This window comes from Erythrobacter sp. HI0063 (genome assembly GCF_001635685.1).
In the GTDB taxonomy this organism is placed as follows: Bacteria; Pseudomonadota; Alphaproteobacteria; order Sphingomonadales; family Sphingomonadaceae; genus Qipengyuania.
In genome coordinates this window covers 1-52,891 of the sequence record NZ_LWFF01000224.1, presented here as the reverse complement: position 1 = coordinate 52,891, position 52,891 = coordinate 1, and the positions used below count along the sequence as shown (strand labels likewise).

At 64.2% G+C, this 52,891-nt stretch carries 56 protein-coding genes, 2 tRNA genes, 1 other RNA gene and 1 pseudogene; 16 read left to right on the top strand and 44 right to left on the bottom strand.

From position 1 onward, the window contains the following. The 7 genes from A3736_RS07450 to A3736_RS07415 form a co-directional block, all read left to right on the top strand. Positions 1 to 1,035, top strand: a 1,035-nt coding sequence (locus tag A3736_RS07450) for a bifunctional diguanylate cyclase/phosphodiesterase (protein WP_156502033.1), incomplete at its 5' end; no start/stop codon positions are given. Between the two features lie 163 nt (positions 1,036 to 1,198). Beyond that, complete coding sequence (gene dapF / locus A3736_RS07445; protein WP_067681153.1) at positions 1,199 to 2,008, top strand: diaminopimelate epimerase; 810 nt, start codon at positions 1,199 to 1,201, stop codon at positions 2,006 to 2,008. Beyond that, a complete protein-coding gene (locus A3736_RS07440; protein ID WP_067681131.1) occupies positions 2,005 to 3,180 on the top strand; it encodes a MiaB/RimO family radical SAM methylthiotransferase in 1,176 nt (391 codons plus the stop codon). Before dapF ends, A3736_RS07440 begins: the two co-directional genes overlap by 4 nt. Next, the gene (ftsY, locus tag A3736_RS07435) at positions 3,177 to 4,097 is read left to right on the top strand and encodes a signal recognition particle-docking protein FtsY (protein WP_067681128.1); all 921 of its coding nucleotides are present in this window, start codon (positions 3,177 to 3,179) and stop codon (positions 4,095 to 4,097) included. Before A3736_RS07440 ends, ftsY begins: the two co-directional genes overlap by 4 nt. 1 nt (position 4,098) lies before the next feature. Next, the gene (locus A3736_RS07430) at positions 4,099 to 4,743 is read left to right on the top strand and encodes an inner membrane-spanning protein YciB (protein WP_067681125.1); all 645 of its coding nucleotides are present in this window, start codon (positions 4,099 to 4,101) and stop codon (positions 4,741 to 4,743) included. Positions 4,744 to 4,847: 104 nt separating this feature from the next. Beyond that, a complete protein-coding gene (locus A3736_RS07420; RefSeq protein WP_082851364.1) occupies positions 4,848 to 5,210 on the top strand; it encodes a GNAT family N-acetyltransferase in 363 nt (120 codons plus the stop codon). A gap of 86 nt (positions 5,211 to 5,296) precedes the next feature. After that, complete coding sequence (locus A3736_RS07415) at positions 5,297 to 6,514, top strand: diguanylate cyclase (RefSeq protein ID WP_067681116.1); 1,218 nt, start codon at positions 5,297 to 5,299, stop codon at positions 6,512 to 6,514. A gap of 31 nt (positions 6,515 to 6,545) precedes the next feature. Here the strand turns inward: A3736_RS07415 and A3736_RS07410 are convergent, their stop codons facing one another. The 10 genes from A3736_RS07410 to A3736_RS07370 all read right to left on the bottom strand — a co-directional run bounded on the left by A3736_RS07410 (position 6,546) and on the right by A3736_RS07370 (position 14,898). Beyond that, positions 6,546 to 8,528, bottom strand: coding sequence for a potassium transporter Kup (locus A3736_RS07410; RefSeq protein WP_067681113.1), 1,983 nt, complete (start codon positions 8,526 to 8,528; stop codon positions 6,546 to 6,548). A 114-nt stretch (positions 8,529 to 8,642) separates the two neighbouring features. Then, a complete protein-coding gene (locus tag A3736_RS07405) occupies positions 8,643 to 9,287 on the bottom strand; it encodes a tetratricopeptide repeat protein (protein ID WP_067681110.1) in 645 nt (214 codons plus the stop codon). Beyond that, positions 9,284 to 9,694 (bottom strand): cytochrome c-type biogenesis protein, encoded by a 411-nt coding sequence (locus A3736_RS07400; RefSeq protein WP_067681107.1) that lies wholly within the window; start codon positions 9,692 to 9,694, stop codon positions 9,284 to 9,286. Before A3736_RS07400 ends, A3736_RS07405 begins: the two co-directional genes overlap by 4 nt. After that, positions 9,691 to 10,218: a redoxin family protein gene (locus A3736_RS07395; RefSeq protein ID WP_067681104.1), complete on the bottom strand. Its 528-nt coding sequence runs from the start codon at positions 10,216 to 10,218 to the stop codon at positions 9,691 to 9,693. The genes A3736_RS07400 and A3736_RS07395 overlap by 4 nt, the downstream gene beginning before the upstream one ends. After that, positions 10,215 to 12,188 (bottom strand): heme lyase CcmF/NrfE family subunit, encoded by a 1,974-nt coding sequence (locus A3736_RS07390; RefSeq protein ID WP_067681100.1) that lies wholly within the window; start codon positions 12,186 to 12,188, stop codon positions 10,215 to 10,217. The genes A3736_RS07395 and A3736_RS07390 overlap by 4 nt, the downstream gene beginning before the upstream one ends. Beyond that, positions 12,185 to 12,658: a cytochrome c maturation protein CcmE gene (ccmE, locus tag A3736_RS07385; protein WP_067681097.1), complete on the bottom strand. Its 474-nt coding sequence runs from the start codon at positions 12,656 to 12,658 to the stop codon at positions 12,185 to 12,187. Before ccmE ends, A3736_RS07390 begins: the two co-directional genes overlap by 4 nt. Then, positions 12,655 to 12,798 (bottom strand): hypothetical protein, encoded by a 144-nt coding sequence (locus A3736_RS17040; RefSeq protein WP_156502032.1) that lies wholly within the window; start codon positions 12,796 to 12,798, stop codon positions 12,655 to 12,657. The genes ccmE and A3736_RS17040 overlap by 4 nt, the downstream gene beginning before the upstream one ends. Continuing rightward, complete coding sequence (ccmC, locus tag A3736_RS07380; protein ID WP_067681094.1) at positions 12,795 to 13,517, bottom strand: heme ABC transporter permease CcmC; 723 nt, start codon at positions 13,515 to 13,517, stop codon at positions 12,795 to 12,797. Before ccmC ends, A3736_RS17040 begins: the two co-directional genes overlap by 4 nt. 202 nt (positions 13,518 to 13,719) lie before the next feature. After that, a complete protein-coding gene (locus tag A3736_RS07375; protein WP_067681091.1) occupies positions 13,720 to 14,784 on the bottom strand; it encodes a Glu/Leu/Phe/Val dehydrogenase dimerization domain-containing protein in 1,065 nt (354 codons plus the stop codon). Between the two features lie 37 nt (positions 14,785 to 14,821). After that, positions 14,822 to 14,898 (bottom strand) — tRNA-His (locus tag A3736_RS07370). A 228-nt stretch (positions 14,899 to 15,126) separates the two neighbouring features. On the opposite strand from A3736_RS07370, the gene A3736_RS07365 reads away from it, so the two are divergent. Then, positions 15,127 to 15,762, top strand: coding sequence for a 2OG-Fe(II) oxygenase (locus A3736_RS07365; protein ID WP_067681088.1), 636 nt, complete (start codon positions 15,127 to 15,129; stop codon positions 15,760 to 15,762). An 81-nt stretch (positions 15,763 to 15,843) separates the two neighbouring features. Here the strand turns inward: A3736_RS07365 and rpmE are convergent, their stop codons facing one another. The 13 genes from rpmE to rpsB form a co-directional block, all read right to left on the bottom strand. Then, complete coding sequence (rpmE, locus tag A3736_RS07360; protein WP_067681085.1) at positions 15,844 to 16,068, bottom strand: 50S ribosomal protein L31; 225 nt, start codon at positions 16,066 to 16,068, stop codon at positions 15,844 to 15,846. Between the two features lie 141 nt (positions 16,069 to 16,209). Next, positions 16,210 to 16,698: a 3-hydroxyacyl-ACP dehydratase FabZ gene (gene fabZ / locus A3736_RS07355; protein WP_067681082.1), complete on the bottom strand. Its 489-nt coding sequence runs from the start codon at positions 16,696 to 16,698 to the stop codon at positions 16,210 to 16,212. Between the two features lie 23 nt (positions 16,699 to 16,721). Further along, entirely contained in the window at positions 16,722 to 17,408 is a 687-nt protein-coding gene (locus A3736_RS07350; protein WP_067681079.1) for an OmpH family outer membrane protein, read from the bottom strand. Then, positions 17,408 to 20,086: an outer membrane protein assembly factor BamA gene (bamA, locus tag A3736_RS07345; protein WP_156502034.1), complete on the bottom strand. Its 2,679-nt coding sequence runs from the start codon at positions 20,084 to 20,086 to the stop codon at positions 17,408 to 17,410. Before bamA ends, A3736_RS07350 begins: the two co-directional genes overlap by 1 nt. A gap of 185 nt (positions 20,087 to 20,271) precedes the next feature. Beyond that, entirely contained in the window at positions 20,272 to 21,408 is a 1,137-nt protein-coding gene (gene rseP, locus A3736_RS07340) for an RIP metalloprotease RseP (protein WP_233999302.1), read from the bottom strand. Between the two features lies 1 nt (position 21,409). Then, on the bottom strand, positions 21,410 to 22,567 hold the full coding sequence (gene dxr, locus A3736_RS07335) for a 1-deoxy-D-xylulose-5-phosphate reductoisomerase (RefSeq protein WP_067681073.1): 1,158 nt from the start codon (positions 22,565 to 22,567) through the stop codon (positions 21,410 to 21,412). Next, the gene (locus tag A3736_RS07330) at positions 22,564 to 23,256 is read right to left on the bottom strand and encodes a phosphatidate cytidylyltransferase (protein ID WP_233999301.1); all 693 of its coding nucleotides are present in this window, start codon (positions 23,254 to 23,256) and stop codon (positions 22,564 to 22,566) included. The genes dxr and A3736_RS07330 overlap by 4 nt, the downstream gene beginning before the upstream one ends. 43 nt (positions 23,257 to 23,299) lie before the next feature. Then, positions 23,300 to 23,986, bottom strand: coding sequence for a polyprenyl diphosphate synthase (uppS, locus tag A3736_RS07325; RefSeq protein ID WP_067681070.1), 687 nt, complete (start codon positions 23,984 to 23,986; stop codon positions 23,300 to 23,302). A gap of 24 nt (positions 23,987 to 24,010) precedes the next feature. Next, positions 24,011 to 24,568 carry a ribosome recycling factor gene (gene frr, locus A3736_RS07320; RefSeq protein ID WP_067681067.1) on the bottom strand — a complete coding sequence of 186 codons (558 nt, stop codon included), beginning with the start codon at positions 24,566 to 24,568 and terminating at the stop codon, positions 24,011 to 24,013. A gap of 28 nt (positions 24,569 to 24,596) precedes the next feature. Next, positions 24,597 to 25,319, bottom strand: coding sequence for a UMP kinase (gene pyrH, locus A3736_RS07315; protein WP_067681064.1), 723 nt, complete (start codon positions 25,317 to 25,319; stop codon positions 24,597 to 24,599). A 94-nt stretch (positions 25,320 to 25,413) separates the two neighbouring features. Then, complete coding sequence (locus A3736_RS07310; protein ID WP_067681061.1) at positions 25,414 to 25,845, bottom strand: PAS domain-containing protein; 432 nt, start codon at positions 25,843 to 25,845, stop codon at positions 25,414 to 25,416. Between the two features lie 158 nt (positions 25,846 to 26,003). Further along, the gene (tsf, locus tag A3736_RS07305) at positions 26,004 to 26,930 is read right to left on the bottom strand and encodes a translation elongation factor Ts (RefSeq protein WP_067681058.1); all 927 of its coding nucleotides are present in this window, start codon (positions 26,928 to 26,930) and stop codon (positions 26,004 to 26,006) included. A 110-nt stretch (positions 26,931 to 27,040) separates the two neighbouring features. Then, the gene (rpsB, locus tag A3736_RS07300) at positions 27,041 to 27,790 is read right to left on the bottom strand and encodes a 30S ribosomal protein S2 (protein WP_067681055.1); all 750 of its coding nucleotides are present in this window, start codon (positions 27,788 to 27,790) and stop codon (positions 27,041 to 27,043) included. A 370-nt stretch (positions 27,791 to 28,160) separates the two neighbouring features. On the opposite strand from rpsB, the gene A3736_RS07295 reads away from it, so the two are divergent. Further along, a complete protein-coding gene (locus A3736_RS07295) occupies positions 28,161 to 28,397 on the top strand; it encodes a hypothetical protein (protein WP_067681052.1) in 237 nt (78 codons plus the stop codon). On the opposite strand, the gene A3736_RS07290 is transcribed toward A3736_RS07295, so the two are convergent. The 4 genes from A3736_RS07290 to A3736_RS07275 all read right to left on the bottom strand — a co-directional run bounded on the left by A3736_RS07290 (position 28,378) and on the right by A3736_RS07275 (position 31,317). After that, positions 28,378 to 29,196 (bottom strand): phosphatidylcholine/phosphatidylserine synthase, encoded by an 819-nt coding sequence (locus A3736_RS07290; RefSeq protein ID WP_082851363.1) that lies wholly within the window; start codon positions 29,194 to 29,196, stop codon positions 28,378 to 28,380. The genes A3736_RS07295 and A3736_RS07290 overlap by 20 nt on opposite strands. After that, complete coding sequence (locus A3736_RS07285; protein WP_067681050.1) at positions 29,193 to 29,945, bottom strand: phosphatidylserine decarboxylase; 753 nt, start codon at positions 29,943 to 29,945, stop codon at positions 29,193 to 29,195. Before A3736_RS07285 ends, A3736_RS07290 begins: the two co-directional genes overlap by 4 nt. Positions 29,946 to 29,994: 49 nt before the next feature. Then, entirely contained in the window at positions 29,995 to 31,134 is a 1,140-nt protein-coding gene (locus A3736_RS07280) for a beta-ketoacyl-ACP synthase III (protein ID WP_067681047.1), read from the bottom strand. Between the two features lie 97 nt (positions 31,135 to 31,231). Further along, positions 31,232 to 31,317 (bottom strand) — tRNA-Tyr (locus tag A3736_RS07275). Between the two features lie 141 nt (positions 31,318 to 31,458). On the opposite strand from A3736_RS07275, the gene rlmB reads away from it, so the two are divergent. Continuing rightward, positions 31,459 to 32,247: a 23S rRNA (guanosine(2251)-2'-O)-methyltransferase RlmB gene (gene rlmB / locus A3736_RS07270; protein ID WP_067681044.1), complete on the top strand. Its 789-nt coding sequence runs from the start codon at positions 31,459 to 31,461 to the stop codon at positions 32,245 to 32,247. Between the two features lie 74 nt (positions 32,248 to 32,321). Here rlmB and A3736_RS07265 read toward each other — a convergent pair whose 3' ends face one another. The 11 genes from A3736_RS07265 to A3736_RS07215 all read right to left on the bottom strand — a co-directional run bounded on the left by A3736_RS07265 (position 32,322) and on the right by A3736_RS07215 (position 43,561). After that, the gene (locus A3736_RS07265) at positions 32,322 to 32,594 is read right to left on the bottom strand and encodes an HU family DNA-binding protein (RefSeq protein WP_067681041.1); all 273 of its coding nucleotides are present in this window, start codon (positions 32,592 to 32,594) and stop codon (positions 32,322 to 32,324) included. Positions 32,595 to 32,832: 238 nt separating this feature from the next. Next, a complete protein-coding gene (gene lon, locus A3736_RS07260; RefSeq protein WP_067681038.1) occupies positions 32,833 to 35,226 on the bottom strand; it encodes an endopeptidase La in 2,394 nt (797 codons plus the stop codon). 117 nt (positions 35,227 to 35,343) lie between these two features. Beyond that, the gene (locus A3736_RS07255) at positions 35,344 to 35,622 is read right to left on the bottom strand and encodes a hypothetical protein (protein ID WP_067681036.1); all 279 of its coding nucleotides are present in this window, start codon (positions 35,620 to 35,622) and stop codon (positions 35,344 to 35,346) included. Positions 35,623 to 35,681: 59 nt separating this feature from the next. Then, on the bottom strand, positions 35,682 to 36,476 hold the full coding sequence (locus A3736_RS07250; protein ID WP_067681033.1) for a class II aldolase/adducin family protein: 795 nt from the start codon (positions 36,474 to 36,476) through the stop codon (positions 35,682 to 35,684). 52 nt (positions 36,477 to 36,528) lie between these two features. Next, a complete protein-coding gene (locus A3736_RS07245) occupies positions 36,529 to 37,230 on the bottom strand; it encodes a 2OG-Fe(II) oxygenase (RefSeq protein WP_082851362.1) in 702 nt (233 codons plus the stop codon). Between the two features lie 39 nt (positions 37,231 to 37,269). After that, a complete protein-coding gene (locus A3736_RS07240; protein ID WP_067681027.1) occupies positions 37,270 to 37,611 on the bottom strand; it encodes a YbaB/EbfC family nucleoid-associated protein in 342 nt (113 codons plus the stop codon). Continuing rightward, positions 37,608 to 39,473, bottom strand: coding sequence for a DNA polymerase III subunit gamma/tau (locus tag A3736_RS07235; protein WP_067681024.1), 1,866 nt, complete (start codon positions 39,471 to 39,473; stop codon positions 37,608 to 37,610). Before A3736_RS07235 ends, A3736_RS07240 begins: the two co-directional genes overlap by 4 nt. Before the next feature lie 47 nt (positions 39,474 to 39,520). Further along, positions 39,521 to 39,615, bottom strand: an RNA gene (ffs, locus tag A3736_RS07230) — signal recognition particle sRNA small type. 71 nt (positions 39,616 to 39,686) lie between these two features. Continuing rightward, complete coding sequence (locus A3736_RS07225; protein WP_067681021.1) at positions 39,687 to 39,965, bottom strand: ETC complex I subunit; 279 nt, start codon at positions 39,963 to 39,965, stop codon at positions 39,687 to 39,689. Between the two features lie 106 nt (positions 39,966 to 40,071). Further along, the gene (gene hrpB, locus A3736_RS07220; protein WP_067681018.1) at positions 40,072 to 42,522 is read right to left on the bottom strand and encodes an ATP-dependent helicase HrpB; all 2,451 of its coding nucleotides are present in this window, start codon (positions 42,520 to 42,522) and stop codon (positions 40,072 to 40,074) included. Positions 42,523 to 42,544: 22 nt separating this feature from the next. Next, complete coding sequence (locus A3736_RS07215) at positions 42,545 to 43,561, bottom strand: polyprenyl synthetase family protein (protein WP_067681015.1); 1,017 nt, start codon at positions 43,559 to 43,561, stop codon at positions 42,545 to 42,547. A 65-nt stretch (positions 43,562 to 43,626) separates the two neighbouring features. Between A3736_RS07215 and A3736_RS07210 the strand changes: the two genes are divergently transcribed. Both A3736_RS07210 and A3736_RS07205 read left to right on the top strand, forming a co-directional pair. Continuing rightward, entirely contained in the window at positions 43,627 to 43,971 is a 345-nt protein-coding gene (locus tag A3736_RS07210) for a chorismate mutase (protein WP_082851361.1), read from the top strand. Between the two features lie 149 nt (positions 43,972 to 44,120). Continuing rightward, complete coding sequence (locus tag A3736_RS07205; RefSeq protein ID WP_067681012.1) at positions 44,121 to 44,330, top strand: hypothetical protein; 210 nt, start codon at positions 44,121 to 44,123, stop codon at positions 44,328 to 44,330. Positions 44,331 to 44,450: 120 nt separating this feature from the next. Here A3736_RS07205 and A3736_RS07200 read toward each other — a convergent pair whose 3' ends face one another. From A3736_RS07200 to A3736_RS07185, 4 genes are all read right to left on the bottom strand, one after another. Continuing rightward, a complete protein-coding gene (locus A3736_RS07200) occupies positions 44,451 to 45,959 on the bottom strand; it encodes an ATP-binding protein (RefSeq protein ID WP_082851360.1) in 1,509 nt (502 codons plus the stop codon). Beyond that, the gene (locus tag A3736_RS07195; RefSeq protein ID WP_067681134.1) at positions 45,892 to 46,569 is read right to left on the bottom strand and encodes a response regulator transcription factor; all 678 of its coding nucleotides are present in this window, start codon (positions 46,567 to 46,569) and stop codon (positions 45,892 to 45,894) included. The genes A3736_RS07200 and A3736_RS07195 overlap by 68 nt, the downstream gene beginning before the upstream one ends. A 123-nt stretch (positions 46,570 to 46,692) precedes the next feature. After that, entirely contained in the window at positions 46,693 to 46,992 is a 300-nt protein-coding gene (locus tag A3736_RS07190; RefSeq protein WP_067681009.1) for a PepSY domain-containing protein, read from the bottom strand. Between the two features lie 66 nt (positions 46,993 to 47,058). Further along, positions 47,059 to 47,784 (bottom strand): SIMPL domain-containing protein, encoded by a 726-nt coding sequence (locus A3736_RS07185; RefSeq protein ID WP_067681007.1) that lies wholly within the window; start codon positions 47,782 to 47,784, stop codon positions 47,059 to 47,061. A 170-nt stretch (positions 47,785 to 47,954) separates the two neighbouring features. Between A3736_RS07185 and A3736_RS07180 the strand changes: the two genes are divergently transcribed. After that, on the top strand, positions 47,955 to 49,763 hold the full coding sequence (locus tag A3736_RS07180; protein WP_067681006.1) for an ABC-F family ATP-binding cassette domain-containing protein: 1,809 nt from the start codon (positions 47,955 to 47,957) through the stop codon (positions 49,761 to 49,763). After that, the gene (locus tag A3736_RS07175) at positions 49,760 to 50,347 is read left to right on the top strand and encodes a uracil-DNA glycosylase family protein (RefSeq protein WP_067681003.1); all 588 of its coding nucleotides are present in this window, start codon (positions 49,760 to 49,762) and stop codon (positions 50,345 to 50,347) included. The genes A3736_RS07180 and A3736_RS07175 overlap by 4 nt, the downstream gene beginning before the upstream one ends. A 9-nt stretch (positions 50,348 to 50,356) precedes the next feature. Here the strand turns inward: A3736_RS07175 and A3736_RS07170 are convergent, their stop codons facing one another. Next, positions 50,357 to 50,830, bottom strand: coding sequence for a DUF6456 domain-containing protein (locus A3736_RS07170; protein ID WP_067681000.1), 474 nt, complete (start codon positions 50,828 to 50,830; stop codon positions 50,357 to 50,359). Positions 50,831 to 50,924: 94 nt separating this feature from the next. Between A3736_RS07170 and A3736_RS07165 the strand changes: the two genes are divergently transcribed. Beyond that, positions 50,925 to 51,497, top strand: coding sequence for a helix-turn-helix transcriptional regulator (locus A3736_RS07165; RefSeq protein ID WP_067680998.1), 573 nt, complete (start codon positions 50,925 to 50,927; stop codon positions 51,495 to 51,497). Positions 51,498 to 51,499: 2 nt separating this feature from the next. After that, entirely contained in the window at positions 51,500 to 52,693 is a 1,194-nt protein-coding gene (locus tag A3736_RS07160; protein WP_067680996.1) for a glycosyltransferase, read from the top strand. 21 nt (positions 52,694 to 52,714) lie between these two features. On the opposite strand, the pseudogene A3736_RS16670 reads toward A3736_RS07160, so the two are convergent. Further along, positions 52,715 to 52,891, bottom strand: a pseudogene (locus A3736_RS16670) (protein translocase subunit SecF); the annotation flags it as partial.

Below are 52,891 nucleotides of genomic sequence, written 5' to 3'. Positions count from 1 at the left end.
GAAGCGGTCGCCAAACCGATCGTGCGCGACGATATCGCGATCGCGACGAGCATGTCGGTCGGCATCGTCGGGTGCCGCGACGTCGCGCCGGGCCTCTCTATGGACGAGTGGCCGAACGAAATGATGCACAAGGCGGACATCGCCATGTATCACGCCAAGAAACACGGCAAGAACCGCTATGTCTGGTTCGAACCCGTGATGGAGCAGGAACTCAAATTCCGCAGCCAGCTTGAAAACGGCATCCGGGCCGGGATCGCAGCAGGCGAGTTCGTTCCTTTCTATGAACAGCAGGTCGATATCGAAAGCGGCCGACTGGTCGGCTTCGAAATGCTGGCGCGTTGGCAATCGCCTGCGCTCGGCCTGGTCGGCCCGGATATCTTCATCCCCATCGCCGAGGAAATCGGCGTGATCGACGAATTGTCCGAATGCCTCATAATCCAGGCATTCAAGGATGCTCGCGAATGGGATCCCAGCCTTACGCTCTCGGTGAATATCTCGCCCATCCAGCTTCGCGATCCGTGGTTCTCGCAGAAATTCCTCAAACTCCTGATCCAGCACAATTTCCCTGCCTCCCGCCTGGAAATCGAGATTACCGAAAGCTGCCTGCACGATAACATATCGTCGGTCCGCACGATGATCGCTTCGCTGCGCAATCAGGGCGTCGGCGTCAGCCTCGACGATTTCGGCACCGGCTATGCCAGCCTTTCGCAATTGCGCACGTTGCCATTCGATCGCATCAAGATCGACCGCAGCTTCATCCGCGAGATCAACAATGGCGAGGCCAGCAGCAAGCTGGTGGATGCGATCGTGGCGATGGGTGCGGGGCTCAAAATGCCGATTACCGCAGAAGGGATCGAGAACGAGGATATCCTGAACTCCCTGCGGTCCATGAGCGGGCTCAAGGGCCAAGGGTATCATTACGGTCGCCCCGAAACGGCCTCCGCAGTGATCGACCGGCTGCGCGAGCATGGGCTGCTCGCAGCCCCGGATAATGAGCTCGGCAGCGCTCCCCGCATGGCGATCGGCGGAGCCTGATCGCGAAAACCCGCCGGATCGGCGGAGCCTGATCGCAGCAAAGATCACGATCGGCGGAGCCTGATCGCACCAAACAATAAGAGCGGTGGAGCCTGATACCGCAGGCCCGGAAACGCGAGAGGCTGGACCCGAGTAGCCGAGCAATTTAGACGCGGTGGCGATTATGCGCGTTCCCTTCACCAAAATGCACGGCTTGGGCAATGACTTCGTCGTGCTCGATGCGCGCGGCGATGCCCTACCCGCGATCGAACCGCGCATGGCGGCGGCTCTGGCCGACCGCCGGGAAGGGATCGGATGCGATCAGCTGATCCTTCTCGAACCGAGCGACAGCGCCGATTTCCGAATGCGGATATTTAACAGCGATGGCGGCGAAGTGGGCGCGTGCGGCAATGCCTCGCGTGCGGTCGCCATCCTGCACGGCGCGCCCGCCTCGGTCGAAACCGCAGGCGGAACGATCGCGCTGGAGCCAACCGAGACGGGCGCAAGCGTCGATATGGGCGTGCCGCGCTTCGAATGGGACGCGATCCCGCTCGATTATCCGATGGATACGTTGACCATGCCAGTCGGGTGGGACGATTTGCGCGATCCCGGTGCCGCCAATGTCGGCAATCCGCATGTGGTGTTTTTCGTCGAGGACACGGATGCCATCGCGCTCGACCGGATCGGCCCGGAGATCGAGATCGATCCGCTGTTTCCCGAACGCGTCAACGTGAATGTCGCGACCATAATTGACCGGACGCGGATACGCCTCCGCGTTTGGGAGCGGGGCGCCGGTCTCACTCGCGCCTGCGGCACGGGCGCCTGCGCGACGGCGGTGGTGGCCATGCGCCGGGGGTTTGTGGAGCGTGAGGTCGCGGTGGAATTGCCCGGCGGCGAACTCACCATCGCCTGGCAGCAGGATGGCCGCATCCGCATGACCGGCCCCGCGACCGAAAGCTATCGCGGCAGCTTCGAGTGGGACGATTACGCGTGAGCGGTGCCGAACTCGTAACGCTGGGCTGCCGTCTCAACATCGCCGAGAGCGAGCGCATGCGCGCCATGATGGCGGGCGAGCGCGATCTCGTGGTGGTCAACAGCTGCGCCGTCACGCGTGAGGCGGTGCGGCAGACAAGGCAGGCGATCCGCCGCGCCCGTCGCGCCAATCCCGCCGCACGTTTGATCGTAACCGGTTGCGCTGCCGAGACCGAGCGCGAGGCGATCGCCGCCATGCCCGAAGTGGACGGACTCGTCGCCAATGCGGCCAAGCTCGATCCGCGCGCCTGGAACCTGCCCGAAACTGCACCGCCCGCGCCCAAGCACCGCACCCGCGCCTTTGTGGCAGTGCAGAACGGTTGCGATCACGCCTGCACCTTCTGCGTGATCCCGCAGGGACGCGGGGCCAGCCGTTCGCTGACGATCGCCGAAGTGCTGCGCGAGGTGGAACGGCATCTCATGGAAGGCGCGCCGGAAATCGTTCTCACCGGCGTCGATGTGACGAGCTGGGGCCACGATCTGCCTGACCGCCCGCCGCTGGGCGCGCTGGTCCAGGCGATTCTCGAGGGTTTTCCAGACCTGGCCCGCCTGCGCATGTCCTCGCTCGACGGGATAGAGATCGATCCGCTGTTGTTCGAACTCTTCGCTAGCGAGAAACGCCTGATGCCGCATCTCCACCTCTCGCTCCAGCACGGGCACGATCTGATCCTCAAGCGCATGAAGCGCCGCCATTCGCGCGCTCAAGCGGTAAAGCTGGTATCCGATCTGCGTGCGCGACGTCCGGACCTTGCAGTCGGGGCGGACCTCATCGCCGGCTTCCCGACCGAAAGCGACGAGCATCACGAGGCCAATCTCTCGATCGTCCGCGATCTCCAGATCGTCCATTGCCACGTCTTTCCCTATTCCCCGCGCGACAACACGCCTGCCGCGCGCATGCCGCAGGTCGATCGCGCGATCGTGAAGGCCCGCGCCGCCGAACTGCGGGCGGTGGCCGCCGCTACGCAGGCCGAGTGGTTGGCGACGCTCGTCGACAAACCGCTCAGCGTCCTCGCCGAACGCGACGGCAGCGGCTATGCGGAAAACTTCGCCAGGATCGCGCTTCCCGACGGCATGGCCGCCGGGACCATCGCGACCCTCACCCCGCGCACAATCGAAGGCAGACTTCTCGTATGAGTTCACCCAGCTGGAGCGAACGCCTTTTCGGTGGCTTCCGCAAGACGTCGGAGCGGCTGGCCGCCAATCTCGACGTGGTCGGCACCGCGCGGCTGGACGAAGCGACGCTGGACGATGTCGAGGATGCCCTGATCCTCTCCGATCTGGGCCCCACCGCCGCGCGCCGCATTCGCGAACGCCTGCGCGAAAAACGCTTCGGACTCGAAATCAGCCAGCGCGAATTGCAGGAAGCCGTGGCCGCGGAAATCGCCGCGATCCTGCGTCCGGTGGCAAAGCCGCTGGAAGTGACGGCCTTTCCGCGCCCGCAGGTCGTGCTTGTGATCGGCGTCAACGGCAGCGGCAAGACCACCACCATCGCCAAGCTCGCCCACCTGTTTCAGGAAGACGATTACGAGGTCATGCTCGCGGCGGGCGACACGTTCCGCGCCGCGGCCATTGGCCAGCTCGCCACCTGGGCGGAACGGATCGACGTGCCGCTGGTGCGCGGCCCCGAAGGCGGGGATCCGGCCAGCATCGTGTTTGACGCGGTCAAACTTGCCACCGACAAGGGCACCGATGCCCTGATCGTCGACACGGCAGGCCGGTTGCAGAACAAGCGCGAGCTGATGGACGAACTGGCCAAGATCAGAAAGGTTCTCGGGCGCTTGAACCCCGAAGCGCCGCACGATGTCGTCCTGGTGCTCGATGCGACCAACGGGCAGAACGCGCTCAACCAAATCGACGTTTTCAAGGAAGTCGCGGGCGTGACCGGTCTCGTCATGACCAAGCTCGACGGCACGGCGCGCGGTGGTGTCCTGGTCGCCGCGGCGGAGCAATACGGTCTGCCCATCCATGCCATCGGCGTGGGCGAGAAGATCGACGATCTGCGCCCCTTCGATCCCGATCTGGTCGCGCGCGTGATTGCGGGAGTGGCCTGAAATGAGCGAACCGCAAACCAAGCCCAAATCCGGCTGGCTCAACACTCTCGTCGATTACGGGCCGCTGCTCGTCTTCCTTGGCGTCTACAAATTCTACCAGCCGCCCGAAACATCCACCTTCGGCGAGATCGCGGCCGTCATCTACGGCACGATCGCCTTCATGATCGCCGCCGTCGTGGCGCTCGCCTTCTCGAAATGGAAATTCGGCAAGATCAGCCCGATGCTGATGCTCTCGACCGCGCTGATCGTCGGCTTCGGCGCGCTGACCATCTGGCTGCGCGACGAACGCTTCATCCAATTCAAACCGACCGCCATCTATCTCCTGTTCGGCATCGTGCTGATCGGAGGCTGGCTGCGCGGCAAGGCGATGCTGCAAGTGCTGCTGGAAGCCGCTTTCGAAGGCGTCGACCGGGAAGGCTGGCTCAAACTGTCGCGCAATTGGGGCATCTACTTCTTTGCCATGGCCGCGCTCAACGAAGTGCTGGTGCGCACGATGAGCTTCGAAAGCTGGCTATGGGCCAAGCTGTGGGTGTTCCTGCCGCTGAGCTTCGTCTTCACCCTCTCGCAAATCCCGATGCTCCTGCGCCACGGCTTGGCGCTGGAGGATGAAAAGGACGTGGTGAAAGACGAGCCGCCGACGGCCTAGGGGCTGAACGGTAGGAGGCGTATGCCCGTCACGATCGATCGCGATCCACCCGAAGCCATCCGGTCCGCGCTCAGCAAGGGCATCGCGGGTTCAACCGCCACACTATTCCCGATCTCGAACCGAGCGAGGCCGAGATCCGCTTCCACGCGATCGCTACCGATGAAGCGGGCGACCTTGTCGGCGGCCTGCGCGGCGCATGTTACTGGAACACGCTTCACATCGAACTGCTGTGGCTGGCTGATCACGCACGCGGAACCGGAATCGGTCGACAGATGATCGAAAGCGCGGAAGCTTTCGCGGTCGCGAACGACTGTGAAAAGGCACTGGTCGAAACAACCAGTTGGCAGGCGCGCCCTTTCTACGAGCGAAATGGATACGAATTGCTGGCGACGCTCGAAGGCAGGCGCAGGGGACACGCCTCGCATTACCTGGCGAAGACGCTTTTACCGACCGATGCGACGCCCTGACCTTCAAAAAGGTGCAGCGATCAAGACGTTCAAGGCTCGTTTACGAATTTGTGTGAAAGTCCCTTCGGGACCACTGAGAAACTGTCATGAACCGGGCGGGGCTTGAGGAACATTTCGATCTGAAGGGGCGCCCTGCGCTCGATCGCCTGCTGCGCTTCGAGGCGCCCATCGCGGCGCGTTACGATGCGGAGCATTCTGCGGAGCGTCTCGCCGACCTGCGCTCCGCCATCCTGGTCGGCCTCGTCTTCTACAATCTCTACAATATCACCAGTTTCGCCCTGTTGCCGGACACTATCGGCCTTTCGCTGATCCTTCGCCTCGGCATGGTCACTCCCCTGGCGCTGGCGCTGGTCTGGGCGATTGGGCGCATTTCCCCGCTCTGGACCGAGCGGTTCGTCGCAGCAGCGGTTTTCGGCACATACGTCGTGCCGGTATTCCTGTTCTGGAATTCGCATTCGCCGCTGGGCCTGTTCACCTTCGGCGAATTGTCGTTGACCATCATCTTCGCCAATATGTTGCTGACATTGCGGTTTTTCTACGCGATCCTCTTCACGTCCGGCGCGCTGGCGGTCACGCTGCTGGCGATCGCGTCGAAAAGCGACCTCGGCACCCCGCTTGCCTTCGCCTTCACCGTCCAGGTCCTCACCGCCTGTGCCTTCGCGCTGTATGCGAACTATCGCGAGGAAAGGCGGCGCTCGCTCGACTATCTCGCGACTCTGTCCGCCAGGCTCGAAGCCAGCGGCGCGCATGAAGCGACCCGAACCTATCGGTATCTCTCGCTCACCGATGCGCTCACGCAGCTCCCCAACCGCCGCAGCCTGACCGATCAGCTCGAAAAGGCTTTCGGCCAGCGTCGCCCATTGGCCGCGCTGATGATCGATATCGATCACTTCAAGTCCTATAACGACACGCTGGGCCACCCGGCTGGAGACGACTGCCTGCGCCGGGTCGCGGATTGCTTCGCCCGGATCGCCGCGAATACGGACGGTGCGTTTTGCGCGCGTTTCGGTGGAGAGGAATTCACCTTCCTCCTTCAGGATCGCGGCGAACTCGTCGCCGCGCGACTGGCCCGACTGATCCTGCGCGATGTCACGAACTTGGCCATCGTCCATCCCGCGCGCAGCGACGGACTGGGCATCGTGACAGTGAGCATCGGCGTCGCGCGCGCAAGCTGGGGTGCCACCGGATCACCGCAGGATCTCCTGCACGCCGCCGATGCCGCGCTTTACATCGCCAAGCGACGGGGCAGGAACCAGTTCAGCCTCTGGGACAGCCAGGCCGAGCAGCCGGCGGTCGTCATCTGAACCTCAGGGCGGCAACGACACGAAGGCCGCTCTAAATCTCCACCTGGCTCCCAAGCTCCACCACGCGGTTGGTCGGCAGGCGGAAGAAATCCATCGCAGTCGCCGCGTTCCTGAGCATCCAGGCGAAGATCTTTTCCCGCCAGATCGGCATGCCTGGCTTCTCGCTCGGCAGCAGGGTCTGGCGGCTGAGGAAAAAGCTCGTATCCATCATGTCGAATTCGCCGCCGCAGCGCTGCATCTGCTTCAGGCCTTCGGGCACATTGGTTTCCTGCATGAAGCCATAATGGAGGACGGCGCGGTAGAAGCCATCGCCCAGATCAACCATTTCGCACCGCTCATGCTCGTCCACATAGGGCGTGTCGTCGATCAGCACGGTCAGGATCACGACGCGTTCGTGCAACACCTTGTTGTGCTTGATATTGTGCAGGAGCGCGGAAGGGACGCCTGCGGTCTGGCTGGCCATGAAGATCGCCGTGCCGGGTACGCGGGTGGCGCTGTTCTTGGCGCTCTTGGCGAAGATCTCGATCGGCAGGGCGATCTCGCTCATCCGGTCGCGCATCAGGGTGCGGCCCTTCGCCCAGGTAGTCAGCAGCGTGAAGGCGACCACGCCCACCACCAGCGGGAACCAGCCCCCATCGGGTATCTTGACGAGATTTGCCGCGAAATAGGCCCCATCGACGATGAGGAACAGCACCACGACCGGCAGCGCGTACCACCACTTCCATTTCCACACCCCGATGAACAATACGCCCATCAACAGCGTGTCGATCGTCACAGCGCCCGTCACCGCGATACCATAAGCCGCCGCCAGGCTGGACGAGGTTTGGAAGGTCAGCACCAGCACGATCACTGCGACCATCAGCGCCCAGTTCACCACCGGAATGTAGATCTGGCCCGCTTCGGTCTCGCTGGTGTGACGGATCGAAAGGCGCGGGATGAAGCCCAATTGCATCGCCTGATGCGTGATCGAGAACGCGCCCGAAATCACCGCCTGGCTGGCAATGAAGGTCGCCATCGTGGCAAGGATCACCAGCGGAAGCCGCCATTCCTCGCTCGCCAGCAGGAAGAAGGGATTGCGCACGACTTCGGCTGCCTGATCCGCCGGCAGGCCTGCGATCATGGCGCCCTGTCCGAAATAATTGAGCAGCAGGCACGGCATGACGAAGCCGAACCAGGAAAGGCGCATCGGCCCGCGCCCGAAATGCCCCATGTCGGAATAGAGCGCTTCCGATCCCGTCACCGCCAGCACCACCGCGCCCAGAGCGAGGAAGGCGATCGTCCCATCGGTGATGAAGAACATCGCCGCGTAATACGGGTTGAGCGCCCACAAGATGTCGGGGTTCTGCCAGATCTGGTTGATTCCCAGCCCGGCGATCGTGAAGAAATAGACGATCATCACTGGGGCGAACAGCGCGCCGACCTTGGCCGTGCCGCGCTTCTGCAACAGGAACAGAGCGACCAGCAGGACGAGCGCGATCGGGATCACCAGCGGATCGAGCCGGTGGTTGACCACCGTAAGCCCCTCCACAGCCGATAGGACGGAGATTGCGGGCGTAATCATGCTGTCGCCGTAGAACAGCGCCGTCGCGAACACGCCCAGCAGCACGACCAGCCAGCCATAGCTCGACTTGCCGATATGGCGGCTGAGCAATGCGACGAGGGCCAGACTGCCGCCCTGCCCCTTATTGTCGGCACGCATCAGGATGGTGACGTACTGGATCGCAACGACCAGCAGCATCGACCAGAAGATCAGGCTGACGACGCCCAGGACATGCATCCGGTCGATGGCGATCTGAAAACTGTTCTGCGGCGAGAAGGTCTCGCGGAACGCATAGAGCGGGCTGGTGCCGATATCGCCGAACACGATCCCGATCGCGCCGACGGCAAGCGCCGTCTTCGAACCCGAATGGCCGTGGCCGCGATCGGCGGAGCCCGGTGCGCTTTCCAGCGATGCCGGTTCGCCCGGAAGGGACGACGGCGCGGCGGAGGATTGGGTTGGGACGGTGTCGCTCATGCTGCAATCGAACTCTCGTTCACGCCCGCCACTACGGCAAAATCGCCGGACCGAGCCGCAAGGAGCGCGCGTCTAGCACTGCGGCTTCGCACCCGCAACACGCCAGCGCCGCGCTCATTCGGCCCGCCGTTCCTGCTCGATCCGCGCGATCGCCAGGTCGAGCGCGGCAAGGCGGGCGGCGAGATCGGCGCGATACCGGGCATCCTCGGGTGCCGCTTGAAGGGCGGCGGCCCACAGCTCGCGCGCTTCCTCGAAGCGGGAATTGCGGATCATGGCGATACCCTGGAAGTAATCGGCGGCGGCATTGTCGGGATTGGTCGCTCTGGCACGGGCATAGGCGAATTCGGCCGCTTCGCTCAGCGTGCCGTTGGCGTGTTCGACCAGTACGTTCGCCATCGCCACCCAGGCTTGCGAGTCGTTGGGGTTCTCGGCGACCGCGTTGCGCAGGAAATCGATCGCGTCGCGATACTGGCCCCGCCGCGCGAACCCGTCCGCCGTCACCACATAGCGCGAGGGCAGGACGCCCTCGTCGTAGAATTCCTTGCGCGCTTCCACCATCGCTTCACCCGATCCGGGATCGAGCGCCTGCGCCGTTTTCGGCGCGGCGGGCTGGTCGGGCGCGCCCTGCGTCGCGTAACCGGCGAGACCGAACAGGAGAGCGGCGGCAAACAGCGTCCACGACGAGCGCGGCAGTTTGAGCACGAAAGCCGCGAAGGCGAAGCCTGCAACCGCAAGCGCGAGGATGGCCAGCCAGCTCATCCTTGCCTCGCAAACCGGCGACGGAAAATCGCCAGCGCGGCGATCAGGATCAGCACCGGCACGGCGAAGAGCGGCCAAGTGGTGGCACCGACTTCCGGGCGATAGCTAACGTAATCGCCGTATCGTTCGACGAGCCAGCTACGAATTTCCTCCGGCGTTTCCCCCGCTGCGATACGAATACGGACCTGATGGCGCATATCGCCTGCCATCGGCGCGTCGCTATCCGCGATGGACTGCGACTGGCAGGTGAGGCAGCGCAGCGTTTCCATCAGATCCTGCGCCTGCGCTTCCTGCGCGGCATCGTCGAGCTGACGGTTGGCGAACGGCGCGGGTGGCAGCGATTGCTGGGCCGCCAGCGGCCCGGCCGCGACCAGCGCAAGGACGATCGGAAGAAGGCGCGACCTCATTCCGCCGCCTCGCGCAGTTTCTCCAGCAGGATCGGAACGTCGCGCTCGCGAATGTCGCCGATATGTTGATAGGCGATCTTGCCGGTGCCAGTGATGACGAAGGTTTCGGGCACGCCCGACGATCCGATGCCGAGTTGGACTTCCGACAAATCGTCCGATCCGATCGCGGCATAGGGATTGCCGTGGCGCTCGAGGAATTGCGCGACATCTTCCGGCCGGTCGCGGATCGCGACGCCGACGATGGTTGCACCCTCCTCGCGAAGCCGTTCCAGCTGCGGTGCTTCGGCGATGCAGGGCAAGCACCAGCTCGCCCAGATATTTAGAAGGCGCGGCTTGCCGTCCTTGAAATCGTCGCTCGCCGCGCCGGGCAGACCAGAAGTGGCGGGCTCCAGATCGAAATAGGGCAATGCCTTGCCCACCATCCGGCTTTCCACCACCTCGTCGCGCGGCTGCGTCAACTGGTAGGCGGCAAGGCCGAGAAAGCCCGCAAAGGCCAGCAGGGGAATCCACAGGCGCCAGCTCATGCCGCCACTTCCCTGCGCCTGGCCGCAGCCTTGCGGCGCACGAAGCGGCGGCGCAGATCGTGAAGCACATGGCCGATCAGCGCAAGAGCCCCGCCGATGGCGATCAGCACGCCGCCATACCAAATCCAGGTCACGAACGGTTTCCACCACAACCGCACCTGCCAGCGCGCCGGCCCGTCCGCCCCTGCCCCGGCCTGATTGCCGATCACGGCGTAGAGCTGACCGTTCCAGCGCGTTTCGAGTACGCTTTCGGCGGTCTGCTGGGGCGGTGCCCAGAAGGTGCGATGCTGCGGGTTAAGCGAAACAGGTTCCCCGCCCTCCTGCCGCGCGGACAGCTGCGCTTCCATCGCCGTCCAATTCGCGCCCGCTGCCGGAGCGACCTGTTCGAGCTCCACCGTCCAGGGGCCGACCGTGGTCGCTTCGCCCGGCGCCAGCGCGGCGAGGCGTTCCTTGGTGAAGGCGCTTTCGCTCGCCATTCCGAACAGAGCGACCGCAAGGCCGAGATGACCCAACACCATCCCCCATGTCGCGATCGGCACGCGGCGCAAATTGCGCCCTTTCAGCGGCATCACGCTGCCCACGGCAAGCACTGCTGCGAGCGCAAGCCCCAGAAGCGGCAGCAAGGCGACATCGCCGAGCAGCGAGACCAGGATCAGCACTGCCAGCAAAAGCGCCGCCAACAGCGCCAATTCCTTGCGGATACGTCCGAACCCGTCCTTGCGCCAGCGCAGCAGCGGTCCGACCGCCATCACCGCCACCATCGGCAGAGCGAAGATCGCGCCGACGGGATTGAAGTAAGGCGGCCCGACAGACACCCGCACATCGAACGCTTCGGTCAGAAGCGGATAGAGCGTGCCCAGCAATACCACCGCGAGGATCGCGGAGAGCAGCACGTTGTTGACCACCAGCGCCCCTTCGCGGCTGGCGACGGCAAACCGCGCGCCTTCGCTCACCGCGCCGGCTCTCAATGCGAACAGCAACAAAGCCCCGCCGATGTAGATGGCGAGCAGGAACAGGATGAACGTCCCCCGCTCGGGATCGACTGCGAAGGCGTGCACGCTCGTTAGGATGCCGGACCGCACCAGAAACGTGCCAAGCATGCTCATCGAGAAAGCGACGACGCCCAGCATGATCGTCCAAGCGCGCAGCGCATCGCGCGCGGCAAGGACGCTGGCGGAATGGAGCAGCGCAGTCGCGGCGAGCCACGGCATCAGGGAAGCGTTTTCGACTGGATCCCAGAACCACCAGCCGCCCCAGCCCAGCTCATAATAGGCCCAATAGCTGCCCGCCGTTATTCCGAGCGTGAGGAACACCCATGCCCCCAGCACCCAGGGTCGCATCGCGCGGGCGAAATCTGGCGTCACCTGCCGCGTCACCAGCGCACCCACGGCGAAGCTGAAAGCGACCGAAAGGCCGACATAGCCGAGATAAAGCGTCGGCGGATGGAAGGCGAGGCCGATATCCTGCAGGAGTGGATTGAGCCCCGCCCCCTCCTCGACCGGAATCGGCAATCTTTCGAAGGGGTTGGAGCTCAAAAGCAGGAAAGCGTAAAAGCCCAGCGCCACGAAGCCCTGCGATGCCAGCACCGCCTGCATCGTGCGTTCCGGCAGGCGGCGCTCGACCAGCGCGATCAGCGCGCCCGACGCGGCAAGCACGGTGACCCAAAGCAGCATCGAGCCTTCGTGATTGCCCCACGCGCCCGACAATTTGAAAATCATCGGCTTCAGCGAATGCGAATTGTCCGCGACCAGTTTCACCGACAGATCGGTGACCGCGAAGACGTACAGCAAAGCCGCGAAGGAAAGCGCGGCCAATATACCCTGCACGACCGTGGCGGGCCGGGTCAGGTCCGCGATGGCGGCCTCGCCGGTGCCCGCATCCTGCCGCACGGCCAGCGCGCCGGTGACCAGCTGCAGCGCCGCAAGCGCAGCGGCAAGCCACAGGGCGGCAAGGCCGAGTTCGGCGATCATTGCAGGCCCACAGTGGTTTCCTCGGCCATTTCGGCGGCCTGCCCTTCGCTCATGCCCTCCAATTCGCGCGGCATGTAATTCTCGTCATGCTTCGCGAGGAGATTGTCGGCAATGAACGTCCCATCGGGGCTCAGCCTGCCTTCCGCGACCACGCCCGATCCTTCCACGAACAGATCGGGCAGGATGCCCGTGAAGCGCACGGGGATGGCGGATTCTTCCCGTCCGGTGACGGTAAAGGCCACGGTCACACCGTCGGAAAGCGTGCTGAGCGATCCCTGCTGCACCATGCCGCCCAGGCGGACTGCCTGCCCGATCTCCGGCGGATCGTCGCGCATCTGCTCGGGCAGATAGAAATAGCTCGCCTGGCTGCGCAGCGCATAGGCCGCGAGCAGGCCCGCTGCGATCAGCACGGCAAGCGCGATCAGAGCGAGCACCAGCCGTTGGTGCTTGGGCTTGAACCGCGCGCTCATCGGCGGCGCACCTCGTCCCGCCGCCGTTCCGCCCGGCGCATCGCCAGCCAGCTCCAGACGAGCATGGCGACCGTCCCCAGCAGCCCGACGGCATAAGCCGCGATCACGAAGTCCCACTGGTCGAGCGCCTCGCGCATCACGCCGCCTCCATCGCCCGGCGCCGCAACCGGGCCTCGGCCTGCGTGTCCGCCAACAGAGCGCGCATTCGCATCAACACGACTGCGCCGAACAGCAGCGAGAAGCCCAGCACGCTGACCAGCAAAGGCGTGAGGAAGGCGGCATCGATGGAACTGCGCCCCATCGTAATGCTCGGCGGCTGGTGCAGCGAATTCCACCACACCACGCTGCGATTGATGATCGGGATATTGACTGCGCCCAGCAGGCCGAAAATGGCGGGTATCCGTGCGCTCACACCTTCGCGCTCGGCAGCCTGGGCCAGCGCGATATAGGCGACGTAGAGGAATGCCAGCACCAGCATGCTGGTCAGCCGACCATCCCAAACCCACCACGTCCCCCAGGTGGGCCTGCCCCAGATCGAACCCGTAATGAGACAGATCAGAGTGAACACAAGGCCCGGCACCGCCGCCGCCCGCGCAGCAAGCGCGGCCAGAGGGTGGCGCCAGACGAGATAGACGAGACTGGAGAGCGCGATGGCGCTCCACCCGCCCATGCCGAGCCAGGCGGTGGGTACGTGAAGAAAGAGAATGCGGACCGTCTCGCCCATCAATCGGTCGGGCGGGACCACGAACAGCCCCCATGCCAGCGCTCCGCCTGCCAATACCACGCCGCTCACGAGCAACAGCGGCGTGAGCCACTGCGCCAGCGACAGGAAGCGCTTGGGATTGGCGAAGACATGCATGGGTGATTTATCCGCAAGGCCTTTGGCAGGCGCGGAGCCGGGGGGCAAGTCCGGCTTCATGGGATCGGCACAAATCGTCATGCTGTCTCGTCGCCGACGCGCTGGGCACAGTGCATCACACAGTTTGCTAAGCGCGGCGAGACTTCGCCGAGGGTCGCTAAATCGAGGCCGGATGGCGGCGCCGGCGCCCCCTGCGCCGAGATTACCGTCCGATAAGCTCCTGAGCCATGCGGTCGGCTACCTGATCGGGTGAAACGCCGGATCGGTCGCTTTCCTGCCAGATCTGCTCCAGCCGCCCGGGAATCGTCGCGATGCGCTCTCGCACGTCGTTGATGTCGCAAGCCTGTCCATCGGTCCGCGCGAGATATTCGAGCGTTACCGAGATGATCCCGCCGGCGTTGATAACGTAATCGGGCGCGTAGAGGATGCCGCGCTCCGCCAGCATCGGCCCGTGATGGGCGCGCGCGAGCTGGTTATTCGCCCCGCCCGCCACGATCTTGCAATCGAGCCGCGCGATGCCCTCGTCGTCGAGAATCGCGCCCAATGCGTTGGGGCTGAAAACTTCGCACGATACGCTCATGATCGCGTCTGATGCGACCGCTTTGCCGCCCAGTTCGCGGGCGAGCGCTTCGGCGCGCGCGGCGTCGATATCGGCCAGCGTGAGCCTGGCTCCGTCCTTGGCAAGCAGACGCGCGACACCGCCGCCGACGCTGCCCGTGCCCTGGATCGCGACATGCACGCCGTCGAGCGAATCCTTGCCCAATTTGTGGCGCACCGCCGCCTTGATGCCGTGATAGATTCCCATCGCAGTGAACGGGCCGGGATCGCCGCCCGCCGCATCCTTGCCCTCGACAGGGAGGCCGGAGACGTATTGCGTGCGCTCGGCAACGCGGGCCATGTCGGCTTCGCTGATGCCGACATCTTCCGCCGTAACGTAACGCCCTCCCAGCGCCTCGACCGCATCGGCGAAGGCAGTGAGCATTTCGGGTGTCTTGGTGCCCTTGTCGTCGGCCAGAATCACGGCCTTGCCGCCGCCCATGGGCAGGCCCGCCATCGCGTTCTTGTAGCTCATGCCCCGGCTGAGGCGCAGCGCGTCGCGCATGGCATTCTTGGGTTCGGCATAGTGCCAGAACCGCGTGCCGCCCGCGCCCGGGCCGAGATGGCTGGAATGGACCGCGATGATCGCCGTGAGGCCCGATTTCGGTTCACGCACCACTTCGACCAATTCGTGGTCGTCATAGTCCGGCTCGGTCCAGAATGCGGTCATGCTGCCAATGCCCCGTTACACGCAAAAAGGAAGGAAATGGGGCGATCGACGGGGTTTGAACCCGCGACCTCCGGTACCACAAACCGGCGCTCTGACCAACTGAGCTACGATCGCCACATACCCTGGGTCCGGACGGATCCGAACCGCGAACCGGGGCTGATACTGCGCCGCGTCGGCCCGTCAAGGGACCGAACGACACGCACGCGCCTGTTGCACACGATGCTTCGAAAGCAAAGGAAAAATCGCGTCAAAGCCAATGCCAACGCAACTATCTTGCAAGCACTTGGAAAGGGCACTGCAACCGGCTTGCCCCGCCCGGGCGTTTGCATATGGTCGCATGTCATGACGGGCCCAGGCGATTCTAGCGCGAAGACCATTCTCGACCATGAAGGGGCGCAGCGCGTCCCCACCGACAAACTCGATCTGTTCCAGTTGCGCGGGTTCGCGGAGCCGGATCTGTGCGCGAATCTGATCGATCGGATCGAGACCAATCGGCGCCCTTCCACCCTGGCCGATCCCAATGGCGACGATTATTTCCGCACCAGCGAAACCTGCGACCTTCCGCCCGACGATCCCGCGACCATCGCGATGGAGGCGAAACTCGCAGCGCTCAGCGGAATCGATCCCGCTTACGGAGAACCTCTGCAGGGCCAGCGTTACGATGTCGGGCAGGAGTTCAAGCCGCATTGCGACTGGTTCAATCCCGACGGCCAGGATTACGAGAAATACTGCTCGGTCGCGGGCCAGCGGACCTGGACCTTCATGGTGTATCTGAACGAAGTCGAATCCGGCGGCGCGACGCGTTTCAAGGCGATCCGCAAAAGCTTTCAGCCCGGGACCGGCAAGCTGGTGTGCTGGAACAACCGCCGTCCCGATCTGCGCCCTAACCCCAACACGATCCACCACGGCATGAAGGTGCGCAAGGGCGTCAAATACGTGATCACCAAATGGTATCGCGAGAAGCCGTGGGGCTGGTGAGAATATGACGCATACGAAAAGGGCGGCCCCGCAGGACCGCCCTTTTTTGATCTTGTCTGATCTCGCAGAGAAAGCCCGCGCTTACTTCTTGAGGCTGAGACCGCCGAAGCGCTTGTTGAACGCGGCGACTCGGCCACCTTCCTGAAGCTGCTGCTTGCCGCCGGTCCAGGCCGGGTGGCTCGTCGGGTCGATGTCGAGCGTCAGCGTGTCGCCTTCCTTGCCCCAAGTGGAGCGGGTCTGGAACTCGGTGCCGTCGGTCATCTTGACGGTGATCATGTGATACTGGGGGTGCGCATCGGCCTTCATGGCATATGTCCTTCGAGCTTCGGAACGGTTCCGACCGGTCCAGCTGTTTGTAAGAGAGACGCGCCCCATACAGCGACGCGCCGAATTTGCAAGTATCGTCGTCGAAAACCGGTCCGCAGCGCGCGGACGGAAATCAGGACGCTAGGCGTCCGGCGCGTCTGCAATCATGGCCGTGAAATTGACCTCGCAGGTAACTTTCCCGTTGACGCTCGCTTCGCCCGCGAATTTGCACACGCGCGCGCGCTTCTGGACGAATTCAGCCTTGAGATCGAGCAGCACACCCGGCGTGACCGGGCTGCGGAACTTGGCGTTCTCGATCGCCATGAAATAGACGAGCTTGCCCGATCCGGCGAGGTCGAGGCTTTCGACCGCGAGCACGCCGGCGGCCTGCGCCAGCGCTTCGATCTGGAGCACGCCGGGCATGATCGGCGCGCCGGGGAAATGGCCCTGGAAGAAATCCTCGTTGAAGCTGACCGCCTTGATCGCATGGATTCGCTCGTCGCGAACCAGGCTCTGGACCCGGTCGACCAGGAGCATGGGATAGCGATGCGGCAGCGCTTTCAGCACCTGCACGATGTCGAGGCTCGTCGCCCCGCCGTTCCCGCTCGTGTCGTTCGCGCTGTCGCTCATCGCTATCCCCTGCCCGTATTCGCTTAGCGGCCGGTCGGCTGCTGCTGGGCCGGCTGCGCCTGGCCCTGCTGTTCGGCCTGACGGCGAGCATTGGCCACCATCAGGATCTGGGTGATCTGCTGGTACATGTTCACTGCCTGCTGGCTCGGCTGCCAACCCTGCGGAGGCGTGATCTGAACGCTGGGCGCGCGGGTGTTGAGCGCGGCGACCACCTTTTCGTCGATGAAGGCGGCGGGCTGCGCCGTCACCACCGCATCGCGGTCCAGGATGACCTGCAGATTGTTCTGCTGCTGCACGTCCTGAATGGCAGCACCGTACTGGCGCAGGATCTGCTCGATCGCATAGACGCGCGCCGCTTCTATCTGATTGGTCAGCTGAGCGACTTCGGTTTCCAGCGTCTGGATCTGCTGGGCCTGCGGCGCGGTCTGCGCGGCGCGCTGCTCGGCCTCGTCCAGATTGCCGTCATTGTTCGTGTCGAGCTGCTGCAGCAGGGTCTGCACCTGCTGGTTCTTCTGCTGGATCTGCGTCGACTGCGCTTGGAAGGTGGTGCCGATCTGCTGATAGGCTGTGCGGAAGGCGTTGGTCGAAGCGACCACGCCCGGCGCACCGACGACGCCGATGGAGCCCGTCACCTGCGCGCTGGCAGGCAGTGCGGTCAAGGAAGCGGCGGCAAGGCTGGCGCCGGCGAGAATCTTCGAAATCGTGTTCATCAGAATTGCGTTCCTACGTTGAAGGAAAAGAGTTTGGTGTCGTCGCCTTCGACCTTCTTCAGGGCATAGGCGAGATCGATACGGAACGGGCCGAAGGGCGAGTTCCAGTTGACCCCGACACCGACGGAGATGCGCGGGCTGGGCGTGTCGCCGAGGAAGACTTCTTCGAATGCGTTGGTACCCTGGCCTAGTGCAACGAAACCGTCTGGAATGGCCTGACCGTCAGGAATTGCGAGGGTAACGTCGTCTTCTCGGTTTTCCGGCGTGCCCTGATTGTTGAAATACAGGGGTACGCCGTCCGCGTTTCTCTCCGGGAAGAACCGCTCCGCTCCGAACGGATTCTGGATCAGCACCGGATCCTCGACATTGAAGACCGCGCCGATATCGACGAACACCGACGGACGCAGGCCCAGCGAACGCGCGCCGCTACCCAGCGGAATATCGATTTCCGCCCGTCCGAGATAATAGGCCGTGCCCCCGATCGCATCGTCCTGAATCCGGTCGCGTTCGGTGATCACGACCGGATTGCCGTCTTCACCCGCCATGATGGGGCGGCGCAGCACGCGCGGGCCGACGCCGCGAATGTCGAAGCCGCGGATCTGCGGCGATCCGAGGAAGAAGCGGTCCGTCAGGCGGACATCGTTGGTGCCGTCGCCGTCCTCGTCACGGAAACCGCGGATCGCCCCGCCTTCCGCCGTCAGCGAGAAGACGAAGCCGCCGCCAAGCGGCCAGTACTGGCCTGCGCGCCCGCGAATGCTGAGATATTCGACCGACCCGCCGAGCCCCGCATATTGCGCGGTCAGCGACAGGTTCCGGCCACGCGTCGGGCGCAGGCGGCTGTCGGTGGCATCCAGATTGAAGCTGAGGCCGAGGATCGAGCTCGTCCGCTGGCCGATCGCTTCACATAGATAGCGTCCGGCGCGGAAGGGATCGCATTCACGCACGCCATCGCCATTGAGGTCAGAGAAGAACTGATTCTCATCAAGGGTAACGTCGTCGTAATTGAGCGTGTAGCTGCCGATGAGCGAGCTGTATTCGGTCAACGGAACGCCCGCGCGCAGCGAGAATCCGGTGGTCGCCTGCTTGTAGGTGGTGTTGCGATCACTGCGATTGAAATTGAAACTGCTGTAATCGCGCCGATAGACATCGACGCCCGCCGAAATGTTGCGATCGAACAGATAGGGTTCGGAGAAGCTGGCTTCCGCCGATCGGGCGTAGCGCGAGTAATTGACGCTGAGGCCCACGGTCTGGCCGCGTCCGCGGAAATTGCGCTGACGGATCGAGCCGGCGAGAATGAAGTTCTCGATCGAGGAGAAGCCTGCGGACAATTGCAATTCGCCGGTCGCCTGTTCCTCGACATTGGCTTCGAGCACTATCCGGTCGGGCGCGCTGCCTTCGACCTGATTGATTTCAAGCCCTTCCTGGAAGAAACCCAGCGAGTTGATGCGCGCTGCGGAGCGGGCGACCTGGAGCGTGCTGAAGGCATCCCCTTCGACCAGGCGGAATTCGCGGCGCACGACCTTGTCCTGCGTCAGCGTATTGCCGTTCACGTCGACTCGCTCGACATAGACGCGTGGCGCTTCCTGGATGATGAAGTTCACGTCCATCGTGCGCGTTTCCGGATTGCGGGAAATGCGCGGCGAGACGTCCGCGAAGGCATAGCCGAACGATCCGGCCAGCTCGGTCAACTGCTCGACCGTGTCTTCGATCAGCTTGGCGTTGTAGAATTCGCCGGTCTTCATCGGAAGATTGCGGCTCATCGCGTCGCTGTCGAAATCGCGCAGCTGGCTATCCACGGCGACATCGCCGAATTTGTAGCGCTCGCCCTCTTCCACCACGTAAGTGATGATGAAGTCGCGCCGGTCGGGCGTCAGCTCCGCCACCGCGGACACCACGCGGAAATCGGCATAGCCTTCGGTCAGATAGAACTCGCGCAGCTTCGCCTGGTCGAAGGCGAGGCGATCCGGATCGTAGCTGGTGTTGGAGCTGAGGATCGAAAGAAGACGGGCCTCCTTCGTTACCATTTCGCCCTTGAGATCACCGTCCGAGAACACCTCGTTGCCGATGATGTTGATTTGGCGGACCTTGGATTTGGGCCCTTCGTTGATCTCGAACACGACATCGACGCGGTTCTGCGCCAATTGCACCATATTCGGCTCGACCGTGGCGGCGAAACGGCCCTGGCGCTTGTAGAGCTCGATGATGCGCGCGACATCGGCCCGGACCTTGCTGCGCGTAAAGATCTGGCGCGGCGCGAGGCGGATTTCGGGGACGATCTTGTCGTCCTTGATCCGCTCATTGCCTTCCAGGATGATGCGATTGACGACCGGATTCTCGACGATCTCGATCAGCACCGTACCATTATCGTAGCTGACGCTCGCATTGGCGAACAATTCGGTGGCGTAGAGTTCCTTCAGGACCTGGTCGCCCACGACCTGGTTCCATTCCTGCCCAGGGCGCAGCTGGATGTAGGAGAGGATCGTCTGCGGTTCGAGCCGCTGTGCGCCCGAGACGGAGATCGTGCGCACGATCTGCTGGGCCTGCTGCGTGGCTGGCTGCGCCACCGGTTCGGCGGCGGCTTCCTGCGCCGCTGCGATCCCGGGAACGCCTGCCAGCATAGAGCCGGCCAGCAATAGTGCGGGCATCCGCCCGGTCAGTTTCGATCCCTCGGCGGCCATCAAATATCCCATCTTCGACAAGGAAAACCCGTCCCATTCATACGTCGGACCCGGTGGCGTTTCGTCTGCCCGGCGATCGGGATTTCCCGACGAGGCGACGAAGTGCGCCGCCCCTTGCCCGATGCACCGGAACCTTTCAAGCGCCGTGGCGGTTGATAAGGTCCGCTGCCGTGTCCTGTCCCCGGTCAGCTACCGAAAATCGGCAAGCTCACCAGATCGTTTATCGTGACGAATATCATCAGCATGAGCACGAGGGCCATGCCGGTGCGAAACGCCAGTTCCTGACCGCGCGGACCCACCGGCTTCCGACGGACCGCTTCGGCCGCGTAGAATGCCAGGTGCCCGCCGTCGAGGGCGGGAATTGGCAGCAGGTTGATGAATGCCAAGTTAAGCGAGATCAGCGCCGCGAAGTTGACGAAGGAGGTCAGGCCGAGGCTCAATTGTTCGCCGGAATATTTGGCGATCTTGACCGGTCCGCCCAGTTCCCTGACCGACCGTTCGCCGGTGAAAATCTGCGCGATACCGGTCACCATCATGTCGACCAGCTTGAGGCTGTGCTCCACCGCTAGCGGACCTGCGGCAAGCAGGCCCACCGGCTCCCACGCGATGGGCGCCGAATAGATGCCGAGCCGCCCGATGCGCGAGGCATTGCCGAAGCTGTCCTCTTCCACCGTCGATCCGATCGTCAGCGGAATGGAAATGCGATCGCCCGCGCGTTCCACATCGATGGTGACGTCCCTGCCGGGGAACATCATCACGCGATCGGTAATGTCGGAGAATTGCCGCACCGGCTCCCCGTCGATGGCGACGACACGGTCGCCCTCGCGCATGCCTGCTTCCTCCGCAACCGAGTCCTGCGCGAAGCTCTGAATGACATTGGTCTGTTCGGGATCGGCGGCGACGGGCTGGCCGAAACTGGCGAAGAACGCCGCGAAGATCACCAACGTTATCAGGATATTGGTCGCCGGACCTGCGAAGACGATCAGCGCGCGCTTCCACAAAGCCGCATGGTGGAAGCTGCCGCGCTTCTCTTCCTCGCTTGCTTGGGCCGCCGCCTCTCCGTCCGGCATGCTGGCCGGGTTCATATCGCCCTTGAACTGGACGTACCCACCCAAGGGAAGCGCACACAGTTTCCAGCGCGTGCCACGTTTATCGGTGAAGCCGGTGATTTCCTTACCGAAACCGACCGAGAACGCTTCCGCCTCCACGCCGAACCAGCGCCCGACCAGATAATGTCCGAGCTCGTGCAGCGTTACCAGCGGCCCGAGCAGCAGGGGGAAGCCGAGAACGTAATAGACCCACAGAGGGATGGCACTTTCCAAGTCAGGCGGTCTCCAGCAATTCGGCGGCCCGCGCCCGCGCGGCCCGGTCCACCATCAGCACGTCTTCGAGGGATTGCGGGGCAGGCGGAAGATTGCCGCCGTCCAGCACCTCGGCCACCAATGAGGAAATTCGGCTGAACTTGATCTGACCGGCAAGGAAAGCGGCGACAGCGATTTCGTTGGCGGCGTTGAGAACCGCCGGGGCCGCCCCGCCCGCCTCCGCCGCTTCGCGTGCCAGACGCGTGGCCGGAAAGCGCGCCTCGTCCGGTGCGAAGAAGGACAATTCGCCGATGACCGCCAGATCGAGCGGTTCGCAGGGCGTGTCCATACGCTCGGGCCAGGCAAGGCAGGACGCGATCGGCACGCGCATGTCGGACGGGCCGAGCTGCGCCAGTGTCGACCCGTCGCGATATTCGACCATCGAATGGATAACGCTTTGCGGGTGGACCACGATCCGCAATCTATCGAGCCCGACGGGGAATAGGTGATGTGCCTCGATCAGTTCGAGGCCCTTGTTGAACATGGTCGCCGAATCGACGCTGATCTTGGCGCCCATGTCCCAGTTCGGATGCGCGACCGCCTGTTCCGGGGTGACTGCATCCAGATCCTCAACCAGCCGCAGCGGCCCGCCGCTCGCGGTCAGAGTAATCCAGCGGACATCGTCCAAACTGTTGTCCGCAAGGCATTGAAATATCGCGTTGTGTTCGGAATCGACCGGAAGCAGTCTTGCCCCGTGGCGTTCGACCGCGCGAGTCATCACGTCGCCCGCGCTGACCAGCGCTTCCTTGTTGGCGAGCGCCACTGTGCCGCCGCGCTCGATCGCCGCCATGACCGGGCCGAGCCCGGCACAGCCGACGATGGCAGCCACGGTGATATCGGCGGGCCGCGCCGCAGCCTCGCACAGTGCCTGCGTACCCGCAGCGGCTTCGATATTCGTCCCTGCAAGCGTCTCGCGCAGCGCCTCCAGCCGGTGCTCCTCGCCGATCACAGCCAGGCGCGCATCGAATTCGCGGGCCAGACGAGCCAGATCGTCCACATTCGTGTGAGCGGTCAGCGCGACGACATCCCACGCCTCGCGATCGCGCCGGATCAGATCGAGCGTCGAGCCGCCGACCGAACCGGTCGCGCCCAAAATGCTAATGGATCGCCGATCGGTCATGGGTGGGCGAAGAACCACAGCAGCCCGGCGACGATCGCCACCGGCAGCATTCCGTCCGCCCGGTCGAACACGCCGCCATGGCCGGGGATCAGATTCGAGCTGTCCTTCATGCCCGCCTTGCGCTTGAGCCAGCTTTCGAGGAAATCGCCCGCCTGGGCCAGCACGGCAAGCCCCGCGCCGACGGCGAAGGCCCCTGCCCCCATTGCCGAAAAGGCACGATCGCCGACATTGGAATAGAAGAAGCCGAGCGAGACAAGCCCCGCCGCCACCATGCCGCCGCCAAGCCCGGCCCAGGTCTTGGACGGACTAATCCGGGGCGCGATCTTGGGCCCGCCGATCGTCCGCCCGCTGAAATAGGCGCCCGTGTCTGTCGCGACGACGACCGCGATCACGCCCAGCACCACCGGGATCGGCAATTCGATCAACATCCCCGCCGCCGCGCCGATATAGATGATCGCCGCCGCACACCCGGCCACCACCAGCGCGCCGGATGCGTTGCGACCGGCCCTGCGGATCAGGCGCACAGCTTCGAACAGACAAGCCGCCGAAACGAGAATCACGAAGCCGTCGAACCACAGCCCGCCCAGCCAGAGCGCCGCGCCCGCCAGCGCGAGCATCACCACCGCCGATCCTGCGCGCTTCGGCAGATCGCTGGTCCGCACCGACAGCGGGACAGCCATCGCACGCATGGCTAGCGCCTTTACTCTGTCGCGCTTGCGGTTGTCCGCCAGCTCACCTGCCGCCAAAACGTCTCTCCCGTGCCGCGAACGCATCGAGCGCGGCTTTCAAATGCTCGGGCGTGTAATCGGGCCAGAGCACATCGGTGAACACCATCTCCGCGTAGGCGGCCTGCCACAAGAGAAAATTGGACAGGCGCACTTCGCCGCTGGTCCGGATGAGGAGGTCGAGCGGGGGGAGATCGGCCGTGTAGAGATGGCGCGCAATGCTCGCCTCGCTGACCTCGCCTTCCTGCGCAGCGAGCGCTGCGGCGCGCGCGATCTCCTGCTGCGATCCGTAATTGAGCGCGACGGCAAGAATGCGCTTGCCGCCCGAGGTACGCTCGATCGCGTCCTCGATCGAATCGACGATATCGGGCGCGAGGGCCCGGTAATCGCCGATTATCTTTAATCGAACATCGTTGGCGATGAATTCCGGCAGGTCGCTCTCGATGAAGCGCCTCAGCAGCCCCATCAGATGGTCGATCTCGTCTTCGGGCCGTTTCCAGTTCTCGCTGCTGAAGGCATAGAGCGTCAGACAGTCGATCCCCAACGGCTCGACCGCGCGCACGAGTTTACGCACCGCCTCGACCCCGCGCCGATGGCCGAGCGCGCGCGGCAGGCCGCGGCGCTTCGCCCAGCGGCCATTGCCATCCATGATGATGGCGACATGGCGCGCGCGTGATCCGGAGAAATCAGACATGAAGGGACGCGCCGGCCGCAGTTCTCACTGCGTCAGGATTTCCTGTTCCTTCTTGGCGACTGCATCGTCCACTTCGCCGACATGCTTGTCGGTCATCTTCTGGACGTCGTCCTCGCTGCGCTTGCGGTCGTCCTCGGAGATTTCCTTTTTCTTCTCGTCTTCCTTGAGCGCTTCCATCCCGTCGCGCCGGACGTTGCGGATGGCGATCTTGGCCTTCTCGCCATATTCGCCCGCCAGCTTGGCGAGATCCTTGCGGCGCTCTTCGGTCAAATCGGGCATCGGCAGGCGCAGGGTCTGACCGTCGACGATCGGATTGAGGCCGAGATTGGACTTGGCGATCCCCTTCTCGACAGCAGTCACATTGGCCTTGTCCCACACCTGGACCGACAGCATGCGCGGCTCGGGCGCGTTGACCGTCGCCACCTGGGCCAGCGGCATCATCGCGCCGTAGACTTCGACCACGACCGGATCGAGCAGGCTGGTGTTCGCGCGGCCGGTGCGCAGGCCGGAAAGATCGCCTTTCAGGCTTTCGACTGCACCCTGCATACGGCGGTCGATATCGGATTTATCGTATTTGGCCATGATCGGCTTCCTCTGTTTCGTATTTTGTCTAGGGGCGGGTCTGGACGATGGTCTGAACACCTTCGCCCGAAAGCACACGCGCCAGATTGCCCTTTTCGCGGATCGAGAAGACCACGATCGGAATGTCGTTGTCGCGGCACAGCGCCACCGCGCTGGCGTCCATGACCTTGAGATTGTCAGCCAAAACGCGGTCGTAAGTTACGGTATCGAAACGCTGCGCGTCCGGATCCTGCTTGGGATCGGCGCTGTAGACTCCGTCGACGCTGGTGCCCTTCAGAAGCGCGTCGCAGCGCATTTCCGCAGCTCTCAGCGCCGCCCCGCTATCGGTGGTGAAATAGGGCGCGCCGACACCGGCGGCGAAAATAACGATGCGGCCCTTTTCCAGATGCCGTTCCGCGCGGCGGCGGATCACCGGCTCGCACACCTGATCCATCTGGATGGCGGACTGCACCCGCGTCGGCACGCCGATCTGTTCCAGCGCGTTCTGCATCGCCAGCGCGTTCATCACGGTGGCGAGCATGCCCATATAGTCGGCCTGCGCCCGATCCATGCCGCGCGCCGCGCCCGCCATGCCGCGAAAGATGTTGCCGCCGCCGATGACGAGGCAAATTTCCAGCCCGGTTTCCTTGGCGCGCTTCACTTCCTGAGCGAGCTCCATGACGAAATCGGGATCGATTCCGTATGGCGCATCCCCCATCAGCACCTCGCCCGAAAGTTTCAGGAGGACGCGTTTCATCGGGGGCATGGGCATCGGTGCGGCAATCTCGTCAAGCGGTTGGGACGAGGTTCCTTAACCGCGAAGGCGGATCGGCGCAAAGGGTATGGCGGCGCAATGCCCCGTCAGATCAGCCGATCTCACGCGAGGTTGCCAGCACCGACACCACCAGCCCATCGCGCGCGATCATCGGCTTGAGATTGACCGACCAATGGCGCGGATTGCCCTTCGCCGTCGGGCAGGATGCCTCGAAAGTCACCGTGCGGCCACCGAGCGCGTTCTTGAAATTATCCTCCACCATCGCGCGGGAGTTATCGGGCCAGAGAGTCCACCACAATTGTCCCAGGACCCTGCTGGGATCATCGATCTCCATCGCGCTCAAACCGTTGCAGCTCATGAAGTCCAGCGTGCCGTCGATGCTGAGAATTTTGACGCAATCCTCGCTCTGTTCGAGCAGGCACAGCGCCAGATCGTCTCCGTTTAGACCGACCGAACGGACAGTCGAAAGCGAATCGGCGTCTGGCGATTGACGAACGGTTTCGTCGCTCGAAGCGTCAGCCAATGAACTCCTCCCTCACCTTATCCGCTCATTTCACCTTTCGCAGTTTCAGCATGCAATCCTCAAAATTGTTTTAAAACCCGATCGGTGCGGCGCGAAACAAAAACGGCCGCCGAACCCAAGAGGTCCGGCGGCCGTCCGCATTTTCAGGTTCGGAAAGTTCAGCCCTTGACCGCCGCAGCGACTTCCGCCGCGAAATCGGTTTCTTCCTTCTCGATGCCTTCGCCGAGCTGGAAGCGGACATAGTCCTTCAGTTCGATCGGCTTGCCCGCATCCTTGCCGGCCTTGGCGACGACTTCCGAAATCGGGGTCTTGTTGTCCATCACGAAGATCTGGCTGAGGAGCGCATTTTCCTTGGCGAACTTCGCCACGGCGCCTTCGACCATCTTGTCCTGCACGTTTTCGGGCTTGCCGCTTTCGGCAGCCTTTTCCTTGGCGATGGCGCGCTCGCGCTCGATCAGGTCGGCGTCGAGACCGTCGGCATTCAGCGCCTGCGGGAAAGCGGCGGCGATGTGCATCGCGATCTGCTTGCCCAGAGCTTCGAGCGTGTCCTTGTCTGCCTCGCTCTCGAGCGCGACGAGCACGCCGATCTTGCCGAGGTTCGGCGCAACCGCGTTGTGCATGTAGGGTACGACCACGCCGTTCTCGACCGAGACGGTCTTCATGCGGCGTATCTGCTGGTTCTCGCCGATGGTGGCGACATTGTCGGTCAGCTTGTCGGAAACGGTGCCGCCGGTGGGATAATCCTTGGCCTTCAGCGCCTCGACATCGTCGCTATCGGTGGTGATCGCGACATCGGTGACCGAGCGGACGAAATCCTGGAACTTGTCGTTCTTGGCGACGAAGTCGGTTTCGGAGTTCACTTCGACGGCAACGCCCTTGGTACCTTCCACGGCAACGCCGATTAGGCCCTCGGCCGCAGTGCGGCTGGACTTCTTCTGCGCGGTGGCGAGACCCTTGGCACGAAGCGCGTCGACCGCTGCTTCCAGATCGCCATCGGTTTCGACGAGCGCCTTCTTGGCATCCATCATGCCCGCGCCGGTGCGTTCGCGCAGCGCCTTGATGTCGGCGGTGGTGAAATTCGCCATGGTTCGTGTTCCTCTTGGATAGAATTGCGGCGCCGGGCCGCCTCGTCTGGCGGCCCGGCACTTAGGAATATTGGGTTACGCAGGCGTGACGCCCACGCAAATCCGCTGGATCAGGCCGCGGCTTCTTCCGGCGGATTGGCCATCGCGCCGACATCCTGGCCCGAATCCTGGACGCCTGCGCCCTTGCCCGAACGGGCGGCGTCGGCGATCGCATCGCAATACAGGCGCACGGCGCGGCTGGCGTCGTCATTGCCGGGGATCGGGAAGGCGATGCCCGAAGGATCGGTATTGGTGTCGAGCACCGCGACCACCGGAATGCCGAGCACGTTGGCTTCCTTGATGGCGAGGTCTTCCTTGTTCGCATCGATCACGAACATCACGTCGGGAATGCCGCCCATGTCGCGAATGCCGCCGAGCGACAGTTCGAGCTTGTCGCGCTTGCGGGTGAGGTTCAGCACCTCTTTCTTGGTCAGGCCGCTGGTGTCACCGGCGAGCTGCTCTTCGAGCGACTTGAGTTCCTTGATCGAACCCGAAATCGTCTTCCAGTTGGTGAGCATGCCGCCAAGCCAGCGATGGTTGACGAAGTGCTGGCCCGAAGAAAGCGCGGCTTCGCGAATCGCATCCTGCGCCTGGCGCTTGGTGCCGACGAACAGCACCTTGCCGCCCGAACGCGCGGTCTGCTGCACGAAGTCGAGCGCGCGCGCGAACAGCGGCACGGTCTGCGACAGGTCGATGATGTGGATGCCGTTGCGCGCGCCGAAGATATACGGCTTCATGCGCGGGTTCCAACGGTGGGTCTGGTGGCCGAAATGCGCGCCGGCCTCGATCAATTGCTGCATCGTGACGGTAGGAGCCGCCATAGATAATTCCTTTCCGGTTGTGCCTCTGGAAAGCTGGAACCCGTATGCGGTCATGTCCCGCGGCGGGCACCGGTATGTGCGCCTTCCATGTGGATTTTTGCCCGTTTCGAACCGGCCCCGGACGGGGCTGCTCATGACGAACGCGCGGCGCTTAGCGCGTTCTTGAGCGAAAATCCAGTCTCTACTCGTCGTGCAATTGCAGCATTTCATCGCGAAAAACGCTTGACGGAACGGAACAAATAGAGAACAAAGGCCCTAACGCTGGAACCCCAGCGGACAACCGATGTTATCCACATACTGTCCACAGGCTGTCAATCGGTCTGTCGACCACCCAAGATTTCCGGATCGGGTTTGATAGAAAGATATTTCGATGTTCGCACTCGCTCTTGTCGCCGCCTTTGTCGTTCTGGCCCTCGCCAGTGCGGCGGTCCTCGCCGATAGCGGACTGCGCTGGTGGTCTGCTTTCGGGCGACTGCGCAGTGAACTTGCGGGATCGAAAGAGGGTCGCATTCATTCGACCGGAATTCGCACGCGCAAGGCAAGCCGCGTTCGTGCCGCGACTTGCCGTCAGCCGCTCGCCGTTTCGGTCAAGCGCGCTGCCGCCTGATCCTGGCGTACCGAAACCACCCATAGGGAAGTAGCGCGAGATAGATCGCGCAGATGCCGACAAGCGTCCACCACGGCTCCAACAGCAAGGCTGCGAAAAACAGTCCCGCGAACGCCAGCAGTTCCAATCGAACATTCCGACGTGGGCGAAGCGACGTCCAACTGAGCGTCGCAAGGTTCGAAATCATCAGCGCCGCGATCAACGCCACCCACGGCCCGACCAGATAGGGCGAGCGGAACAGCGCCTCGCCGGTCGCAATCCAAAGATAGAACGGCAGGAAGACCAGGCCCGCTCCTACGGGAGCCGGAATACCGGTCAGAAAACCCAGCGATTTGTGCGGTTGCACGTCGGTATCGATCTGGGCGTTGAAGCGAGCGAGTCGCAGCGCGCAGCACACCGCAAAGGCGAGCGCTGCGAACCAGCCAAAACGCGACAGATCCTGAAGCGACCACAGATAGACGATAATCGCGGGCGCCGTACCGAAGCTGAGCGAATCGGCCAGACTGTCGAGCTCCGCGCCGAATCGCGATTGCGCATTCAGGAGCCGCGCGATTCGCCCGTCGATCCCGTCGAGAACGCCGGCGAAGATGATCGCCAGAACGGCGAAGCCCCAATCGCCCGCAATGGCGAATCGAACGCCCGTAAGCCCGGAGCACAGCGCCGCCGCCGTAATCGCGTTCGGCAACAAAGCGCGCAGCGAAAGACCGCGCCGCACCGGAACGGGTGCAGCATCGAACGGCTCGTCCTCGGTGGCTTTCGGGCCCAGACGCGGGCGTTCTTCGGGAGGACGAGACGTCATTGCGCAATTCCTTCGATAAGCTTGCGTGTGCCGACTTCGCCCAGAACCGTTTCGCCCGCGATTACGCGCTGGCCCAGGAGGACCTTCGAATCGGTTCCCGCGGGCAGATACACATCCACGCGGCTACCGAAGCGGATCAGGCCGACCCGCTGGCCCACACCCATGGTGTCGCCGACCTTGACGAAGGGCACGATCCGCCGCGCGACGAGACCTGCGATCTGTGTGAAGCCGATCCTTACTCCGTCGGCCCGTTCGATCATGATGTGCTGGCGCTCGTTCTCTTCGCTCGCCTTGTCGAGATCGGCGTTGAGGAACTTGCCGGGCAGATAGACCAGCCGCCGCACGACACCGCCGATCGGGGCGCGATTGATGTGGACGTCGAACACACTCATGAAAATCGAAACGCGTGTCACCGGGCCTGTCGGAAGGCCTTCGATCCCGCTGCCATCGTCGATCCGCAATTCCTCGGGCGGCTCGACCTGGGAGATCAGGGTCACGAGCCCGTCCGCAGGCGATACGATGGCTACATCGTTTTGCGGAACAACGCGCTCGGGATCGCGGAAGAAGGCGAAGACGCCGCCTGCGAGAGCCAGCAGGGGCCACCCGATCCAATCCCAGTCCAGCAGCAACAGGAATATCAGGCTGATGCCCACGGCAATCAGTCCGAACTTGCGCCCTTCCGGATGGATCGAGGGCAAGGACCAGCTGGCATCGCCCCGCCCGTGATTGTCTAGCAGTTCACCTGGCATAGTCTGCGTCTAGAGACGCGCGGGGCACCCGGCAAGCGCCGGGGCCATCTCATCCCATCTTGCGGACGAATACGGTCCCGGCGGAATATCCTGCGCCGAAGCTGCAGATCAGGCCGCTATCGCCGCTTTCCAGATCGTCGCTGTTCAGGTGGAACGCGATAATCGACCCCGCGCTCGACGTGTTTCCATACGTGTCGAGCACTGTCGGGCTCTCGTCCTCGCTCGCCTCGTGGCCCAGAACGCGCTGGGCGATCAGGCGGTTCATCCCGGCATTGGCTTGGTGCAACCACAGGCGGCGCAGGCCCTGCGGATCGATGTCCAGCCGCTCCGCTTCTGCGACGATCATCTCCGCCACCATCGGGACGACCTCCTTGAAGACCTTGCGTCCTTCTTGGACGAACAGTTTGTCCGCCCCGTCCGTGTCGTCGGGTGTGGCGCGGTTGAGGAAACCGAAATTGTTGCGGATATTGTTCGAGAACACGGTCTTGAGCTTCGTGCCGAGAATGTCCCAGTGGCTGGCAGGTGCGATGCTCGCATCCTCGACCAGCACGGCGGTCGCGACATCGCCGAAGATGAAGTGGCTGTCCCGGTCGCGCCAATTGAGATGCCCACTGGTGATTTCCGGGCTGACGACCAGAACGCTTTTCGCGTTGCCCGCGCGGATATAGTCCGCCGCAGTCTGGATGCCGAAGGTGGCGGAAGAGCACGCGACATTCATGTCGAAGGCAAAACCGTCGATCCCCAGCGCCTGCTGGATTTCGATCGCCATTGCGGGATAGGGCCGCTCCATATTCGACGCCGCGCACAGCACTGCATCGACATTCGCCGCATCGCGCCCTGCCCGCTCCAGCGCCTGGCGGCACGCCAGAACGCCGATCTCGGCCATCATCGAAAGCTCGTCATTCCCGCGCGCGTCCCACCGCGGCGCCATCGTCTCGGGATCGAGCACCGGGTCTTTTGCCATCACGTGGCGCGCCTTGATACCGCTCGCCTTCTCGATAAATTCGACCGAGCTCGGCTGGAGAGCATCCATCTCGCCCGCAGCGATTGCATCGGCATGGGCGGTGTTGTGCCGCTCGACAAAGGCATTGAAGCTTTCGACCAGCTCGGCGTTCGAAATGCTGTGTTCGGGCGTAAACAATCCGGTGGCGGAAATGACCGGATGATGGGTCGCGTTGGAGTGAGTCATCGCGACCGGTTAGGCCTCGCGCAGCGCGCGGGCAAGACCGACGTCATGGGGACTGCCGTCGCCGATAGCACAGCGAAGCGGTAGATCGGGAGAAAACTGGTGGACAGGGCTGGATTCGAACCAGCGTACGCTTGCGCGGGCAGATTTACAGTCTGCTGCCTTTAACCACTCGGCCACCTGTCCATCGGCTTGCCGATATCGCGGAATACGCGATGGGCTGCGGCGGGCTGAGCCGCCGGGAGGCGCCCCTTTGGCGAAGCGGCGCTTGCCTGTCAATGGGGCCGCTGGCACAGGGCGCGCCGACACTAGGAAGGAATTACCGCTATGGCCAAACCGGAACGCAAGCGAGCCCTGCGCGGCCGCGCCGGACGTATGAAGGGTGGCCGCGGCAGCGGGCGCGCGAGCACGGGCCAGGTGCGCCTCTGGGGGCACCATGCGGTGGAAGCCGCGCTAATGAACCCCGCCCGGCGCCATCACAAATTGTGGGCGACGCGCGAAGCGATCGCCGAACTCGACGGCGAGCTGCCGCAGGATTTCGCGGTGGAATATGCCGCGCCTTCCGATCTCGACCGGCTGGTGTCGCGCGATGCCCCGCATCAGGGTCTGGTGCTCGACTGCGCGCCCCTTGAGGACGTGTTCCTCGACGACGTGCTGGACGGCGATCCGGCGCGGCCCATCGTGCTGCTGGATCAGGTGACGGATCCGCACAATGTCGGCGCGATCATGCGGTCTGCGGCTGCTTTCGGAGCGGCGGCGATCGTCACGCAGGATCGCCACGCACCGCCCGAAGGCGGCGTGATTGCCAAAACCGCTTCCGGGGCGCTGGAAATCCTGCCCTGGGTACGAGTGGTCAATCTGGCCCGCGCGCTCGACGATATTGCAGAGGCGGGATACTGGCGCCTTGGCCTGGCGGGCGAAGCGGAGGCGACTCTGGCCGAGGCCCTGCCGAAAGGGCCGGTAGCACTGGTGCTCGGGGCCGAAGGGCCGGGCATGCGCCACAATATCGGCCAGCATTGCGACGCTCTGGCGCGCCTGCCGATCGGCGATTCGGTTGAAAGCCTCAACGTCTCAAACGCCGCTGCGATCGCATTGTACGCCATCGCCGCGCGATAAGGCCGCCATAAAACGAAAACGCCGCGCCGACCCCAATGGATCGACGCGGCGTTTCGTGTTCCGAAGATCCGGTCTTAGTTGACCGAATCCTTGAGACCCTTGCCGGCCTTGAACTTGGGCTGGTTCGAAGCCTTGATCGTCATCGGTTCGCCGGTTCGCGGATTGCGACCGGTCGATGCCTTGCGCTTGGCGACCGAGAAGGTTCCGAAGCCGACCAGGCGCACTTCGTCGCCATTCGACAGCGCCTTGGTGATGGCATCGAACACGCCTTCGACCGCGCTCGACGCGTCGTTCTTGGACAGGCCGCTGGATTCGGAAACCGCGGTGATAAGGTCGTTCTTGTTCATTGTGTTGGATCCCCCAAGATTGAGATTTCGCCTTCATGACGAACTGATCGGTTTGACGTTGAACCGGTGAATCACCGGCTCGAGCGCGCGAAGAGTGAGCGCATCCGGCGGGGCCTGTCAAAGGTAAATCGGCGTCAAAGCCCTGCAAATCGGTCGAAACGACGCCGAATATGGTTAACCCGGCGCACCAGGGATGCGCCGGGTCGAGAATTGCAGAATTTACAAACTTATCAGGACGTCAGTGCGCCGTGGGAGGAGAGGCAGCGCCTCCCGCCGTGATCGGCTGGCTGGCCAGATCGTCCGCCTCGGTCCATTCGATCGCGTCCAACGGAGCTACGAGCGCCCGCTCAAGCACCTGATCGACATGGCTGACCGGAATGATCTCCAGCCCTTCCTTCACATTGGCGGGAATCTCCGCGAGGTCCTTCACGTTCTCTTCCGGGATGAGCACCGTCTTGATGCCCCCCCGAAGGGCGGCGAGCAGTTTCTCCTTCAGCCCACCGATCGCCAGCACCCGGCCGCGTAGAGTGACCTCGCCCGTCATCGCGACGTCGGGCCGCACGGCCACGCCGCTGAGCGTCGACACGATCGACGTCACCATTCCGATCCCCGCACTTGGCCCGTCCTTGGGAACGGCACCTTCGGGCAGGTGGATATGGATATTCTTGCGCTGGAACAGGCTCGGCTTGATGCCATAGGCGGGCGCGCGGGCCTTCACGAAGCTGAAGGCGGCGGCGACGCTTTCGTTCATCACTTCGCCCAATTTGCCCGTCGTCTTCGCCTCGCCCTTGCCCGGCGTGGTGACGCTCTCGATCGTGAGCAATTCGCCGCCCACTTCGGTCCAGGCAAGGCCCGTAACCGCACCGATCTGCGCCTCTTCCTCGCCCATGCCGTGCTTGTGGCGGCGGACACCGGCGAAATCGGCCAGGTTTTCGGGCGTGATTGTTACGCTTGTCGTCTTGCCTTCGAGAATGCGGCGCAGGCTCTTGCGGGCCAGCTTGGCGATCTCGCGCTCCAGCGTGCGGACCCCGGCCTCGCGCGTGTAATAGCGGATCAGATCGCGCAGAGCCTCTTCGGTCAGCTCGAATTCGCCATCCTTGAGGCCATGCTGCTTGACCTGCTTGTCGAGCAGGTGACGCTGCGCGATCTCGACCTTCTCGTCTTCCGTGTACCCTTCCAGCCGGATGATCTCCATCCGATCCAGCAGCGGCTGCGGCAGGTTGAGCGAGTTGGCCGTGCAGACGAACATCACGTCGCTGAGGTCGATATCGAGTTCGAGGTAATGGTCCTGGAACTTCGAATTCTGTTCGGGGTCGAGCACTTCGAGCAGCGCCGACGCCGGATCGCCGCGGAAGTCCTGGCCGAGCTTGTCGATCTCGTCGAGCAGGAAGAGCGGATTGCTCTTGCCCGCCTTTTTGAGATTGGTGACGATCTTGCCCGGCAGCGACCCGATATAGGTGCGCCGGTGGCCACGAATCTCGGCCTCGTCGCGCACGCCGCCCAGCGACTGGCGAATGAATTCACGCCCCGTCGCCCGCGCGATCGACTTGCCGAGCGAGGTCTTGCCGACGCCGGGCGGGCCGACGAGGCACAGGATCGGGCCCTTGAGCTTGTTGGTGCGCGCCTGCACTGCGAGATATTCGACGATCCGGTCCTTGACCTTTTCGAGCGCGTAGTGATCCGCGTCGAGCACCCGCTGCGCCTCGCCGATATCCTTCTTGAGCTTCGATTTCTTGCCCCACGGCAGGCCCAGCAGCACGTCGAGATAATTGCGGATGACGGTCGCTTCCGCGCTCATCGGCTGCATGCCCTTGAGCTTTTTCAGCTCGCTTTCCGCCTTGGCCCGCGCTTCCTTGCTCAGCTTGGTCTTGGCGATCGTCTCGGTCAGTTCGGCGATCTCGTTTATGCCGTCCTCGTCCCCGTCGCCCAGCTCGTTCTGGATCGCCTTCAACTGTTCGTTGAGGTAATATTCGCGCTGGGTCTTCTCCATCTGCCGCTTCACGCGGCCGCGGATCTTCTTCTCGACCTGGAGAACCGACAGCTCGCCTTCCATGAAGGACATGACCATTTCGAGGCGCTTGAGCGGGTCTTCCTCGCTCAGCAGGCTCTGCTTGTCGGAGACCTTAGCGGCCACGGCGGCGGCGATGGTGTCGGCGAGTTCGCCCGCATCGTCGATATCGCCCAACTCGTCGCCGGCACCCTCGCCCAGCTTCTTGTTGAGCTTCGCATATTCGCCGAACTGCTCGATTACCTGCCGCATGGTGGCAGTGACCTGACTGCCCGATGCCGTGCGTTCCTCGCGCACCTCGACCGATGCGACCACGTAATCGCCTTCGACCGCGAAGGATTCGATCTTCGCGCGGTCCGACCCTTCGACCAGCACGCGCACGGTCCCATCGGGCAGCTTCAGAAGCTGAAGCACCCGCGCGACCACGCCTACATCGTACAAATCCTCGCGCGCGGGATCGTCGCAGCCCGGATCGAGCTGGGCGAGCAGGAAGATATCCTTCGATCCTTCCATCGCCGCTTCCAGAGCGGCCACGGACTTGTCACGCCCGACGAAGAGCGGGACGACCATGCCGGGAAAGACGACGATGTCACGAAGGGGGAGAAGCGGGAATGTCTGGTTCATACCCCGAATATGGGAAGTGTGGCGGAGGGCTGCAACGGGGTCTACGTGGGAAGCTGTGGGGAAGCGGGAGGCGGATGGCCCAGTTTGGGGAGGAAAGCATACCTTTAAAGTGAGCCGCTATCGAGGACGCTTCCGGTTCACTAGGCGGTAGAGAATCCTAGCGAGCCCAAAGCCTGCCAATCCGGCTAAACCAGCCCAGAGCGGATTGAAAAGATAAAGAAGGCCATCAAGCGCATCTGCTGAGCGACCCGGTTCGCTTAACTCGACCATCGTGTAGAAGATCATTCCGGCGGGGACGATGAGAAGCAGCCAACAGCTAGTCTTGGGATGGGGCAGCATCCCAGCCAAAAATCCGATAAGAACGCCAAAAAGCAGCGCTATCTGGTAGTCATCCATTCTTCGGCTCTATGCTCGCTGCGAGCGATCCGAAACGGGTCGGAAGCGACCTCAATCGCCTACTCCCGAAACCCCGGATCGATCCGGTCGAGCTTGCGCAACAGCGCCGGCCAGGCGAGCCCGTCCGCGACCATGCCCATCCCGGCGGCGGGGGTCTGGCTCTGGACCTTTTCGGGCGTGCCCTGCGGCGGGGTATTCAAATTCTCGCGGCCCGCGCTCAGCATCGCGACTTGCGCTTCGCAGGCGCGCTCGATGAAATAGAGGCGCAGGAAGCACTGGCCGACCGTCTTGCCGATCGCGAGCGTGCCGTGATTGCGCAGGATCATGGCGTGCTTGTCGCCCATGTCCTCGACCAGCCGCTCGCGCTCCTCGAGGTCGGTCGCGATGCCTTCATAGTCGTGATAGGCGATGTCGTGCCGCGCGATCATGCCGGTCTGGGTGTGCTCCAGCAGGCCGAATTCCATCGCGCTGACCGCCTGCCCGTTCGGCGTATGCAGATGCATCACCGCCGCTGCATCCTCGCAGTTCATGTGCAGCGCGGAATGGATGGTGAAGCCCGCCGGATTGACCGGGTGGCTGGTTTTCAGAACCGGCTGCCCCTCGACATCGATCTTCACCAGGCTCGACGCCGTGATCTCTTCGAACATCATGTCATAGGGATTGATCAGGAAGTGATGCTCCGGCCCCGGAACGCGCGCCGACAGGTGCGTGAAAATCAGATCGTCCCACCCGTAGTGCGCCACCAGGCGATAGGCTGCGGCGAGATCGACGCGGACCGCCCACTCTTCGTCGGAAACCTGCGCGCGGACATCGCTGTCGTTACCGCTCGCATTGTCATTCATCACCGTTGCCATCTGATCTCTCTCCTCTGGAGGCGCTTGTATCACGAACGCGGCGGCGGTTCCATCAGACCGAGTGGCCGTCGTGCCTTGCCTTGTCGAACGTGTAGAAACAACTGAAGGTAAACCGCTCGCCCGACCTGATTTTCTCCACGCCGTGGAGGTAGCTCGCGGTCGAGGGGAAATAGGCGAGCAGGCCCGGCTTCAGATCCGGGCGCAGGCCGAGTTTCGGGAAATGGATCGCCCCGCCCTCATATTCGTCGTTCAGGTAGATGATCGAGGCGAAGGCGCGCCACGGGAACTGGTTGGGGCTGCCATTCGGCTCCTCGCAATCGGCGTGCGCCGCCTGATCGTCGCCGACGCGCCAGCGCACCAGCTGGAGCGTATCGGCATAGATCGGATCGGCGATGCCGTAATCCGCCGCGATATGCCTGGCGGTGCGGCGCCTGATCTTCTCCATCAGCTTCAATATCTTGGGCGGCATGGAGCGCGGATTGATCATCCGGCCATGCCACACGTCGTTTTTCGGGAGATAGGTTTCCCACGGCGCGTCGGGCGAGCGGGCGAAGTGCAGCAATTGCTTGCGCTCCGCCTCGCTCAGGAAATCGTAGGCCAGGCCGACCTTGTTGCCGTCCAGCGTGCGCGCGTGGCGGAATGTCTGCGCCACCGGCATGCGCGACGCCGTGCCGAGACCCGGCATGGCCATGCCACCTAAAGGGGATATTGCCCCTGCGCCGGGGCGATTGGAGTTGTTGTTGAAAATCGACATGGCGCTCTCCCGATCGCGTATCGTTTCCGTTTCTGCGGGTTATCCCATGCCGGGCAGGTTGAAGCCCGGCGGCAGGCCCATGCCCGACTGCAATTGCGCCATTTCCTCGCCCGCGCGGCGATCCGCCTTGTCGCGCGCATCGTTGAAGGCGGCGGTGACGAGGTCTTCGAGCATCTGCTTCTCGTCGAGATTCATCAGGCTGTCGTCGATCGCCACCCCGAGGATGCGGCCGCGTGCGGTGGCGCGGACCTTGACCATGCCGCCACCGGCATTGCCTTCGACCTCGATCGTATCGAGCTTGGCCTGCGCCTCGCCCATCTGGTTCTGAATCGTCTCGGCTGCCTTCTGGGCGGCGGCCATCATTTCTTCCATCGATTTCATGCTTCGCGTCTCCAATCGCGCCGGGGGGACGGCGTCTGGGTTTCTTCCAAGAGTTCGGCATCCGGAAAGGCGGCGAACGCGGCCTTCACCATGGGATGTTCGCGCGCCTCGCGCTGGGCGTCGGCGGCGGCCTGCTGTTCCTGTTCGACCAGCGAGGGTGCCCCGCCCTCGGGCGCTTGTTCGATCTGCCAGCGTTCGCCGGTGGCGGCGAGCAGCGCCTCGCGCAATTGCGGGCCGATATCGTCCTTGTAACGCGCATCGCGGCTGAATCGCAGCAGCTCGCTCTCGATCGCGATCGGGCGGATCTGCAATTTCATCGTGCTGGCGGCGAGGTGCTGGCCCGCATCCTCGACCTTGGCGACCAGATCGCGCCAGTCGATCGACTTCGCGGCAGGAGCCTCGGCGGTGCCTTCGCTTCCGGTCGTTGTGGGAGCGCTCGGCGCATTGGCCGCCGCATCCGCGATGATCTGGGCCAGGCGCCCCGGATCGGGAAGGTCGTTGGCGTGCAGCGTGCGCAGCAGTGCCATGCGCGCGGACACGAGCGGATCGGGCGCCTGGCGCACCTCCTCATGCCCTTTCAGCAGCAATTGCCACAGGCGATGGAGGCGACCCGCCGGGATCGCTTCGGCCCAGGCGGCGAGCTCGGCGCGCTCCTCGGCGCTCGGCGCGTCGGGCTCGCCGCCTGACACTTGCGACACTGTGATCCGGTGGACGATGTCCATCAGCGCCCGCATCATCGCCAGCGGCTCGACACCGAGTGCGTATTGCTCGTCCACGCCTGCGAGCAGAGGCCGCGCCTCGCCTTCCAGCAAATGGCCCAGCAGGCGGCGCTGCGCCCCTTTGTCGGCGAGGCCGAGCATGGACTGGACTCGCTCGGCGGTGACCGTGCTGTCCGATCCTTCATCGGCCCCCATATCGGCATGGGCGATCGCCTGGTCGAGGATGGACAACCCGTCGCGGACCGATCCTTCCGCTGCATTGGCCACGATGGCCAGCGCCTCGTCCTCCGCCTCGACACCTTCCTTGCGGCAGATCTCCGCGAAATGCTCCTTGAGCAGTTCGGCGGGAATACGCCGCAGGTCGAAGCGCTGGGTGCGGCTCAGGACCGTTACGGGCAGCTTGTCGACTTCGGTGGTGGCGAAGAGGAATTTCACATGCGCGGGCGGCTCTTCCAGCGTCTTCAACAGCGCGTTGAAGGCGTTGCGGCTCAGCATGTGAACTTCGTCGATGATATAGATCTTGTACCGCGCCGAAACCGCGGAATAGCGCACCGCCTCGATGATCTCGCGCACGTCGTCGACGCCGGTATGGGAGGCGGCATCCATCTCGATCACGTCGATATGGCGGCCTTCCGCGATGGCAGTACAAGGTTCGCAAACGCCGCACGGATCGATGGTCGGCCCTCCCTTCCCGTCCGGCCCGACGCAATTCAAAGCCTTGGCGATGAGGCGCGCCGTCGAGGTCTTGCCCACTCCGCGCACGCCGGTCATCAGGAAGGCATGGGCCAGCCGGTCGCGCGCGATCGCATTGGCGAGCGTGCGGACCATCGGTTCCTGCCCGATCAGTTCGGAAAAGGTCTGGGGCCGGTATTTGCGCGCGAGCACGCGATAGGGCTGCGCCGGATCGGGTGCGGTCGGTTCGACCAAGGGTTCCGAGGGAACCGTGAGGGCGACGTCCGGCGTCTCTTTCGCAGGCGGCACTTCGGTTGCGGGCGGCGCAACCGGTTCGGCTTCGGCAGCACCGAACATCGATCCCTGGCCCGCATCCTCCAATTCGGCGGCGCTGGGCGCGTTGTCTTCCGGAGCGTCGCCCGCTCCGGGCTCCCAAGGGAGGCCGTCTGAATTGTCCGGTGAATCACCCATGCCCGTTAGGTAGGGGCACCGGCCGCGCTTGTCATGCCATGGTGAGCGAAAAAGGAGCCGAGCGACCCGCTGCCATCTACCTGGGCTGCTTCCTTCCGGACCTGACCCGGTGAGCAGACGCGAACGTCCACCCGACTCCCGGGCGGCCATATGGCGGTGGCGGCGTGGGTTTGCAAGCGTCGCGCAGCCTCGACCGCGCCGCGCGTGAAGCCTCTAGCGAAAATTATCCGCGTAAGCCTGCAATTTCAGGGATTTGGGCGGCGTCGCATGGACACGCGCGGGGATACCGTATTTCTCGGCATAGGCCTTCGCCTCGTCCTTGGAGGGGAATTTCAGCTGCACCTGAACCTGCGTATCGCCGCTGCCCGTCCACCCCATCAGCGGATCGGCGCGGCGCGCTTCGGATTGTTCGAATTCGAGCACCCATTCATCGACGCGCGCCTTGCCGGACTGCATCGCACTCTTGGGTCGCTGATAGATACGGGCGGTCATGGTCGCGAGTCCTTGTTTAGTCCCTCAAACGCCGGGCGGCTTCGCGGCATAAGCCGCGGCGCGCGGTCGCGCTTGCGGGACTCCGAAGCGTCCCCGATCCCCTAATTCAGCCGCCGCCTCTTGAAAAGGCGTTCTTCGTCTTGAGGCTCGGCGCCTCCGCCCACGGCTCGTCCGGCCAGCGGTGCTTGGGATAGCGGCCCTTCATGTCCTTGCGCACGTCCATCCAGCTTCCCCGCCAAAAACCCGGCAGATCGCGGGTCGCCTGAATCGGGCGGCCAGCCGGGCTCGTCAGCTTGAGCAGGAGCGGTGTGTCGCCCACCATCGGGTGCCGCTCCAGCCCGAACAGCGCCTGCACCCGCACTTCCACGCTGGGCGCGTCGTCCCCGGTATAATCGATCGCGTGATGCGTGCCCGCAGGCGACACGAATTCGCGCGGGGCCAGCCGGTCAAGCCTCTGGCGGCTGTCCCAATCCAGCAGGCCGAGCACAGCATCGGTAAGACGCCCCTTCGCCAGCGCGAGATCGCGGCGCCCCTGCAAAAGCGGGGTCAGCCAAAGCTCGGCATTGTCCGAAAGCGCATCGAGAGACAGCGCGGCGATTCCGGCGTAGCGCGCCCGTGCCAGCAGGTCGGCAGGCAGCAATACCCCCAGCCTGTCCCGCGCCTTATCCACAAGCTTTTCCACAATCGCTTGCGCGTCCGGAGACGGATCGGGTCCGCTCGACAGTCGGATCGCGCCAAGCCGCCGCTCCAGCCGCGCTTCGATTCTCTGCTCGTCCTCGTTCCAATTGAGGACCGATTTGCGCTCGATAAGAGAGGGGAAATGCGTTTCGATGTCGGCCAGCACCAGCTGCGCCGCCGAAGTGATCCGCGCGCCCTTGGCCTGTCCCTGCGCATCGGCGACGATCAGCCACTCGGCCCGCGCCAAAGGAGAGGTCGGATCGAGCATGAAGCCCCGCCCGCCTGCGGAAATCCAACTTTCGCCCGAAGGATCACGGCGCTTGGCGATGAAGTCGGGGCGCGCTGCGGCCAGGAACAGCGCGGGATCCACGGCTTCGCCACCGCTCCCCTCGAAAGCCTTGGCATCGTCGGCGATCAGCTTTTCCGCCCGCTTCGCCCAGTTCTGCGCAAGTTTCCGGCTCGCTTCCGCTCTCGCGCTGCGGTCGCCCCGCCAGCGTGCGAGGCGCGCCGACAGATCCTCGCCGCGCCCGCCCAGGCCTCTCTCCTGCGTCAGCAAGATCAGCTCCGCAGCGTCGCGCGCCTGCCCCGCCCCGGCACCATAGAGGATCGCCGCGGCCCCCTCGGGGTCGAGCGGCATGGACGCAATTCGCCCACCAAAGTCAGTGATTCGCCCGGAGGAATCAAGCGCGCCAAGCTTTTCCAACCGGTGCTGCGCCGAAGCGAGCGAGGCTTCGGGCGGCGGATCGAGCCAGCGCAGGTCCAGCGGATCGCTGCCCCATTGCGCCACCTTCAGGACCAGCGGCGCGAGGTCGGCCGTGACGATTTCGGGCGGGTCGAATTCGGGCCGCCCCTTGTGGCCGCCCTGCTCCCACAATCGGTAGGCCGTGCCGTGGCTCTGTCGCGCCGCACGCCCGGCGCGCTGCGCCGCAGCGGCCTGGCTGGCCCGCATCGTCACGAGATGCGTGGTCCCCGCCGCGCGGTCGAATTCGGCTCGACGCGACAAGCCGCTATCGACCACGACCGAGACGCCATCCAAAGTGAGCGAGGTTTCGGCGATGGCCGTGGCGAGGACGATCCGCCGCCGCCCTTCGGGATCGCGCCGTATGGCCGCGCGCTGGCTCGCCGGATCGACCTGTCCGTGCAGCGGCAGCACCATGGCGCTCGGCAGGCGTGTCTCGATGCGCTCGCGCACACGCTCGATCTCGCCCACGCCGGGCAGGAAGGCGAGAATGTCGCCCTCTTGGTCGCGCCACGCGGTCGCGATTCCATCGGCGACCGCATCCTCGATCCGCTGGTGGGGCGAGCTGCCCAGCCACTCGATCGCCAGCGGGAAGGCGCGCCCCTCGCTTTTGATAACCGGGGCCGCATCGCCGAGCAGCCGCGCGAATCGCGCGCCGTCGATCGTCGCAGACATGACGAGGACGCGCAGATCCTCGCGCACGAAAGCGCGGCTCTCCAGTGCCATGGCGAGGCCGAGATCGCTGTCGAGATGGCGCTCGTGCGCTTCGTCGAACAGCACTGCCGACACGCCGGGCAATTCCGGATCTTCGAGGATGCGATTGACGAAGATCGCTTCGGTCACGACGAGAATGCGGGTCTTGGACGATTGGCGACTGTCGAGCCGGGTGAGGTAGCCGACGGTTTCGCCCGTCTTCTCGCCCAATTGGGCCGCCATCCGTTCCGCCGCCGCGCGCGCCGCGACCCGGCGCGGACTGGTGAGGATGACCTGACCGCTGCACCAGTCCTCCCCGATCAGCGCAGGCGCCACCGCCGTCGTCTTGCCCGCGCCCGGCGGCGCGACCAGCACCGCGCCGGTCTGCACGCGCAAGGCCGCCAGAAGATCGGGCAGGACGGCGTGGATGGGAAGGTCGGAAGGCATCGGCCTGCCCTATTCAGCTAGGTCAGTAGCCCCGCGCCACCGCGAAACGCGCCGCTTCCACCATCGCCTGCCGGGCCTTGCCATCGGGAAAGATCGCCAGCGCATCGATCGCGCGCTGAGCGAAATGGCGGGCCCTTTCGCGCGTATCCGCCAGCGCGTCGTGCCGGGCGATCAGAGTGCAGGCATGGTCCAAATCGGCGTCGCTGGTGCGGTGGCCGATGATCGCGTCCTTCCAGAAGGCGCGCTCTTCCTCGCTTCCGCGCGCATAGGCGAGGATGACGGGAAGCGTCATCTTGCCCTCGCGGAAATCGTCCCCCCGATCCTTGCCCATTGCGGCGGCATCCGAATCGTAATCGATCGCATCGTCGACCAGCTGGAAGGCGACGCCCAGATTGCGCCCATATTCGTCGAGCGCATTTTCCTTCTCATCGTCGCATTCGGCGACCACCGCCGCGATCCGGGCGGCGGCGGCGAACAGGGCCGCCGTCTTGGCGCGGATGATGCCGAGATAGCGCTGTTCGCTGGTGTCGATCCGGCGCTGCGCAGTCAGCTGATCGACCTCACCCTCCGCGATGATGGCGCTGGCGCCGGAGAGGATCTTGAGAACGCGCAGGCTGCCGTCCTCCGTCATCAGTTCGAAGCTGCGGCTGAACAGGAAATCGCCCACCAGCACGGTGGCGGGGTTGCCGAAGATGATGTTCGCGGCGGTCTTGCCCCGGCGCATCTCGCTGCCGTCGACGACATCGTCGTGAAGCAGGGTGGCGGTATGGATGAATTCGACCGCGGCGGCGAGCTTGTGGTGGCGCGCGCCCTGATAGCCGACGAGCTCTGCGCCTGCGAGCGTGAGCATCGGGCGCAGACGCTTGCCCCCACCAGAAATCAGATGCCCGGCCAGCGCCGGTATCAGCGGTATCTCGCTCTGCATGCGCGAAAGGATGACGGAATTGACCGCGTTCATGCCCTGCGCGGTCAAAGCCAGCATGGGGTCGAGCGAGGGGTTGGATCCGCGATCGTGAAGGGGAATGATTTCGGCGCTCATCTGCCATCGGCAATGGGGAGGCTGGCCGCGCTTGGCAAGGGCGCAATTGCTGCTAGCTTGGCACGATGTCCCGGCAAACACCCTCCGCCCAGCCCGCTTCGGCCCAGCCATCGAACCAATACTCTACTGGGGATGCGACCCTTGCCGGGTATCGCAAGAGCATCGACAATATCGATGCGGCCCTCATCCACATGCTGGCCGAACGGTTCCGCATCACTCAGGCGGTGGGGGCCTACAAGGCGAAGGCGGCGCTTCCGCCCGCCGATCCGGGCCGCGAACATGCGCAGATCGCCCGGCTGCGGGCTCTGGCACAGGATGCCGAGCTCGACCCCGAATTCAGCGAGAAATTCCTGCGCTTCATCATCGATGAGGTGATCCGGCATCACGAACAGGCGCGCGAGACCCGCTGAGCCCCACCGGCGAGCGACCGAATGTGACCAAAATGCAGCACCAGCGCGGCCACGGTGAAAAAGTCCCTTCGCGTTGCCCTTGGCGGGTTGAATCCCCTCGTCGGTCTCAATAGGAACCATCCTCGCATTTTCGCTCAAGGGGAATTACCATGAAATTTGGCAAGACAGCTCTGGTCGCTTCGGCTGCCAGCCTCGCCGTTGCTCCGATCGCCGCTCAGGCAGCCGATCGCGCCGCCGCTCCGGTTGACGGGGAATCCGAACTGGCCGGCAATGCCGGTGGCATTCTGGCGATCTTCGGCGTTCTCGCCATCGCCACCTTCATCTTCGCTTCGGGCGATGACGAGCCCGTCAGCCCGTAACGGTTGCTGAACTGGACACATTTACGAGCGGGGTCGGGTTTCCGGCCCCGTTTTCGTTTGAGCGGGCTCCATTTCGCAAAAGCCAATTCCGATCTGCCCGAACGCGGCTTGATTATCCGGTCAGTCGAACCCGTCTCCGGCCCTCGGCAGCTCCAGCCGGACCAGCAGGCCTCCCAGATCCTCGCTCTCGGCCAGCGACACCGAACCGCCGTAGATTTCCGCCACGTCGCGCACGATCGCCAGGCCCAGGCCCGTGCCCGGCTTGCCGGTATCGAGGCGAGCGCCGCGATCGAATATGCGCGGCCATTCCTCTTCGGGGATGCCCATCCCGTCATCCTCGATCCAGATCACGCAGCGCGAAGATGAAGGTTCGGCATCGACCGTGACGAACACACTGCCCCCGCCGTATTTGGCCGCGTTCTCGATCAGATTGCCGAGGATCTCGTCCAGATCCTGTCGCTCCATCGCGGCAACCGCGTTCTGATTGCCGTCGAGATCGAACCGCGTTCGCTCGTAGATTCGCGTTACCGCCCGCAACACGCTTTCGACGCTGGGCCAGATTTCCGCCCGCGAGTGGCCGCTGGCGCGCCGTCCCACGGCGCGGGCGCGGGCCAGATGGTGTTCGACATGGCGCTGCATCGTCTTGGTTTCGCGGCAGACCAGATCGGACAGCTTGGGATCGTGCGCGGTGGCGGCGTTCGTCAGCACGGTGAGCGGCGTTTTGAGAGCATGGGCGAGATTGCCCGCATGCGTGCGCGCTTCTTCCGCCTGCCGTTCCGAATGAGCGAGTAGCGCGTTGACCTCCTCGACCAAGGGCTGGACCTCCAGCGGCAAGGGCTCGTCGATCCGATTGGCGCCTGCGCTTCGCATGTCCTGTATCGCGGCCCGAACGCGCCGCAGCGGACTGAGCCCGATCCAGTTCTGCAAGACCGCGAGCGCGAACAGGCCCAGGCCCAACAAGGCGAAACTCCAGGCGAGAATGGCCCGAATGCGCGCTATCTGATCGTCCAATTGCTGGCGCGCGGAGGCGACCGCAAAGGTCCAGCGCGCCTCGCTGTCCGGCAGGATCACGGTGCGCTGCGCGATGCGGAGGGGCTCGTCGGCGAATTGCTGGCTGTCGTAGAAACGCGGCTCGAAATCGTCGGCTTCCTGCCGCACGGTGAGCGTGTTGTCCCACAGCGAACGCGAGGGATACCCTTCCTTTCCGGGCGCGCTGATCTGGTAATAGAGGCCGCTATTGGGTTCGAGAAAGCGCGGTTCGCCCAGCACGCGGTTGAAATAGACCTCGCCATCCAGGTCGATTTCCGCCGTCACGATCATGGCGTTAAGGAGATATTCGAGCTGATCGTCGAAATTGCGCTCGACCAGATTGGTGAGCGTGCGGTCGAGTGCGAAGCCTCCGGCCAGCAGCAGGACAAGAATCCAGCCCGCCGCGATCGCCATCATCCGGCGCGCCAGACTGCTCTCGGCCCGGGGCGCCGTGTTGCGCGCAGCAGCCGAAACCACCGGTTCCGCCGAGCCCCCGCCGACCGGAACGGACGGCGTTACGAGCGCTGCGGAATCAGGCGCGCGGCTGGTCGGCGGGATCGTCGAGCGAGTAGCCAAGGCCGCGGATCGTGGTGATGACATCCGCGCCGAGTTTCTTGCGGATGCGGGTTACGAAAACTTCGATCGTGTTGGAATCGCGGTCGAAATCCTGATCGTAGATATGTTCGATCAGTTCGGTGCGGCTGACCACCTTGCCCTTGTGGTGCATCAGATAGCTCAGCAGCTTGTATTCCTGCGCGGTCAGCTTGACCGGCTCGCCCTTCAGCGTGACCCGGCCCGAGCGCGTGTCGAGACGCACGTCGCCCGCCGTCAGTTCGGCGCTGGTATTGCCCGAAGCGCGGCGGATCAGTGCCCGCAGGCGCGCGATCAGCTCTTCGGTCTGGAAGGGTTTGGCGAGATAGTCGTCCGCGCCCGCGTCGAGCCCAGCGACCTTGTCGCTCCAGCTGTCGCGCGCGGTCAGGACCAGGACCGGGAAGCCCCGCCCTTCCTTGCGCCACATGCCGAGCACGGTGAGCCCGTCGATTTCCGGCAGGCCGAGATCAAGGATCACAGCGTCGTAATCCTCGGTGCTGCCGAGGAAATGGCCGTCCTCGCCATCGGTGGACAGGTCCACGGCATAGCCGTTCTGTTCCAGCGTCGATTTGAGCTGTTGGCCGAGCGTGGGCTCGTCCTCGACGATCAGAATCCTCATTATATCTTGGTCCCCGGTTGCGCGGTTGCGGCCCATCGGCCGCCTGTCGCCGTGATGTCGTTCATGTACATGAACACGTCAAGCAGCCGACAGTTTCGCGGCCAGCGTGGGAAAGCGGGATTTTCAGTCGCTGCGCCCGAGAACGCGGCCCGTCCGGGCATCCACATCCACGAACAGGACGCGCCCGTCGCGGATGAATTTCAACCGATAGGCCATCGCGGTCGAATCGTAGGCCGGGCCGAGATATTCCGCCCCGCGCATGGTCGGCACGATCCGAGCCTCGATCTCGCGCAGGGACACGAGATTGCCCGCGCGCATCTCCTTGCGCGCTTCGCCCTGTTCGCCCCGCGCCTGCGCAAGCACAGGCGCGGCCATGGGCATCGAAAGCGCAAGAGCGAGACAGGGGATGAGCAAGCTTTTCATGATGCCTTTCTGACTAGTGCGACAGCATTGAACAAGGTGTGAATGCGCTGCGCCCCACCTGCCCGATCAACGCGTCAGTTCGTATTTGACCGTCATCGTGACCTGCGTGCCGACCTGACCGGGGCGTGTCGGCGTCGAAATCCGGCTTCCGGTTACTTTGATCGCTTGCGGAGCAGCATCGTACATCGGCTGTTGAAAACCCATCTGTTCTTCGACGGCAAGCAGGCGGACGCCCGAATACCCGGCCATGCGGGCATAATCCTGCGCCTGCGATTGCGCCGCCGCGAAGGCGGCCTTGCGCGCCTCTGCCTTTTGCGGTGCGTCGTTCACGATTTCCCAGTTCGGGCCGCTGAGATTGGTGGCGCCGGCAGCGACCAATGCATCGAGCACCGGCCCGATCCGGTCGAGATCGCGCAGATCGACGGTCACGCGATTGGTCGCATCGTAACCGATGAATTCGGGGGGCATGTTCTGGCGGTGATTATATTGCGGGTTGAGCGTGATGCCGGCGGTCTGCACGCGGTCCTCGGGAATTCCCAGCGCATCCATCCGCTTCAGCACACGGTCCATTTCGACGGCGTTCTGCTGCATCGCCGCGACGGCGGTCTGCGCGCGCGTGGTTACTCCGGCACTGATCGTCGCCTTGTCGGGATCGCCCAGAACCTGCTGCGATACCTGCAATTCGATCACGGGTCCGGTCGCGGCGATCGAGACTTCGGCGGCATTCGCCGGGAATGCGACCACGGCGGGCGCCAGAGCGGCGGCGGCGAGCGAAAGGGCGAAACGTTGCATGATCGATACTCCGGTCGGTGTGTTGGTGTGGCGAATGCCTATGACGCGCTTACGCCCCGCTGAACCGATGGGTTCCGCGATCGGGGCGTGACAGGCTGCGAATTTGCAAGCCTTGCGAGGGCCACACCGGCCTTGCCGATCACCGCGCCCGCGCCTACCTGCCGCGCTCCATGGCACAACCTCCGATCCTCAGCTGGGAAGGTCTCGGCCTGCAACAGGGCGGCCGCTGGCTGTTCGGCGGGCCCGACCAGGACCCGATCGACCTTCATATCGGCGCGCGCGACCGGCTTGCGCTGATCGGCCGCAACGGCGCGGGCAAGACCACTCTGTTCCGGCTGATCGACGACCGGATCGAAGCCGATCGGGGCCTGCGCAAGGTCAAGCCCGGCACGCGCATCGTCGTGTTGGAGCAGGAGCCGGATCTTTCGGGCCATGCCACGCTGATGGAATGGGCGCTGGTGGGCGACAATCCCCCGCAGGAGCACGAGGTCGACGCGATCGCGGGCCAGCTCGGCATCGACATGGCGACCCCGACCAAGGGCGCAAGCGGCGGCGAAAGGCGCCGCGCCGCCATCGCCCGCGCGCTGGCACAGGATCCCGATCTGCTGTTGATGGACGAGCCGACCAACCACCTCGATCTCGCCGCGATCGACTGGCTGGAAGGCTGGCTCGACCGGTACAAGGGCGCCTTCGTCGTCATCAGCCACGACCGGACCTTCCTCAAACGCCTGACCCGCGCGACGCTCTGGCTCGACCGGGGCACCATGCGGCGCAAGGAGGTCGGCTTCGGCGGGTACGAGGCCTGGGAAGAACAGGTCTATGCCGAAGAAGCGCGCGCGGCGGAAAAACTGGACGCCAAGCTGAAGCTGGAAGCCCACTGGCTGGAACGCGGCGTCACCGCGCGGCGCAAGCGCAATCAGGGGCGGCTGGAAAAACTGCACCAGATGCGGGCCCAGCGCGCCTCGATGATCTCCGCCGGTGGCACGGCCAAACTGAAGCTTGCGACGGAAGAGGATTTCAAAAGCAAGTCCGTGATCGCAGCGGACTCGATCTCCAAGACTTATGGCGATCGCACCGTCATCAAGCCGTTCAGCCTTCGTATCCAGCGCGGCGACCGGATCGGGATCGTCGGCTCCAACGGCGCGGGCAAGACCACGCTCTTGAAAATGCTGACGGGGGAACTCGCCCCCGATACCGGCAGCGTCGATATCTCGAACAAGCTGACCGGCGTGATGATCGACCAGCAGCGCGCCCTGCTCTCGCCCGACAAGACGGTGCGCGAAGTGCTGGCCGAAGGCGGCGACTGGATCGACGTGCAGGGCCATCGCAAGCACGTGCAGGCGCATCTCAAGGACTTTCTGTTCGATCCCAAGATCGTCGACACCAAGGTCGGCATCCTGTCGGGCGGAGAGCGCAGCCGCCTGCTGCTCGCGCGCGAATTCGCGAAGGCCTCGAACCTGCTCGTGCTGGACGAGCCGACCAATGATCTCGACCTCGAAACGCTCGACCTGTTGCAGGAAGTGATCGCGGATTACGAAGGCACGGTCCTCCTCGTCAGCCACGATCGCGACTTCCTCGACCGGACGGTGACGCTGACGCTCGGCCTCGACGGCAGCGGCAAGGTCGACGTCGTGGCAGGCGGTTACGAGGACTGGGAGAGAAAGCGCAGCGAAACCGTCGCCGTGGCGCGCGAGGCCGCGGCGAAGGACACTGGCAATGCGCCCGCCCCCGCCCCGCCCCCGCCGAAATCGACCAAGCTTTCCTACAAGGATCAGCGCGACTACGAACTGCTTCCCGCCCGGATCGAGGAGCTGGAAGCCGCAATCGCGAAGGGGGAGACTATTCTCGCCGATCCGGAACTCTACACCGCCGATCCGCAGAAATTCGCCACCATCTCGCAAGGCATCGAAAACGCCCGCGCCGAAAAGGACGCGGCGGAAGAGCGATGGCTGGAACTGGCGGAGCTGGTCGAAGGGTGAGCGAGACAGGCGCTGCGGCTCTCGCCGCGCGGATCGCCGCCTGTAAGGTCTGCGCCGCGCATCTTCCGCACGGCGTGCGCCCGGTCGCCAGCTTCTCGCCCACGGCGCGGCTGCTGATCATCGGGCAGGCGCCGGGATCGAAAGTGCATCTCAGCGGCATTCCGTGGGATGACAAAAGCGGAGACCGGTTGCGCGAATGGACCGAGCTGGACCGCGAGACGATGTACGATGCCAGCCGGGTCGCGCTCGTCCCGATGGGTTTCTGCTATCCCGGCAAAGCGAGCGGCGGCGACAAACCGCCGCGCCGCGAATGCGCGCCCCTGTGGCATGAGGAAGTGCTGGCCACGCTGCCTCAGGATCGCCTGACGCTGCTCGTCGGAACCTATGCGCAGGCCTATTACCTGCCGGACACCCGCAGGCTTTCGATGACCGAGAGAGTGCGGCGTTTCACCGAGTTCTCGCCGCGCGTCCTGCCGCTCCCCCATCCGGCATGGCGATCGACAATCTGGATGCGCCAGAACCCCTGGTTCGAAGCCGAAATCCTGCCGATCCTGCGAGCGAAAATCGCAGCAACGCTGGCCTAGACCAGCTTCTCACAAGCGATAGAACCCGGCCACCCGGTCGAGCGCGATACCGAGTACGAGCTTGCCCGAACGCGCAGGCCATTTGAGCGTCTTTTCCGCCGATGGCAGGCTTTCGCAGGCACACACCACGCGCCACAGCACGTCCGAAAGCCCACGCCCCGCCTCGCGCATCGCACCGTCGAACCGCTCCTTCGCCGCGATCCGGCGCTCGCTAGGGGTCAGTCCCGCACCGCCCACGCCGCCATCCACGCGCACCGGATCCCAGCGCATCGTGATGGACGGCGCGAGCTGCGCGCGTTCGTAATCCATACGCAGCCGCTCGCCCGCGTCGAACTGGCGGTCGTCGAGATGGCCGCGCGCATGGAGCCAGCCGAGCGGCGATTCGGCAAGATTGACCGTTACCGAGCGCTTGCGCTTGGCCGCGCCCGATCCGCGCCGGGGCCCTTCTACCGTCACTTCCCGTTCGACCAGTTCGCGCTTCATAAAATTCTCCCGATTCGCTGACGCAGCTGCTCTTGCAAAATGGTGAGCCGCGTAGGAAAGAGAAAACCGATCTGGTTATTTTGAGGAGCGCCGGATGATCAATCGCATCCGTGACATTCGCAAGCAGAAGGGCATGACTCTGGCCGACCTGGCCGAAGCGTGCGACCCACCGACCACGCCGCAGACGGTCGGGCGGCTGGAAACGGGCATGCGCAACCTATCCATCAAATGGATGGATCGGATCGGAAAGGCGCTGGGCGTGGAGCCCGAACTGCTCGTGCGTTCGGAAAGCGCTGGGCACCCGCAGATGATCGCCATGCTGGCCGCCAGTGGCGCTGAAGCGCTTTCGTCCCCGCGCGACGCGATCCTCGCCACCGACCTGTCGGGCGACGGGGCACTGGTCGTGATGGCGGTCGAATACCCCCATGGCGAATACCGGCCCGGCGACCAGCTCTGGCTCCGCCAGCTCGCGCCCGAAGACGCATCCCGCGCCATCAATCGCGACGTGCTGGTTCCGCGCAAGGGCGGCCGTTTCGCATTCGGTCGGCTGATCGATCGGCAGGGCGATCTGGTGGGTGTGCTGCCCCCCGGTCATGGCCAGAAGCAGGACGTGGTGAAAGACCCGGCCTGGATCGCGGTCGCCGAAATGCTGGTGCGAAAGCTCTGACGATGCCGCGCGTCCTGTCGCTCTCGACACTCTTCCCGAATGCAGCGAATCCGCGCTTCGGGACGTTCGTGGCCCGCTCGCTGGAAGCCTTGCAGCGCGAGACCGATTGGGACGTAACCGTCGTAAATCCCATCGGCCTGCCGCCGCTTCCCAACGCGCTTCTGCCTGGCCGCTATCGAGTTCTGGCGGCTGCGGCGACCGGCGGGATCGAGAACGGAATTTCGGTCCACCGTCCGCGTTTCACTCTCCTCCCCAAGATCGGCGGGCGGCTGAACCCCGGCGCGATCGCGCGCGCGGCGCTGCCTCTGATCCGCCATCTGCACGCCAAGACACCATTCGACCTCGTGGATGCGCAATTCTTCTATCCGGACGGTTCCGCCGCCGTCCGCATCGCCCGCGCGCTCGATCTCCCGCTGTCGATCAAGGCACGCGGCGCGGACATCCATTACTGGGGATCGAGATCCTACGCCCGCGACGCGATGCTCGCCGCCGGGAGCGATGCAAAGGGATTGCTATCGGTCTGCGAGGCGCTTGCAGACGATATGACAGCGCTCGGTCTGCCGCGAGACAAGATCGCGATCCATTACACGGGGCTCGATCGCGACCGCTTCCGCCCCTTCGATCACACCCGCCTGCGCTCGCGAGTGGGCACGGAGTTCGATATCGCATTACCGGATGATGCCCCCCTGCTGGTGACCGTCGGTGCTTTGATCCCCCGCAAGGGGCAAAGGCTGGTCATCGAAGCGCTGACATCGCTTCCCGATGCGCGTGTGCTGCTGGTCGGCAAGGGTGAGGACGAAGCGGATTTGCGCGCGTTGGCGCAGACCTTGGGACTGGCCGATCGCACTCACTTCCTCGGCTCGATCGATCACGATCTCCTGCCGTTGGTCCTGTCCGCCGCCGATGCGATGGTGCTGCCCTCGTCCAGCGAAGGACTGGCCAATGCCTGGGTGGAGGCCCTGGCCTGCGGCACGCCGCTCGTCATCACGGATGCGGGCGGCGCGCGCGAAGTCGTGGACGGGCCGGATGCGGGCATCATCGTGGCGCGGGAGGCAGAAGCGATCGCGGACGGTATCAAGCTCGTGCTCGCCCATCCGCGATCGCCGCACACCGTCGCCGCAAAGGCCGAGCGGTTCGACTGGCGTGTGAATGGACGCACGCTCGGCGAATATTACGAGCGGCTCGTCCGCGCGTAATATTCAGGCGATGCGCTGAAATCAGCGACCCTCGCGGGCGAGGCGCGCCTGGCGGTCCTCTTCGCTTTCTTCCGGCACGAAGCTGTTCGACGTGACGCCCATCCACACCAGCAGCGGCGCCGCCATGTAGATCGAGCTGTAGGTGCCGACGAAAATGCCCAGCGTGATCGCCGCGACGAGGCCGAACAGGCTTTCCGG

Bases quoted from the DNA above. Each gene is read 5' to 3' on its own strand.
- dapF (WP_067681153.1), top strand. From the start codon at position 1,199: ATGCGCGTTCCCTTCACCAAAATGCACGGCTTGGGCAATGACTTCGTC.
- ftsY (WP_067681128.1), top strand. From the start codon at position 3,177: ATGAGTTCACCCAGCTGGAGCGAACGCCTTTTCGGTGGCTTCCGCAAG.
- A3736_RS07430 (WP_067681125.1), top strand. From the start codon at position 4,099: ATGAGCGAACCGCAAACCAAGCCCAAATCCGGCTGGCTCAACACTCTC.
- A3736_RS07415 (WP_067681116.1), top strand. From the start codon at position 5,297: ATGAACCGGGCGGGGCTTGAGGAACATTTCGATCTGAAGGGGCGCCCT.
- A3736_RS07410 (WP_067681113.1), bottom strand. From the start codon at position 8,528: ATGAGCGACACCGTCCCAACCCAATCCTCCGCCGCGCCGTCGTCCCTT.
- A3736_RS07405 (WP_067681110.1), bottom strand. From the start codon at position 9,287: ATGAGCTGGCTGGCCATCCTCGCGCTTGCGGTTGCAGGCTTCGCCTTC.
- A3736_RS07400 (WP_067681107.1), bottom strand. From the start codon at position 9,694: ATGAGGTCGCGCCTTCTTCCGATCGTCCTTGCGCTGGTCGCGGCCGGG.
- A3736_RS07395 (WP_067681104.1), bottom strand. From the start codon at position 10,218: ATGAGCTGGCGCCTGTGGATTCCCCTGCTGGCCTTTGCGGGCTTTCTC.
- A3736_RS07390 (WP_067681100.1), bottom strand. From the start codon at position 12,188: ATGATCGCCGAACTCGGCCTTGCCGCCCTGTGGCTTGCCGCTGCGCTT.
- ccmE (WP_067681097.1), bottom strand. From the start codon at position 12,658: ATGAGCGCGCGGTTCAAGCCCAAGCACCAACGGCTGGTGCTCGCTCTG.
- ccmC (WP_067681094.1), bottom strand. From the start codon at position 13,517: ATGCATGTCTTCGCCAATCCCAAGCGCTTCCTGTCGCTGGCGCAGTGG.
- A3736_RS07375 (WP_067681091.1), bottom strand. From the start codon at position 14,784: ATGACCGCATTCTGGACCGAGCCGGACTATGACGACCACGAATTGGTC.
- A3736_RS07365 (WP_067681088.1), top strand. From the start codon at position 15,127: ATGACGGGCCCAGGCGATTCTAGCGCGAAGACCATTCTCGACCATGAA.
- rpmE (WP_067681085.1), bottom strand. From the start codon at position 16,068: ATGAAGGCCGATGCGCACCCCCAGTATCACATGATCACCGTCAAGATG.
- fabZ (WP_067681082.1), bottom strand. From the start codon at position 16,698: ATGAGCGACAGCGCGAACGACACGAGCGGGAACGGCGGGGCGACGAGC.
- A3736_RS07350 (WP_067681079.1), bottom strand. From the start codon at position 17,408: ATGAACACGATTTCGAAGATTCTCGCCGGCGCCAGCCTTGCCGCCGCT.
- bamA (WP_156502034.1), bottom strand. From the start codon at position 20,086: ATGGCCGCCGAGGGATCGAAACTGACCGGGCGGATGCCCGCACTATTG.
- dxr (WP_067681073.1), bottom strand. From the start codon at position 22,567: ATGACCGATCGGCGATCCATTAGCATTTTGGGCGCGACCGGTTCGGTC.
- A3736_RS07330 (WP_233999301.1), bottom strand. From the start codon at position 23,256: ATGCGTGCGATGGCTGTCCCGCTGTCGGTGCGGACCAGCGATCTGCCG.
- uppS (WP_067681070.1), bottom strand. From the start codon at position 23,986: ATGTCTGATTTCTCCGGATCACGCGCGCGCCATGTCGCCATCATCATG.
- frr (WP_067681067.1), bottom strand. From the start codon at position 24,568: ATGGCCAAATACGATAAATCCGATATCGACCGCCGTATGCAGGGTGCA.
- pyrH (WP_067681064.1), bottom strand. From the start codon at position 25,319: ATGCCCATGCCCCCGATGAAACGCGTCCTCCTGAAACTTTCGGGCGAG.
- tsf (WP_067681058.1), bottom strand. From the start codon at position 26,930: ATGGCGAATTTCACCACCGCCGACATCAAGGCGCTGCGCGAACGCACC.
- rpsB (WP_067681055.1), bottom strand. From the start codon at position 27,790: ATGGCGGCTCCTACCGTCACGATGCAGCAATTGATCGAGGCCGGCGCG.
- A3736_RS07295 (WP_067681052.1), top strand. From the start codon at position 28,161: ATGTTCGCACTCGCTCTTGTCGCCGCCTTTGTCGTTCTGGCCCTCGCC.
- A3736_RS07290 (WP_082851363.1), bottom strand. From the start codon at position 29,196: ATGACGTCTCGTCCTCCCGAAGAACGCCCGCGTCTGGGCCCGAAAGCC.
- A3736_RS07285 (WP_067681050.1), bottom strand. From the start codon at position 29,945: ATGCCAGGTGAACTGCTAGACAATCACGGGCGGGGCGATGCCAGCTGG.
- A3736_RS07280 (WP_067681047.1), bottom strand. From the start codon at position 31,134: ATGACTCACTCCAACGCGACCCATCATCCGGTCATTTCCGCCACCGGA.
- rlmB (WP_067681044.1), top strand. From the start codon at position 31,459: ATGGCCAAACCGGAACGCAAGCGAGCCCTGCGCGGCCGCGCCGGACGT.
- A3736_RS07265 (WP_067681041.1), bottom strand. From the start codon at position 32,594: ATGAACAAGAACGACCTTATCACCGCGGTTTCCGAATCCAGCGGCCTG.
- lon (WP_067681038.1), bottom strand. From the start codon at position 35,226: ATGAACCAGACATTCCCGCTTCTCCCCCTTCGTGACATCGTCGTCTTT.
- A3736_RS07255 (WP_067681036.1), bottom strand. From the start codon at position 35,622: ATGGATGACTACCAGATAGCGCTGCTTTTTGGCGTTCTTATCGGATTT.
- A3736_RS07250 (WP_067681033.1), bottom strand. From the start codon at position 36,476: ATGGCAACGGTGATGAATGACAATGCGAGCGGTAACGACAGCGATGTC.
- A3736_RS07245 (WP_082851362.1), bottom strand. From the start codon at position 37,230: ATGTCGATTTTCAACAACAACTCCAATCGCCCCGGCGCAGGGGCAATA.
- A3736_RS07240 (WP_067681027.1), bottom strand. From the start codon at position 37,611: ATGAAATCGATGGAAGAAATGATGGCCGCCGCCCAGAAGGCAGCCGAG.
- A3736_RS07235 (WP_067681024.1), bottom strand. From the start codon at position 39,473: ATGGGTGATTCACCGGACAATTCAGACGGCCTCCCTTGGGAGCCCGGA.
- A3736_RS07225 (WP_067681021.1), bottom strand. From the start codon at position 39,965: ATGACCGCCCGTATCTATCAGCGACCCAAGAGTGCGATGCAGTCCGGC.
- hrpB (WP_067681018.1), bottom strand. From the start codon at position 42,522: ATGCCTTCCGACCTTCCCATCCACGCCGTCCTGCCCGATCTTCTGGCG.
- A3736_RS07215 (WP_067681015.1), bottom strand. From the start codon at position 43,561: ATGAGCGCCGAAATCATTCCCCTTCACGATCGCGGATCCAACCCCTCG.
- A3736_RS07210 (WP_082851361.1), top strand. From the start codon at position 43,627: ATGTCCCGGCAAACACCCTCCGCCCAGCCCGCTTCGGCCCAGCCATCG.
- A3736_RS07205 (WP_067681012.1), top strand. From the start codon at position 44,121: ATGAAATTTGGCAAGACAGCTCTGGTCGCTTCGGCTGCCAGCCTCGCC.
- A3736_RS07200 (WP_082851360.1), bottom strand. From the start codon at position 45,959: ATGTCATCACCACGATCCGCGGCCTTGGCTACTCGCTCGACGATCCCG.
- A3736_RS07195 (WP_067681134.1), bottom strand. From the start codon at position 46,569: ATGAGGATTCTGATCGTCGAGGACGAGCCCACGCTCGGCCAACAGCTC.
- A3736_RS07190 (WP_067681009.1), bottom strand. From the start codon at position 46,992: ATGAAAAGCTTGCTCATCCCCTGTCTCGCTCTTGCGCTTTCGATGCCC.
- A3736_RS07185 (WP_067681007.1), bottom strand. From the start codon at position 47,784: ATGCAACGTTTCGCCCTTTCGCTCGCCGCCGCCGCTCTGGCGCCCGCC.
- A3736_RS07180 (WP_067681006.1), top strand. From the start codon at position 47,955: ATGGCACAACCTCCGATCCTCAGCTGGGAAGGTCTCGGCCTGCAACAG.
- A3736_RS07170 (WP_067681000.1), bottom strand. From the start codon at position 50,830: ATGAAGCGCGAACTGGTCGAACGGGAAGTGACGGTAGAAGGGCCCCGG.
- A3736_RS07165 (WP_067680998.1), top strand. From the start codon at position 50,925: ATGATCAATCGCATCCGTGACATTCGCAAGCAGAAGGGCATGACTCTG.
- A3736_RS07160 (WP_067680996.1), top strand. From the start codon at position 51,500: ATGCCGCGCGTCCTGTCGCTCTCGACACTCTTCCCGAATGCAGCGAAT.